The sequence below is a fragment of the Paraburkholderia silviterrae genome (assembly GCF_004353915.1).
In the GTDB taxonomy this organism is placed as follows: domain Bacteria; phylum Pseudomonadota; class Gammaproteobacteria; order Burkholderiales; family Burkholderiaceae; genus Paraburkholderia; species Paraburkholderia silviterrae.
In genome coordinates, this window is sequence record NZ_SMRP01000015.1 from 142,658 (window position 1) to 200,144 (window position 57,487).

General features: G+C 62.9%; 40 protein-coding genes and 2 pseudogenes (1 of these 42 only partly in view). 33 read left to right on the plus strand and 9 right to left on the minus strand.

All coding sequences use genetic code 11. The annotated features are described in order from the left end of the window. The 5 genes from EYW47_RS25850 to EYW47_RS25870 all read left to right on the plus strand — a co-directional run. A protein-coding gene (locus tag EYW47_RS25850; RefSeq protein WP_377784814.1) for an MFS transporter crosses the window boundary here: on the plus strand, nt 1-913 show its 3' portion. 407 nt of this gene lie to the left of the window's left edge; only the last 913 of its 1,320 coding nucleotides appear in the window; the start codon falls outside the window, past its left edge; the stop codon is at nt 911-913. A 223-nt stretch (nt 914-1,136) separates the two neighbouring features. After that, on the plus strand, nt 1,137-2,357 hold the full coding sequence (locus EYW47_RS25855) for an alpha/beta hydrolase (RefSeq protein ID WP_133197676.1): 1,221 nt from the start codon (nt 1,137-1,139) through the stop codon (nt 2,355-2,357). 124 nt (nt 2,358-2,481) lie between these two features. Beyond that, entirely contained in the window at nt 2,482-2,841 is a 360-nt protein-coding gene (locus EYW47_RS25860; protein WP_133197677.1) for a hypothetical protein, read from the plus strand. A gap of 3 nt (nt 2,842-2,844) precedes the next feature. After that, complete coding sequence (locus EYW47_RS25865; RefSeq protein ID WP_133197678.1) at nt 2,845-3,936, plus strand: PHA/PHB synthase family protein; 1,092 nt, start codon at nt 2,845-2,847, stop codon at nt 3,934-3,936. Next, the gene (locus EYW47_RS25870; RefSeq protein ID WP_133197679.1) at nt 3,933-4,544 is read left to right on the plus strand and encodes a GNAT family N-acetyltransferase; all 612 of its coding nucleotides are present in this window, start codon (nt 3,933-3,935) and stop codon (nt 4,542-4,544) included. The genes EYW47_RS25865 and EYW47_RS25870 overlap by 4 nt, the downstream gene beginning before the upstream one ends. A 287-nt stretch (nt 4,545-4,831) precedes the next feature. Here the strand turns inward: EYW47_RS25870 and EYW47_RS25875 are convergent, their stop codons facing one another. After that, entirely contained in the window at nt 4,832-6,511 is a 1,680-nt protein-coding gene (locus EYW47_RS25875; RefSeq protein ID WP_133197680.1) for a fatty acid--CoA ligase, read from the minus strand. A 121-nt stretch (nt 6,512-6,632) separates the two neighbouring features. On the opposite strand from EYW47_RS25875, the gene EYW47_RS25880 reads away from it, so the two are divergent. Next, a complete protein-coding gene (locus EYW47_RS25880) occupies nt 6,633-7,112 on the plus strand; it encodes a diguanylate cyclase (RefSeq protein WP_240763921.1) in 480 nt (159 codons plus the stop codon). 913 nt (nt 7,113-8,025) lie between these two features. Further along, the gene (locus EYW47_RS25885) at nt 8,026-12,447 is read left to right on the plus strand and encodes a chemotaxis protein CheB (RefSeq protein ID WP_165976677.1); all 4,422 of its coding nucleotides are present in this window, start codon (nt 8,026-8,028) and stop codon (nt 12,445-12,447) included. A gap of 814 nt (nt 12,448-13,261) precedes the next feature. Here the strand turns inward: EYW47_RS25885 and EYW47_RS42695 are convergent. Continuing rightward, nucleotides 13,262-13,408 (minus strand): annotated as a pseudogene (locus EYW47_RS42695) (IS6 family transposase); the annotation flags it as partial. Nucleotides 13,409-13,586: 178 nt separating this feature from the next. Between EYW47_RS42695 and EYW47_RS25900 the strand changes: the two are divergent. Then, complete coding sequence (locus tag EYW47_RS25900; protein WP_133197683.1) at nt 13,587-13,742, plus strand: DUF3309 family protein; 156 nt, start codon at nt 13,587-13,589, stop codon at nt 13,740-13,742. Nucleotides 13,743-13,900: 158 nt separating this feature from the next. Further along, nucleotides 13,901-14,041 (plus strand): glycine zipper 2TM domain-containing protein, encoded by a 141-nt coding sequence (locus EYW47_RS42700; RefSeq protein ID WP_377784818.1) that lies wholly within the window; start codon nt 13,901-13,903, stop codon nt 14,039-14,041. A gap of 1,307 nt (nt 14,042-15,348) precedes the next feature. On the opposite strand, the gene EYW47_RS25910 is transcribed toward EYW47_RS42700, so the two are convergent. Next, nucleotides 15,349-16,104, minus strand: a complete 756-nt coding sequence (locus EYW47_RS25910) for a TetR/AcrR family transcriptional regulator (RefSeq protein ID WP_133197685.1) — start codon at nt 16,102-16,104, stop codon at nt 15,349-15,351. 212 nt (nt 16,105-16,316) lie between these two features. Between EYW47_RS25910 and EYW47_RS25915 the strand changes: the two genes are divergently transcribed. From EYW47_RS25915 to EYW47_RS25960, 9 genes and pseudogenes are all read left to right on the plus strand, one after another. Next, complete coding sequence (locus EYW47_RS25915; RefSeq protein ID WP_240763926.1) at nt 16,317-17,924, plus strand: bifunctional 3-(3-hydroxy-phenyl)propionate/3-hydroxycinnamic acid hydroxylase; 1,608 nt, start codon at nt 16,317-16,319, stop codon at nt 17,922-17,924. A gap of 13 nt (nt 17,925-17,937) precedes the next feature. Continuing rightward, nucleotides 17,938-19,008, plus strand: coding sequence for a VOC family protein (locus EYW47_RS25920; protein WP_133197687.1), 1,071 nt, complete (start codon nt 17,938-17,940; stop codon nt 19,006-19,008). A gap of 34 nt (nt 19,009-19,042) precedes the next feature. Beyond that, nucleotides 19,043-19,999 carry a fumarylacetoacetate hydrolase family protein gene (locus EYW47_RS25925; RefSeq protein WP_133197688.1) on the plus strand — a complete coding sequence of 319 codons (957 nt, stop codon included), beginning with the start codon at nt 19,043-19,045 and terminating at the stop codon, nt 19,997-19,999. Next, nucleotides 19,996-22,017 carry an acyl-CoA synthetase gene (locus tag EYW47_RS25930; protein WP_133197689.1) on the plus strand — a complete coding sequence of 674 codons (2,022 nt, stop codon included), beginning with the start codon at nt 19,996-19,998 and terminating at the stop codon, nt 22,015-22,017. Before EYW47_RS25925 ends, EYW47_RS25930 begins: the two co-directional genes overlap by 4 nt. A 526-nt stretch (nt 22,018-22,543) precedes the next feature. After that, complete coding sequence (locus tag EYW47_RS25940) at nt 22,544-23,263, plus strand: OmpW/AlkL family protein (protein ID WP_377784815.1); 720 nt, start codon at nt 22,544-22,546, stop codon at nt 23,261-23,263. A gap of 275 nt (nt 23,264-23,538) precedes the next feature. Further along, nucleotides 23,539-26,507, plus strand: a pseudogene (locus EYW47_RS25945) (molybdopterin-dependent oxidoreductase). 10 nt (nt 26,508-26,517) lie between these two features. Further along, complete coding sequence (locus EYW47_RS25950; protein WP_133197692.1) at nt 26,518-27,381, plus strand: 4Fe-4S dicluster domain-containing protein; 864 nt, start codon at nt 26,518-26,520, stop codon at nt 27,379-27,381. Between the two features lie 346 nt (nt 27,382-27,727). Then, the gene (locus tag EYW47_RS25955) at nt 27,728-27,931 is read left to right on the plus strand and encodes a hypothetical protein (RefSeq protein ID WP_133197693.1); all 204 of its coding nucleotides are present in this window, start codon (nt 27,728-27,730) and stop codon (nt 27,929-27,931) included. A 118-nt stretch (nt 27,932-28,049) separates the two neighbouring features. Further along, the gene (locus tag EYW47_RS25960; protein ID WP_133197694.1) at nt 28,050-28,898 is read left to right on the plus strand and encodes an enoyl-CoA hydratase-related protein; all 849 of its coding nucleotides are present in this window, start codon (nt 28,050-28,052) and stop codon (nt 28,896-28,898) included. Between the two features lie 439 nt (nt 28,899-29,337). Here the strand turns inward: EYW47_RS25960 and EYW47_RS25965 are convergent, their stop codons facing one another. Together EYW47_RS25965 and EYW47_RS25970 are read right to left on the minus strand one after the other, a co-directional pair. Beyond that, a complete protein-coding gene (locus tag EYW47_RS25965) occupies nt 29,338-31,071 on the minus strand; it encodes a phospholipase D family protein (protein ID WP_133197695.1) in 1,734 nt (577 codons plus the stop codon). Nucleotides 31,072-31,149: 78 nt separating this feature from the next. After that, on the minus strand, nt 31,150-31,488 hold the full coding sequence (locus EYW47_RS25970) for a BON domain-containing protein (protein WP_133197696.1): 339 nt from the start codon (nt 31,486-31,488) through the stop codon (nt 31,150-31,152). A gap of 772 nt (nt 31,489-32,260) precedes the next feature. Here EYW47_RS25970 and EYW47_RS25975 point away from each other — a divergent pair. The 13 genes from EYW47_RS25975 to EYW47_RS26035 all read left to right on the plus strand — a co-directional run bounded on the left by EYW47_RS25975 (nt 32,261) and on the right by EYW47_RS26035 (nt 49,999). Then, on the plus strand, nt 32,261-33,334 hold the full coding sequence (locus EYW47_RS25975) for an extracellular solute-binding protein (RefSeq protein WP_240763923.1): 1,074 nt from the start codon (nt 32,261-32,263) through the stop codon (nt 33,332-33,334). A gap of 98 nt (nt 33,335-33,432) precedes the next feature. After that, nucleotides 33,433-34,044 (plus strand): transcriptional regulator BetI, encoded by a 612-nt coding sequence (gene betI, locus EYW47_RS25980; protein WP_165976678.1) that lies wholly within the window; start codon nt 33,433-33,435, stop codon nt 34,042-34,044. Nucleotides 34,045-34,271: 227 nt separating this feature from the next. Further along, nucleotides 34,272-35,384, plus strand: coding sequence for an ABC transporter ATP-binding protein (locus tag EYW47_RS25985; protein WP_133197726.1), 1,113 nt, complete (start codon nt 34,272-34,274; stop codon nt 35,382-35,384). Continuing rightward, nucleotides 35,381-36,295, plus strand: a complete 915-nt coding sequence (locus tag EYW47_RS25990) for an ABC transporter permease subunit (RefSeq protein ID WP_205710158.1) — start codon at nt 35,381-35,383, stop codon at nt 36,293-36,295. Before EYW47_RS25985 ends, EYW47_RS25990 begins: the two co-directional genes overlap by 4 nt. Next, nucleotides 36,292-37,173, plus strand: a complete 882-nt coding sequence (locus EYW47_RS25995) for an ABC transporter permease subunit (protein WP_133197698.1) — start codon at nt 36,292-36,294, stop codon at nt 37,171-37,173. Before EYW47_RS25990 ends, EYW47_RS25995 begins: the two co-directional genes overlap by 4 nt. 32 nt (nt 37,174-37,205) lie before the next feature. Then, nucleotides 37,206-38,600, plus strand: coding sequence for an aminotransferase (locus EYW47_RS26000; RefSeq protein ID WP_133197699.1), 1,395 nt, complete (start codon nt 37,206-37,208; stop codon nt 38,598-38,600). A gap of 222 nt (nt 38,601-38,822) precedes the next feature. Further along, nucleotides 38,823-40,397 (plus strand): DUF3138 family protein, encoded by a 1,575-nt coding sequence (locus EYW47_RS26005; RefSeq protein ID WP_133197700.1) that lies wholly within the window; start codon nt 38,823-38,825, stop codon nt 40,395-40,397. A 307-nt stretch (nt 40,398-40,704) separates the two neighbouring features. Further along, complete coding sequence (locus EYW47_RS26010; protein ID WP_165976679.1) at nt 40,705-42,342, plus strand: methyl-accepting chemotaxis protein; 1,638 nt, start codon at nt 40,705-40,707, stop codon at nt 42,340-42,342. Nucleotides 42,343-42,777: 435 nt separating this feature from the next. Next, nucleotides 42,778-44,250, plus strand: coding sequence for an alpha/beta fold hydrolase (locus tag EYW47_RS26015; RefSeq protein ID WP_133197702.1), 1,473 nt, complete (start codon nt 42,778-42,780; stop codon nt 44,248-44,250). Between the two features lie 11 nt (nt 44,251-44,261). Beyond that, complete coding sequence (locus EYW47_RS26020) at nt 44,262-45,860, plus strand: hypothetical protein (protein ID WP_133197703.1); 1,599 nt, start codon at nt 44,262-44,264, stop codon at nt 45,858-45,860. Between the two features lie 38 nt (nt 45,861-45,898). After that, nucleotides 45,899-47,356: a CHAT domain-containing protein gene (locus EYW47_RS26025; protein ID WP_133197704.1), complete on the plus strand. Its 1,458-nt coding sequence runs from the start codon at nt 45,899-45,901 to the stop codon at nt 47,354-47,356. Continuing rightward, nucleotides 47,340-48,740 (plus strand): hypothetical protein, encoded by a 1,401-nt coding sequence (locus tag EYW47_RS26030; protein ID WP_133197705.1) that lies wholly within the window; start codon nt 47,340-47,342, stop codon nt 48,738-48,740. Before EYW47_RS26025 ends, EYW47_RS26030 begins: the two co-directional genes overlap by 17 nt. A 53-nt stretch (nt 48,741-48,793) precedes the next feature. Next, a complete protein-coding gene (locus EYW47_RS26035; RefSeq protein ID WP_133197706.1) occupies nt 48,794-49,999 on the plus strand; it encodes a YiiX/YebB-like N1pC/P60 family cysteine hydrolase in 1,206 nt (401 codons plus the stop codon). Nucleotides 50,000-50,053: 54 nt separating this feature from the next. Here the strand turns inward: EYW47_RS26035 and EYW47_RS26040 are convergent, their stop codons facing one another. The 4 genes from EYW47_RS26040 to EYW47_RS26055 form a co-directional block, all read right to left on the minus strand. Then, on the minus strand, nt 50,054-50,827 hold the full coding sequence (locus EYW47_RS26040) for a slipin family protein (protein WP_133197707.1): 774 nt from the start codon (nt 50,825-50,827) through the stop codon (nt 50,054-50,056). Then, a complete protein-coding gene (locus EYW47_RS26045; protein ID WP_133197708.1) occupies nt 50,824-52,545 on the minus strand; it encodes an NfeD family protein in 1,722 nt (573 codons plus the stop codon). Before EYW47_RS26045 ends, EYW47_RS26040 begins: the two co-directional genes overlap by 4 nt. A gap of 71 nt (nt 52,546-52,616) precedes the next feature. After that, entirely contained in the window at nt 52,617-54,026 is a 1,410-nt protein-coding gene (locus EYW47_RS26050) for a sensor histidine kinase (protein WP_133197709.1), read from the minus strand. Beyond that, the gene (locus tag EYW47_RS26055; protein ID WP_133197710.1) at nt 54,013-54,678 is read right to left on the minus strand and encodes a response regulator transcription factor; all 666 of its coding nucleotides are present in this window, start codon (nt 54,676-54,678) and stop codon (nt 54,013-54,015) included. The genes EYW47_RS26050 and EYW47_RS26055 overlap by 14 nt, the downstream gene beginning before the upstream one ends. 99 nt (nt 54,679-54,777) lie before the next feature. On the opposite strand from EYW47_RS26055, the gene EYW47_RS26060 reads away from it, so the two are divergent. Together EYW47_RS26060 and EYW47_RS26065 are read left to right on the plus strand one after the other, a co-directional pair. Next, nucleotides 54,778-55,857: an ABC transporter substrate-binding protein gene (locus EYW47_RS26060; RefSeq protein ID WP_133197711.1), complete on the plus strand. Its 1,080-nt coding sequence runs from the start codon at nt 54,778-54,780 to the stop codon at nt 55,855-55,857. A gap of 86 nt (nt 55,858-55,943) precedes the next feature. Further along, nucleotides 55,944-57,290: an MFS transporter gene (locus EYW47_RS26065; protein ID WP_377784816.1), complete on the plus strand. Its 1,347-nt coding sequence runs from the start codon at nt 55,944-55,946 to the stop codon at nt 57,288-57,290. The last annotated feature ends 197 nt before the right edge of the window (nt 57,291-57,487 follow it).

Genomic DNA, 57,487 nt, shown 5'->3' on the forward strand with positions numbered 1-57,487 from the left:
CGGACCGGCGTTGATCATGAGCATCTTCCCGGCGCATCTGCGCTCGTCGCTGACCGCGAGCTTCATGGCGGGCGCCGCGCTTGGCTCGGTCATCGGCATGGCGCTCGGCGGCGTGATCATGGCACACCTGGGTTGGCGCTGGGCGTTTGGCGCCATGGCCGGCTTCGGCATCGTGCTGGTCGTGCTCTATCGCGCCGTGGTGACCGAGGCGCGGCTCGCGCCGCATCTCATCGAAAAAGCATCCCGCGCGGCGTCCGGCCGGATGCGTATCGCAGAGAGTGCCCGGATCGTCCTTGAAGGATTGTTCGCGTCGGTGTCCGCGCGCTTCGCTTATGTCGGCAGCGGCTTGCAGGTCTTCGTCGGCGGCGCGCTCTACGCATGGCTGCCAAGCTATTTCAACCGCTATTACGGCATGCCGCCGGCACGCGCCGGCGTGATGGCGGCGGGATTCGTCCTCATCAACGGACTCGGCATGGTCCTGTGCGGCATGCTGGTGGATCGCGCGAGCAAGGGCGATCCCACCAGGAAGTGGGGCATCGCGCTCGCGTATTGCGCCATCTCGGCCTTGCTGCTTGCGATCGCTTTTCGCGTGCCCATCGGCACTTTGCAGCTCGTGCTGATTGGTGCCGCAATGTTCGTCGTGTCCGGCACCAATGGCCCGTCCGGTGCGATGGTGGCCAACGTCACGCCTGCCGCCATCCACGGGTCGGTCTTCGCGACGCTCACGCTCGCGAACAGCCTGCTTGGCATGGCTCCAGGCCCATTCGTCACGGGCTTCGTCGCGGACCGTATCGGCCTGCACGGTGCGTTGGAAGTCCTGCCCTGTGTCGGGCTCGTCTCGATGCTGGCGTTTGCGCTAGGCAAGCGGCATTACGCGGGAGACCTCGAGCGTGCAAAACGGGCGCATGCTTGAGCTTGTCGCCCAGGCTTTCCGGACGGGAGCGGCTTCTCGCATGCAGCATGAGGATTCCTGAGTTGTCAGGCAATGCCCCGATAGTTCACAACGTGCGTGAGGAGAGCCTGTGAATTCGACGACAAGCGAAGAAGGGACTTCGAATCCATCGAGTCCACCGAGGCGGTGCGGTCCCGGCCGACCGAAGCGCCTGCGTGCCGCAAGCCTCGATCCGGAAGCCGAAGTGCTTTTGAACATGCTCAATTTCATGAAGCGCAAGCCGGTCAACCGTTTCAACTTTCGCCAGCATCGGCTGGCGTGGCGTTTGTCGGCGCTTGCGCTGGGCCGTGCGGATGCGGTGGCCCGCGTCGAAACACGATCGATTCCCGGGCCGTATGCGCCGATCCGGATGAAGGTGTATCGGCCCTCGCTGACGGCCGAGGCCGCGCCCGCATTCCTGTGGTTTCACGGCGGCGGTTTCATGATGGGCGGGCTCGCGACCGCCGATGCCATTTGCCGGCATATCGCGGCGGCTAGCGGCGTGATGGTGGTTGCGGTGCGCTACCGTCTGGCGCCTGAGCACGACCTGTATGCCGGTCGAGCCGACTGCATGGCCGCGCTGGACTGGATCGTCCGCGAGGGCAGCTTGCTCGGCATCGATTCCACGCGTCTGGCCGTGGGCGGCGACTCGGCCGGCGGCAATCTCGCCGCCGCGGTGGCCCAGCGCCATGTCGAACAAGGCGGAACGGCGCTGCGGCTTCAGGTGCTGGCCTATCCCGCCACGAATCTGCTCGACGATTTCGCTTCCAAGGCGGAAAACGCGGGCGGCTATGTCCTGACATCGGAGGGTATCGATGCGATCCGCAGGCTGATCACGCAAGGGCGCACGGATCTTGCGAATCCCTGGATCTCGCCGGCATTCACCCGCGAGCTGCGTGACTTGCCGCCGGCGCTCGTCGTGACGGCGGGCTTCGACCCGATCCGCGACGACGGCCTGGCCTACGCCGGGCGTCTGCGTGAAGCCGGCGTGCCGGTCGAATTGCTGCACTACGCCGGGCAGTTCCATGGCTTCCTGAACTTCGACGGCGTGCTGCGGGCCGCGCGCGATGCGCTCGACCGCATTGGCGCGGCGCTTCGGCTCGGCCTGGCAACGCCCGCGGGCGAAGCGGCGGCGCCGGCCGATCGCACCATAGAACTATCGGCGCCGTGCCGTGACGATGTCGCGTGGGCGGGTCTTCCCATGAGCCGCAATCTGGCGATTGCGTGGCTCATGCTCGGCGAGCGGCTCGAGAGCTGGCGCTGGACGATGATCCATCGCACGCTCACCGATATCGGCTGGACCGTGGCTCTGAGCGCGTTCCCGCTGTTCAACCCGGTATCCGTTTGCCGGGGGCTGCTCGGGCATTACTTCGCGCCGATTCAGGCCATTGAAACGTGGCATGGCAATGCGCATGGAAGCGCCTGATCCGTTGAGTTTGCGATGCGCGAGCCGCCTCGATTCGCGTGCCCCCATCCTGTTTTGTCGACCGGTATAAAACGTTATGGCTTCCTCTCTATTCCCCGATCCGTTTCAGATTTGGCGCGAAGCCTTGTCGAAACTCGAGAACGACGCCAACGCGCTCGCGAACGACAGCTTGAAATCGCAGGAAGTGCTCCAGTCGCTGCATCAGTTTTCGTCGGTCTCGATCGGCATGCAGCAATGGTTCGAGAAGACCATGGAGGAGTATTTGCGGCGTGCCAATCTGCCGAGCCGCAAAGCGGTCGATGAACTCGCGGTGTCGTTGCGGCGCATCGAGGAAAAGCTCGACCGCCTGTTGCCGCAGGAGATGTCTGCCGCGCCCGCGCCGCGGCCCGCGCGAACCCGCCGACCGCCCGGCGCGGCGTCCCCCTCCGAGCCCGTCGCCGCCGAGAAAAAAACGCGCCGCGGCACGCGTGCTGAGCGGAGCTGAACGATGGCCTCGCAGTCCACTGGAAAGACGGGCGCGAATCTCGCGCTGCCCGAGCGCCTGCAGCTCGAGGTCGATCGCGCCGTGCAGCGTGGCCTCAAGAGCATGGAGCTGCTTGGCCTCCATACACCCTCGGTCGGCAGGACGCCGAAGACCGTGCTGCATCGGCGCGGCACGCTGGAGCTGGTCCATTACCGCGCCGTTGTCGACGAGGTCTATCGCGTGCCGCTCCTGGTCGTGATGGCGCCGACGAACAAGGGCTACATCCTCGATCTGGCGCCGGGGCAGAGCCTGATCGAGTTCCTGCTCGGGCGCGGCTACGACGTGTACCTGATCGACTGGAACGCGCCCACGGACGACGAGCGCGATCTGAAGATCGACGACTACGTGCTCGATTTCATCCCCGATTGCATCAGACGCGTGCAACAGGACTCGGGCGAGCAGGACGTCACGCTGCTCGGCTACTGCGCGGGCGGCATGCTGTCGGCGATCTATCAGTCGCTGCATGTCGACGGGCCGGTAAAGAACCTGGTCTGCATGACGACGCCGGTCGACTTCTCGAAGATGGAGCTGTTCCGGTCATTGGCGGACGAGCGCAGTTTCGATGTCGACCGCTTCGTCGATGGCGTTGGTGTCGTGCCGGCGGATTTCGTCCTCGCAGGCTTTGACGTGTTGCGCCCGGCCAGCCGCATCGCCGGGCAGATCAGGCTGTGGGACAACCTCTGGAACGACCAGTTCGTCAAGGGCTACCGCATGATGGAGCGCTGGGGCAACGAGACGCTACCACTGCCGGGCGGCTACTTCCGCCAGACGACCCGGGAGCTGCTGCAAAAAAATGCCCTGTACGAAGGCACATTGCGCATCGGCGGGCGGCTCGTCGAGCTCGGCAAGGTCACGGTGCCGCTCTTGCACATCGTCGCGCAGTACGACCATATCGTGCCGCCGGATTGCGCGCGTCCATTGGTCGAGCGCGTCGGCTCGGCTGACAAGGAGGAGGTCGTGTTGCCGGGGGGCCATGTAAGCATTGCCGCCGGTGCGAACGCGATCAAACGTATGTGGCCCAAACTCGATTCATGGCTGGAGGGACGTTCGATATGACCCAGACATCACGCAGCTATCCGCTCAGCATCGAATCCGCAGGCAGGCAGATCGAGATCGCGCCGATGACGAGCGACGACCGCGACGCGGTGATCGCGTTCATCGCCACCTTGCCCGTGCACGATCTGCTGTTCGTGCCGCGCGACGTCCGCCGCCCGGAGGTCATCGACGCATGGATGCGCGCGCTCGACGGCGACAACGTGACCAGTCTGATCGCGCGCGAGCACGATGGGACGGTGATTGGCTGCACCGCAATCGTCGCCGACAAGCTGAGCTGGTCGCGGCATGTTGGCCAGTTGCGCGTGCTGGTTGCGCCCGCTGCGCGCGGGACGGGGTTCGGGCGGGCGTTGATCCAGGCGTGTTTTGCGCAGGCGCTCGAGCGCGGCTTGAAGAAGCTCGTCGCGCAGATGACAACCGATCAGGGGGCGGCGATCGCCGTGTTCGAGGCGCTGAGCTTTCGGGCGGAAGCGCTGCTGCATCGCCAGGTGGCCGATTCGGACGGCAAGCTGCACGATCTGGTGGTGCTCAGCCACGATGTCGACAACGTGGCGATGCGCCACGAGTTGTATGGATTGAGCGACGCGCTGGATGACGCGAATCCACGGTAGGCTGCCATGCGCCGACGCGCGCCGCCGCGAAGCGGTGGCGCGCGGGAATACCTTGTTCAAACGTGGGAAACAGCCTTGAAACGGTCCGGCGTGTAGTCGCTGCGGGACCGGGGCGCGTTGCCTTCCCCGGTTTCGCTCAGAGGGCGGAAACGCCGCAGTCCACCGCGACAGCCTGGCCCGTTATATACGAATTCTCTTTGGCTGTGGGCAGGGCGCCAAAGCCGCCGGCGCCCCCGTGATCGTGACTGTCTGGTGCCGATCGCTCTCCGGCGCCATGCAGTCCTCTGTCAATCAATCAGCTTGCGTATGGCCTTCTTGTCGATCTTGCCCACGCTGGTCTTCGGTATTTCAGCCACGAACGTGATCCGGCTCGCCTCCGGCACCGCATACCGGCTGATGCGGTTGGCTTCGACATGCCGGTGCAGATGCTGGCGCACATCTTCGGCGTCGAGCGAGCTTCCCTGGACGGGCACCACCAGCGCCATGGGCCGTTCGCCCCACTTGTCGTCCTTGACGCCGACTACTGCGCACTCCTGCACATCGGGCAGCTCGCCGATCAATCCCTCGATCTCGATCGACGAGACCCATTCGCCGCCGGTCTTGATCACGTCCTTGATGCGATCGACGATCTGCACATAACCGTCCGGCGTCATCACGGCAACGTCCTGGGTATGCAGGTAGCCGCCGCGCCAGAGCGCCTCCGACGCCTCGGGCTGGTTGTGGTACCCGAGCGTGAGGAACGGCGCGCGCAGCACGATCTCTCCGGGTGTCGTGCCGTCGCGCGGCACGTCGCGCATGTCGTCATCGACCACGCGCAAATCCACCATCGGCAGCGGGCGTCCCGTCATGGCACGTTTGCGGATGTTCTCGTCCTGGTCGGCGGGAGCGCCGCCCGGAGGCAACTGGGAGAGCGCCACCGTCGGGCCCGTCTCGGACATCCCGTAGCCCGCGAACACGTCGATACCCTGCTCGACGGCGCTGCGGCACAGTGCGGGCGGCAGCGCCGAACCCCCGATGACGATCTTCCATCCATCGAGCTTGCGGCCTTCGCGGCGGGCTGCGTCGAGCAGCATCTGCAGGATGGTGGGCACGCAATGCGAGAACGTGACTTTTTCGGTCTGCTGCAGTGCCAGCAATTGCTCGGGCACATAGCGGCCGGGCAGCACGATGCGCAGCCCGAGCAACACGGCGATATAGGGCACGCCCCACGCGAGCACGTGGAACATCGGCGTGATCGGCATATAGACGTCTTCGCGATGCAGGCGCTGTCCCTCGCGCGGCGAACAAAAGCTCGTCGCGATCGTCAGCGCATGCAGCACGATCTGGCGATGGCTGTAGCAAACGCCTTTTGGATCGCCCGTGGTGCCCGTGGTATAGAAAAGCGCAGCGCGCGTGTTCTCGTCGAACTCGGGAAAGACATAATCCGGCGATGCCGGCGCGAGCAGCGCTTCATATTCGCCCACGAAGGGCAGGGTGGTCGACGGCAGCGGATTGCCGTCGGCGAGCACCACGACCTGGCGCACGAACTTCAGCTCCGCCTGGATCTGTTCCAGAACCGGCAGGAAATCCGCGTGCGCGAGCACCAGCTCGGCACGCGAGTCGTTCAATGCGTAAGCGATCTGCTGGGGGGAGGTGCGGACGTTGACCGTAAACAGCGTGGCGCCCATCATCGGGATTGCGAAATAACTTTCGAGGTACCGGTGACTATCCCAATCGAGCACGGCAACGGTGGAGCCGTGCCTTGCGCCCAGCGCGTCGAGCGCGGATGCAAGTTGCCCGATGCGCTTGCGCAGATCGGCGAACGTATAGCGCTGCTTGCCGCGGTAGCTGATCTCCTGATCGGCACTCACGCTCTGCGAATTCAGCAGCAGTTGCTTGATGAGCAATGGATAGGCGTAGGCCGACGGGGTCGCGATGATCAGGTTGTCGGAAGCATCGGAAGCATCGGGTGTATGGGGCGCTGACACGGAGACTACCTCGTAGGGCTATCGGCGCAGCAACGTGCCGCGTCATCGTGTCAAGCATACTGAACGCATCCGGCCGAGTCCCCCCCATCGTGGAGGGGGAGGGTTATCGAGCATCGTAGTCGTGGGCATCATCCCGCCGCCGCGGATGCGATACGGCGGCTTCGGCTCGAACGAGCGTGTCGGCGGCGGCGAGTTCGTGCTGGTTGCGGCGGACCGTGGTGACGATGGACAGCTGTGCGAGCTTGCCAGCCGCTTGATCGCATGCGTCTTGAATGTCGGGGAGGGCGAGTACGACGGAAGATTTCCGCTTCGCGTCAGCATTGGCATTGCGACTTTCCCCGACCGCGCAAAGACCACTGAGGAACTTCTCGACCTGGCCGATTCGGCAATGTACGCAGCGAAGCGCGCGGGGCGTTCGACATGCAGGTTCGGCGCATCGTTGCGTGCAGCCACAGATACTGGATGCCGAAGTTTTCGCTATCTTCAGGAATGCAAATATAATCGGCGCATCCATGCGCGGCGCGCTGCGCCATCAGTGAAGTGCGAACCTTCGGGGGTGAATCTGCCGCTTCGAACGTGCCTTCATGTCAGGACTCCGTGATCCGAGACCACGGCAGGGGGAAGCGGGGTGACTGACATGTTCAGCGGCGCCTTGCCAAGCGTAGCGATGATATCGGCCGTGCAATGCGGCCCGGAAGTGGCAATGTCGACGGTCATCGATTCCGAGCCAGACTTGCGGTCGACGCTCATACTCCAGCGGCAAACTTTTGCGCCGTTCCTGGCGAGGCATTGCCATACCGGAATAACTTGAAGCCTGCCCTTTACGGCACGGATCAAGAGCCTTTGTATGACCATTTTTGTGCCCCTTTTTGTGACTCCCCTGGCCGGGAGAAAACCCGTACCGAAGGATAGTCGAGGAATGTTAAACATACAGGCGAGAAATATGTCTGCAAGTCACAAATGTACGGACGGTCGCGCTGGCTTTGGATTGCGTCGGCCAGGTGCGATTGTCCCTTGAAACCGCCGCGGATTTCGCAGACGCTGCCTGCAAAATCCCCGCCATCCCCGGTGGACCCGCCCGCGCCGGCCGGGCTCTATTCCTATGCCGGCGCAGTATAGTAGCCACTGCGGACGTCGAAATCCGGAATATCGAATGCGTGGGCGCATTCCGGACGGCGGATCACGTGCATGGACCGCCGGCAACATCCGGGCCGTGTGCCGGATTCCGTACCCGCCCCGTAAATGGAAGAAAGCGCCGCGCTGCTACCGCGCTGCTACCGCGCTGCTACCGCGCTGCTACCGCGCTGCTACCGCGCAGGTCCCTGTGCGCGACGCTTGCACATTTGGCCTTTCACAAGCCGATGTGGCGAATGGTGCCGTGCAGCAGCAACGATTCCCCTCATGGAGCATGGCGCTTGAACCGGAAAACGTCTCGACCGTCCGTGGTCTCGCCACCACGGTCCACTGCCCCTGCTGAAAGACGGGATGATCGTGTCCGGGAAAACCCGGGTCCCGTGGTCGGCATCGGTGCGTCGGCCGGCGGACTGGACGCCCTGAACAAACTGCTCGGACAGTTGCCTGTCGATACCGGCATGGCCTTCGTCATCGTGCAGCATCTCGATCCCCAGCACGAAAGCCGATTGCGTGACCTGCTGGCCGAAGTCACGCAGATGCCGGTGCTCGAGGCGCGCGATGGCCTGCCGGTCGAACCGGACCACGTCTATGTGATTGCGCCCAACACGACGCTCGCGATTGCCGGCGGTGAATGCCGGGTCAGTCCGCGCGGTGAGGCGCACGGCGTCCATCTGCCGGTTGACCATTTCCTCAAGTCACTGGCCGAATACTGCCAGGACCGCGCGATCGGCGTCATCCTCTCAGGCACCGGCACCGACGGGACGCTGGGCGTGGAGGAGATCAAGGCTGCGGGAGGCATCACGCTCGCCCAGGACGAACAGAGCGCGGCCCACGTGGGCATGCCCCTGAATGCGATCCGCTCGGGCTGCATCGACATGGTTCTGGCCCCTGCTGAAATGGCTCGCGTACTGGCGCGCATCGGCCGCCATCCCCATGTTGTCGCCTCCCGGGCAGCGAAATCCGAACCCGAAACCATCGAGGAAGACCGGGACTACCGGGAGATCCTGGGCCGGCTGCATATGGCATTCAAGGTCGACTTCAGCAACTATCGCGATACGACCGTGAAGCGGCGCATGACGCGCCGGATGGTGCTGCACTCACTCGGTAGCCTGGCCGAGTACGCGGCTCGACTCAAAGGTGACCGCACCGAGCTCGAGGCGCTGTACCACGACATCCTGATCAACGTCACGAGCTTCTTTCGGGACCCCGACGCGTTTGATGCGATCAGGCAATGCGTGCTGCCCGCGATCATGAGGAACAAGGAACCCGGCGCGCCGCTGCGCATCTGGGTGCCGGGCTGCTCGACTGGCCAGGAAGCCTACTCGCTGGCCATCGTCGTCACGGAATTTCTTGAGGAGACGCATCGCGTACCGCTGCCGGTCCAGATTTTTGCCACTGATCTGAGCGACCCGATGTCACTGCAGCAGGCACGGCAGGGGCTGTATCCGGGCAGCATCGAGGCGGAAGTGTCGGCCGGCCGGCTCAACCGGTTTTTCAGCCGGGAGGACAGCCACTACCGCGTGTCGCCTGCACTGCGCGACATGATCGTCTTCGCGCGGCAGAACGTGGCAGCCGATCCGCCCTATTCGCGGGTCGATCTGATCAGCTGCCGCAATCTGCTGATCTATCTCGCACCGTCGCTGCAAAAGCGCGTCATTCCCACTTTCCATTACGCTCTGAACCCGGGCGGCTTTCTCGTCCTCGGCGCGTCAGAAACCGTGGGCTCATTCGGCGCGCTTTTCGCCGCCGTCGACCAGCCCAACCGCATCTATGCAAAAAGGGCAACGGCAACCCGGTCGTATCCCCACTTCCGCACTGAACGAACCGTCGTGGAGACGGGGCGAAGCGTCGCCCCGGCACCGGCAATGTCGGTCGCAGACTGGCAACGTGAGGCCGACCGCGTCGCGCTCGCCCGATACGCGCCGCCTGGCGTGCTGGTCAACGAAAATCTGGACATCCTGCAGTTTCGCGGCCAGACCGGCCCATTCCTTGCCCCGGCCCCCGGGGAGCCGAGCCACAACCTGCTGAAGATGGCGCGCGAGGGGCTGTTCATCGGGTTGCGCGCCGCGCTCGCCGAGTGCCAGCAGCAGGGCGTCCCGGTGCACCGTCAGGGTGTACGCGTACGGGGCGAAGTGGCGGAGCGGGAGATCGACCTGCACGTCATTCCGGTCAAACTGCCGAATGCGGCGGAGCGCTGCTACCTGATTTCGTTTGCCGAGCCTGCCCATCGCACCGTTCCGATCCCGGCGGCGCCCGCCAGCGGGGTATCCGCGAAACGGCCTGGCGATGAGCTGGCATCGCTGCGCCAGGAACTGGCCTCCATGCGCGAGTACCTGCAGTCGGTAATCGAGCAGCAGGATGCCGCCAATGAGGAGCTGAAGGCGAGCAACGAGGAGATCCTGTCGTCGAACGAGGAGCTGCAGAGTACCAATGAGGAGCTCGAGTCCGCCAAGGAGGAGCTGCAATCGCTCAACGAGGAGCTGACGACGGTCAACGAACAGCTGCAGGTCCGCAATGCCGAGCTCATCCGGCTTAACGACGACATGACCAACCTGCTAGGCAGTGTCAATGTTCCGATCGTCGTGTTCGGCAATGACTTGTGCGTGCGCCGGTTCACACCGCCCGCCACGACGCTGCTGCACCTGCGCGCCAGCGACGTCGGCCGCCCGGCCGGCCATCTTAGACTTCCCGTGCCGACAGCCGGTCTCGAAGCGTTGCTGGGCGAGGTCATCGAGACCGTGCAGATGCGCGAACACGAGGTACAGGACGGAGCCGGTCACTGGTACGCGTTCCGGGTCCTGCCCTATCGCACCGCGGACAACCGGATCGACGGCGCGGTGCTCGCGCTCGAGGACATTCACGCCGCGAAGCTCGCGCAGACCGCGCTGCGCGACGCACGCGACTACGCCCAGGCCATTGTCGAAACAGTGCGCGACCCGCTGCTGGTCCTGGACAGCGAGCTGCGTGTCCAAATTGCGAGTCGGGCCTTCTATCGCACGTTCAGGCAGATGCCACCCGATGCGGAGGGGCACCGTCTCTTTGAACTGGGCAACGGTCAGTGGAACGTTCCCGAGCTGCACGCACTGCTCGCGCAGGTGCTGACCGAGAGCAAGCCTTTCGAGGACTACGAGGTCAAGGCGACCTTCGACGCGATTGGCAGCAGGATCATGCTGCTCAATGCCCGCCGCATCGTTCGCAACGGGGAAGCTACGGGGCTGATCCTGCTTGCGCTCGAGGACGTGACCGAACGCACCCGCGTAGGGGAAGTCCAGGCGCGGCTGGCTGAGATTGTCGAATGCTCCGACGACGGGATCATCAGCACGACCCTTGACGACGTAATTACGACATGGAACGCAGGTGCGGAACGGATTTTCGGACTGCGCGCCGATGAGGCGATCAGCACACCTCTCGCGCGGCTGATGCCGTCCGCACAGGATAACGGCGAGGCCGATGTCCAGGCACGGATGCGACGGGGCGAGCGCATCGCCCATGTCGAAACCGCAATCACGAACCGGGAAGGGCGGCGGCTGCACGTGTCGGTCGCCATCTCGCCGCTTCGCAACGCAAACGGCGGGGTAATCGGTATATCGAGAGTGGTGCGCGACATCAGCGAGAGCCGGCGCATGCAGGACGAGCTGAAAGCCTTCGCCGCGGGGCTTGCCGAAACTGACCGGCGCAAGAACGAGTTTCTCGCGATACTCGCCCACGAACTGCGCAACCCGCTTGCGCCGATTCGCAACGCCCTGCAGATACTGCAGCAGTCGGGTACACGCAAGCCGGCCGATCGGTCCGCGATCGACATCATGCAACGCCAGATGGCGCAGATGGTTCGGCTTGTCGACGAGCTGCTTGATGTGAGCCGCGTTAGTCGCGGCAAGATCGAACTGCGCCGGGGTGAGGTCGAACTGAACTCGCTGGCCCACCACGCCGCCGAGGCTGCCCGCAGCGAATGCGATGCGATGCGGCAGGAACTGGTGGTCAGCGTGCCGCCCGAGCCGATCTACGTCGACGGGGACCCCGTGCGGCTGCTCCAGGTGATCGGCAATCTGCTGAGCAACGCGAGCAAGTTCACCGAGGGCGGCGGCCTGATCGAACTGCGCCTCGAACGCGAAGGCGACCATGCACTCGTTCGTGTGCGGGACAACGGCATCGGCATTACGGCAGCGCAGCTGCCACGCATTTTCGACATGTTTGCGCAGGCCGACAATTCGCTGGAACGCACGCGTAGCGGCCTGGGGATCGGCCTGACACTGGTCAGGACACTGGTGGAGATGCATGGCGGTGCTGTGGCCGTCCACAGTGCTGGCGCGGGCCAGGGCAGCGAATTCGCGGTGCGGCTGCCCCTGCTGGCTAAACGGCAACAGGCGCAGCCAGAGCCGCCGCAACGATCCGGGGGCGAGCAGGGCACGGCGCAGGCTCTGCGCATACTGGTCGTTGACGATAACCATGACTCGGCAGACTCGCTCGCCACGCTGCTGCGAATGCAGGGTCATGATGTCCACATTGCGTACGACGGGCTTCGCGCGGTAGAGGACGCGGCCGCCTTGCAGCCAGACATGATCCTGCTCGACATCGGTCTGCCCGGGTTGAACGGCTACGAGGCCGCCCAGCGGATTCGCGCGCAGCGAGCAGACGGGCACTTTTTGCTGGTGGCGCTGACCGGCTGGTCGCAGGAAGACGACCGGCGCCGCTCCCGGGAAGCCGGTTTCGACGCTCACCTGGTCAAGCCTGTTTCGCCTGAAGGCATCGAAGCGCTGATCGTCCGGTTGTCCGACGGTGGACCGGCTGGTGAGATCGCGTGAAACGGGTATGGACGTGACGCGGCTCGCGCCTTAGGAGTACAGACCTGCACCCGTCCATGCGATCGGCAACAAGCGACCTGGAAATGCAGCCCGGCACGCGCCGGTGCTTACCTGTGCATGAAACGTGAGTGGCATTTGGGTCGCGCGGCGGCCCAGAATGCGGCGCGGCGGGTTTGTTCCCGTTGCGTTGCGGTCCGGATCGCGTCAGCGAAGCACCGTAGCGCCTCCTCCGTGCCTGAGACACTGCTATATTCCTGCCGGCCGATTCGGCCCTGAAGCAGTACCGCGAAGCCTGCTTCGCGAGCTATATTGAGTATGTCCATTTTCTGTTCCTCGGACGCCGTTGCCCGGCGCGCGTCGCCTTTCGGCACCTGCAGTGGCGCATTTGCCGTGCCTGGTACAGGTCAGGCAAGCGGCGGACACCGGTTGGATAGCGGGGGGCGTGGTGCGGAGCCGCTGGAGATTAACCAGCTTCGCCAGCCTCCCTCACGACGGCAGGCCACAGCCGGCACCCGTGTCTGGCACCCGTGTTTCCTGCCCGATGGCGATTTTTTTGTGCAGTGCGCCGGCGCCGGTGCTCCGGCTCGCTCAGATTCTCGCTGGGCTCCACGTAATGACACGGCCTGGTGATAGTCACAAAGCTGCTCGCTCTATTAGAGAATCATCGTGTCGAGGCCACCTCGACGTTCAGTCATTTTCCCGATTCGCCGGAAATAGATTGCTCTTTCGGCGCAGTGTTACTGCATGCGGCGAATACAGGTTCTGATGTGCAAATAGCTGGTCTGAACGACCTTTTGTATATATGTAGGATATCTTATTGAATGGAAAGGGTGGCATTCCAGGCAGCGGGAGCAGCCGTATCCTCGAGTCGCAAGCGGGCAACGCCAAATTGTCCTTTGCGAATGCGAAGCATCAACTCGATCCCTGAAATCAGGCTATTCAAATACTTCGAGGATCGAACTGCGCACTCGGGCCACCGCCGAATTCACGATCGTCATCGGGCTTTCAGTCGTTCATGTCGTTCCCGCATCGGCGCGCAACGTCTTTGCGCGACTGCGACGGTAGGTACGCGGCTTGCGCGACCAACGCTGACAGCGCGGACGACAATCGTCTAGTGCTTGAGAACAGCCGGAGGCCTTATGCTTGGAACCATTCTTCTGATCGTACTGATCCTTATTCTGGTCGGGGCGTTTCCTGCGTGGCCGCATAGCCGATCTTGGGGGTACGCACCGTCCGGCATGGTTGGCCTCGTCGTGGTTGTGGTTCTGATACTGGTGCTCATGGGTCAGGTCTAGCCAGCAACGGCGGGCACGTTGTCTCATCGGTGACCGTTAGCGTACCGTCTGAGCCGGTACGTGGTGCTTAAGGGAGCGTCAAAATGAACACGTTGAATGTCTTTTCAAAGCGTACTGTAATCGTCTTGTGCGTGGCTGGGTTGGCGGCTTGTTCTGGCATGTCGCACCGAGGCGTGGATACTGCGGTCGGAGCTGGCGTTGGGGCAGTCGGCGGCGCGGCGCTCACCGGTGGTAGCGCACTGGGCACCGTAGGTGGGGCAGCGGTCGGCGGCGTGGTGGGCAATCAGATCGGAAAGTAATTGTGTCGTCTCCAATGTGTGGGTACGAGCACCGTCGATAAACTGACGGTGCTTCGACGGCAATGTGGTGTTGTACATAGCCGCCCGGAATGTGTTCGGTAGCACCGACGACAGCAGATCAGTAGGCCACGCCGGGCTTGCATCGCGTGCGTTCAATACTGGTCAAGTCACTTCCATGCAAGTCAACAAGAGATTTTGTACCAGTAAGGCAAGCGGACGAAAGTTCATCGATATAAAAAGTACAGTCTACGTTGCATCACATGGAAATCTTTAAACTTGACCGCGTTGTATACCCAGTTGAGGGTTCAGTGTCCTGTGGCGCGGATTCGCGCCGGTGGTAGCGATGAGGCCAGTGGTTGGAGTGCGTTTGCGGTACCACGCAGCATATGGCGGGAATGAAGCGCGACGACCGTTCAGGCAGGCTGAATTGAACAGCATCTCCAACGAAGTACAAATCATCTGCATCTCGAAGTTTCTGATCGTGATTCAAGGCGTCGGATTCTGATTCACGTACTGCGAACGCGGGAACCAGGTGAGCGTCGTTTTGGGAAGGGGCGCCCGGGCCAAAGTCTGCGTGCGGGCCCCATTGGTATAGGTCCGGGATACAGGTTGTGCAACCGCTAGACCGGCATTCCCGTATTTTTCAGAGAGCCGCCATGTCCTTGATAATCAAGCGGGCCGCCGTCCTGGCACCCGGACCGATCCGCCACCTCTTTTGGGGCGTTGCTAACAATTAGCAACGGGAGTTGTCCGATTTGATTGGCCTTGGCGTAGGTAACACTATTCGCGATTTTTTCGGTATCCGTAGTCCGGGTTGGACTAGTTATTGTGCGGCACCGCCAAAGCTGCGGGATGCGGGTGGCTACCGGTGCCGGGTCAGCCCGACCAGGTCGTTATACAAGAAAGAGGATGCGCAGTCGGCTAAAGCAACTGAGCCGGTGCTACCGCCTGCGCCGGATGGTGCCGAAATTCTCCGTCGTCGTATCCCAGTTTGGACCATCAGAATCTGATTGCCCGTCACGAATGCGACGTGCTTTTGCGCAAGCCTCCGCGGCTGGGGAATCGATAACGTCCATGCCATAACTGGCAAGGACATATGATCGCGACAGCTGATTGGGCGCGGCTCGAACCGTGCGCCTCCGGTCCAGCCGAGCAAACTTTGCTCGTCTGTATGCAGACCATTCACGTGGTTGAGCGGAGCCCAGACCCAGAAACGGATTGACGGGCAAGGCCAACTGGAAAGCACCTTTGCTCATCGGACCGGGTCGGTGACCCTGATCCCGTAACGTACCTTGTCGTCGCCGGCCTCATTGCGCATCGACTTCCGCGTCGACGAGTGGTAGCGCGCGCATTGCAATCTTCTCCGCCTCTGCGCGCTTGAGCCCGAGTGTTTGCAGAAGCGTTGCTGCCGTGCGCTCGGCGAAGTTCTCTCCGCTGAAGCCAAGTTCGTCGAGCAGTTGCGCCGCCGGCGCGCCCGGCGCGACGAAATTCAGCTCGGCCGCAACTGCCGCGAGCACCGTGCCGCCCACCGAAAGAAAGCCGATGAAGGGATCGGACACCACAAAGCGCTTGGCGGCGATGCCATTTCCGATATCCCGCAGCAGCCGCTGACCGAGCCCGCGGCTCAGGATGCCCGCTGAAAAGCCTTCGCGCATCAGGAAGCGTCCCCAGACGGGATCGCGCCGCGCGCGCATCAGGGTATGCCGCACCGAGACGGCGATCACTTCAGCGGGGTCGGACAGGCCCCCGGTGAGGCGATCGAGCCTGTCGCCGAACTCCTCGAACACGTTGTCCACAAGCGCGGCGTAGATGGCTTCCTTCGACTCGAAGTGGTTGTAGAACGAGCCGAAGCCAACGTCGGCGGCCTCGGTGATTTCATTGATGGCTACGCCTTCCATGCCTTTTTCGGCCATCAGCCTGAGGGCAGCGTCGAGCAGGCGAGCGCGCGTCTCGCGCTTGCGACGGGCACCGCGCGGCTCGCGTTCTTCGGGAACGGCAACCGGGGAGACGGGCGTCCCACGGGCAGGACGCTTTGCTGTCGGGCGATTTGAGGTGTTCGGCATGATCGGTCCAATTTCGGCCATACCGAAGTATAGATGGTATTGTCTATGTTGACAAAACTATCAGTTATGACTCTAATGTCACAAACGGCAGCCTGGCGCCGATCTAACAAACAACAGACGGAGTGACTGTGGAGACAGCAGCAAAAGAGGGTTCCGCGCCGTGCAGCCGGCATGGCGAGGGTCCTGCGCCGATCGGGGCATTCCCGCGCGCCGTGGACGTTTTATTGGTGGGTTGCGGACCGGTGGGTGCAACGATTGCCAATCTGTTGGCCCGGCAGGGTGTGAACGTGATGGTTGTCGACAGGTCGACTGAAGTTTTCATGGCGCCCCGTGCGATCGCGCTCGATAACGAAGCGCTGCGCATCCTTCAGCTTGCCGGCGTAGCGGAGAGTGATTTCGAGACGATCGCCATACCGTACGTTCGCATGAGGTCGCCCATGCTGGGCCTGTTCGGCACGGTGAATTCACTGGGCAGCCTGGATGGCCATCCGAAGCTCGTCACCTTCTACCAGCCCGACCTGGAGCGGTGCCTGCGCGCCCGGCTCGAGACATACGACTGTGCGCATGTCGCGTTGGGGGTGGAGCTCAGGAGCTTCACGGAGGAACGGGATCATGTGCTCGCGTCGTTAGATCTTGGCCAGGGGCGCACTCATGTGGTCCGGGCCCGCTTTCTGGTCGGCGCGGACGGGGCGAGTTCATTGGTACGCCAGCTCATCGGGCAGGAATTCAAGGGCAAGACGTTCGCCGAGGACTGGCTGATTGTCGATGCCCGCCACGTACCGCGTCCGATCGATCACATCGAGTTCATCTGCGATCACCGTCGGCCGGTCCCGCACATGGTCGCGCCTGGCGGCCGTGAACGCTGGGAATTCATGCTGCGGCCCGGTGAGCGTCGCGAGGACATGGAATCCGGGACGCGTATCCGGGAGTTGCTTTCGCCCTGGGGCAATGTCGACGACATGATCATCGAGCGCAAGGCCGTGTATCGCTTTCATGCGCGCGCTGTCGATGCATTCAGCAAGGGCCGGGTGTTCCTGGCGGGAGACGCAGCCCACATCACGCCGCCCTTCGTCGGGCAGGGATTAGTCGCAGGGCTTCGGGACGCCGCCAACCTTTGCTGGAAGCTCGCATGGGTGGTGAAAGGACGTGCGGATCCAGGGATTCTCGATACCTATGACGAGGAGCGGCGCCCCCACGCGAAGGCGATGATCAACCTCGCGAAGTTCATGGGCAAGCGGGTCATGCCCCGAAGTGGTGTCGTCGCCTTATTCACTCACGGGTTGATGCGTCTGTCGAGACTGGTGCCGCGCCTGCGCGCGCGATTCGAGGAGTTGCAGATCAAGCCGAAGAATGCATTCCCGCGGGGGCTGTTCGTCAAGGGCCGCTCGTCGACGAAGCTTGTCCGTGGCGCTGTCATCGCGCAAGGCTGGGTGAGAAGTTCGGACGGCACGACACGTCTGAGCGACGACGTGCTCGGGCAGGGCCTCGCGCTGATCGGGTTTGGCGTGGATGCGGCCGCTGCGCTCGAGCAAGCGACGGCCGCAGCGTTTGCGCGTGCCGGAGGGCACGTTGTCCAGATTGCCCATCGGGGGCAACGGCTGCATCTTGCCTCGCGCGACAGCTGGGAAGACCTCGAAGGCGTATTTCTTCCCGGGCTGGTGCCCGTCGGGTGGGCTGCTGTAGTCCGGCCCGACAAAACGATCGTCCACGACGGCCCGGTCACCGATGCAAACCGTATCGTGCGCGAGAGTCTTGCCTTGCTGGGTAATTCCGTGAGCGTGGTGACACCGGAAGTCGAAACCGCTATTCGAACCGCCTGATTTCTTGTTCGTTATGAAACTGACCACAGCACAGCCGGCTCGTCACCCTGATCCCACGACGAAAGCGTCGGCATTAGCCTATCTGATATTCGACCGGCCGGACCTCGAGAAAGCCGAGCAGTTTCTCAATGATTTTGGACTACAGACCGTATTGTGCGGTAAAGCGTTATTGCTTCTGCGCGGAACGGGTGCTTCACATTTCTGCTATGTTGTCCGAAAGGCGCCGAAATCGCGGTTCGCTGGTTTCGGGCTACAGGTCGACAACAGGGCCGACCTTGATGCACTTGCAAAAGTGCCTGGCGCCTCGGACGTCGAACGGTCGTCCTTGCCCGGCGGCGGCTATGTCGTACGGTTGACCGACCCTTCCGGCTTTCGCGTCGATGCAGTATGGGGCCAGGCGCCAGCTTCGACGCTATCCCACCGGCCGCCATTGCCGTTCAACTCCGTGGATGCGGCCGTCCGGATTAACGGGACGCAGCGACCGCCCGAGCGCGCGCCCGAAGTTATCCGGCTCGGGCATGTCGTGCTCGAACTCGCCGACTATCAGGACACCTGCGCATGGTATACGCAGCATTTCGGCTTCATCCCGAGCGATGTGCAGGTGCTTCCCGATGGCTCGCCCGTCGTCGCGTTCATGCGGCTTGATCTGGGTGTCAAGCCGGCCGATCACCATACCCTCGCGCTTGCACAAGGCTTCCTGCCCACCTACAGCCATAGCGCCTACGAAGTCGTCGATGCGGACGCGGTCGGCATGGGCCAGCGCGTCCTGCGCGAGAAGGGCTGGACGCACGCATGGGGGATCGGCCGCCATATCCTGGGCAGCCAGATTTTCGACTACTGGCAGGATCCGTGGGGCGACAAGCACGAGCACTATTGCGACGGCGATCTCTTTACGGCCGACGCGCAGTCGGGTCTGCACGCGGTGAGCCGCGAAGCAATGGCGCAATGGGGGCCGACGATGCCGCGCAGTTTCACGAAGCCCAGATTCACGCCGGCGAGCATCGTGGCGCTCTTCAGGAACCTGCGCCGCAGCCCCGACCTGACGCTAGGCAAGCTGCGCACGCTCGCAAAGATTTTCGCCTGAACCAACCCCTTCCATAGAATCCGGAGATCGAAAAATGGCACTTCACGTTCTGCATTATTTGCATCAAGACCGCGCCCAGTGGGGCGTGGTCGCTAATGGCGCTATCACGCCGATTCCCGGCGAGTTCAGGTCGACCGCCGAGTTTATCGAGGCCAACCCGGTCGAACGGCTGCTGGTGCTAAGCGGTCCGACGATTCCCGAGTCGGAAGTGCAATGGTTGTCGCCCGTGACCGCCAATCAGCAGTTCATCTGCCAGGGCGCGAATTATCGCCAGCATATGATCGAGTCCGGCATGGACCCGGATGTGAAGAAATTCAACATGATCTTCACGAAGGCGACGAGCTGCATCGTTCCGGCCGATTCGCCCGTGGTTAAACCAGACGGGGTGCGGTTCCTCGACTACGAGATCGAACTCGGTCTCGTCCTCAAACGCAACATTACGTCGCGCGAAACGGTCACCGAAGAAAACCTGCATGACTACATCGCCGGCGCCGTGATCGTCAACGACTATTCCGCGCGCGATATCCAGATTCCGCAAATGCAGTTCTACAAGGGCAAAAGTTATCGCACGTTTGGCCCTGTCGGCCCTTACCTTTGTCTCCTGGAGAAACGGGATATTCCAAAGTTGAAGGAACTCGTGCTGACGCTGACGGTAAACGGCACCGTCCGCCAGAACGACTCTACTGCGGGCCTCGTCTACGGGCCGGCAGAGACGCTGACGGAGCTTTCCGGCGTACAGGACCTGCGCGCCGGGGACCTGCTCGCGACGGGGACGCCCTCCGGTTGTGCATTGAGCATTCCGTCACCCGAAAAGCAACGCGCCGCAGCGCAGCTGCCTGAAGCGGAAAAGTGGCGTCTTTTCCTGAAGATGCAGGAGGAAAGGTCACAGTACCTGCGCGTGGGTGACGTCGTGGAGGCCCATATCGTCAGCCATGATCGCTCGATCAATCTGGGCGTACAGCATAACGTCGTTGTGGAAGGGGCGGCATGAAAGGCGTCGCAAATGTACACGATGTCCTTGCCATTGAAACGCAAGGGCAGGGGGCGGACCTCCCGTCGAGTACCTACGAGATGATCTGTCGTGGCGCCGCCATCAATCCATCGGCACCTGCACTTTCGTTCTTTGCGACGGCCGGCGACTACCGGAACGCTGAGTGCTGGACGTATAGTGAACTCGTGCGCGATGTCACGCGAACCGCGAACATGTTTGAGGGGCTGGGAGTACAGCGCGATTCGGTTGTGGCATATGTTCTGCCCAACCTCCCTGAAACGCATTTTGTGATCTGGGGCGGGGAAGCCGCCGGGATTGTCTGCGCGATCAATCCGCTGCTTGAGGGCGAGGCCATCGGCGAACTGCTCAACGCCTCAGGTGCGAGTGTTCTCGTAACCCTGGCGCCGTTCCCCGGAACCGACCTTTGGCAGAAGGTGCAGACGGTGCTGCACAAGCTCCCTTGCCTGCAGCACCTGGTGCTCGTGAATCCGGCCGACCGCATGCAGGGCGAAAAGGGATCTGCGGCCCGGATGCTTCAACGCGGCGAGTGTTCGAAGCTGCATGGGCCTGGCGGCATTCATGGTGCGGTTCCTTCGCACGTCGGCATCCACGATTTCGGCACAGCCATCGCGGGGGAGTCCGGGGTGGCGCTCAGCAGCACGCGTCGGATGAGCATCGATGATGTCTCGTCCTTCTTCTGCACGGGCGGCACCACCGGACTGCCGAAGATTGCAATTCGCCGGCAGGGCAACGAGGTGGCCAATGCGTGGAACGCCGGTCAATTCTTCGGCGAAAGCATTGGTCCGGGGAAAACGATTTTTTGCGGATTGCCGCTTTTCCACGTGAACGCCGTGATGGTGACGGGTCTGCTGGCGTTCTCGCGTGGTGCCCACGTCGTGCTCGGCACACCGCAAGGTTATCGGGGCGAGGGCGTTGTAAAGCGTTTCTGGGAAATTGTCGAGCATTACCGCATCAACTTCTTCAGCGCTGTCCCGACACTCTACGGATCGCTGCTGGACGTTCCGATTGGCGAGCACGATGTCAGTTCGCTCGAGTATGGCCTGTGCGGCGCCGCCCCCATGCCGGTGGAATTACTTCGCACTTTCCAGGATCGTACAGGAATCAGAATCCTTGAAGGCTACGGCCTTACGGAAGGTACCTGCATTAGCAGCGTGAACCCTCCGCTTGGCGAGCGCAGGGTCGGTTCGATTGGTCTTCGTCTGCCCGGTCAGGCAATGAAAGCAGTGGTGGTCGATGAAACAGGCCGGTATGTGCGGGATTGCGTTGCGGATGAAGTCGGCCAGCTGCTTATATCCGGCCCTAACGTGTTCGCTGGCTATACCCGGCCGGAGCAGAACAGTGGCGTCTGGATGGAAGGTGGTGACGGCGGGCGCTGGCTCAATACCGGAGATCTCGGACGCTGCGACCCAGACGGTTACTTCTGGCTCACCGGCCGGAAGAAGGAGCTGATTATCCGGGGCGGACACAACATCGACCCTGCGGCAATCGAAGAACCACTGCATCGCCATCCCGCAGTCCAGATCGCCGCAGCTGTAGGGCGCCCCGATATCCATGCTGGCGAGTTGCCGGTCGCTTATGTCCAGCTGAAGCCCGGCACAACCGCAACCGAAGCGGAACTGGCCGAGTTTCTGCGTCACGAGATCAACGAACGCGCCGCGTTGCCAAAGGGGATACGGATCGTGGACGCGATGCCGCTGACGGGCGTCGGCAAGATCTTCAAGCCAGCGCTAAAACGGCGCGAAACGGCAGACGCGCTACGGTCGGCACTCGTGGAGGCCGGCGTCGAGGATGCAACCATTAGCCTCATTGACGACACCTTACGCGGGATCGCACTTCAGGTCGAACTTGCCGACTCCGCGTTCGAAGCATTGGCGAGTTCCGCGCTCGGGCGCTTTCCGTTTGCATTTTCGATCTCGGTCGCCGTGAGGCCATCACGGGCGGAGCAACCGACGGGGACAGACGCAGCAGTGACAGACACGCCGGGCAGCTCAACATGACACAAGCCACGACATCAAAGGGACGCGTTCGGTTACGCGCCCGGATTAAAGGTTAATCCGGCGTACGCGCCGCGATGCCGCGGTTCGAATGCCTGCCGGTGTCTGTAGGTTAGAACACCTAATGGTTTTGAGGAAAAGAGGATGGGTGTTGCATCAGAAAGGTCTTTGCGTTCGCAGGTTGAAAAATGGCTCGGACCGACTTCTTCGGCGCCGGTTCGAGTTACCCGATTCAGCAGCGCGCGCTCGAATCAGAGACCGTGCGTGCGCGTCGAGCTACTGCTACCAACAGGCCCGCTTGGATTCTTTTTCTTCCGGCACCGCGACGGTACGTGGTGCGTGTTCCCGCCTGAGACGGAACGCCTGGCCATGCACGCTTACCAGGGTACAGGGCGATCTGAGTGAGTGGAATGTGTAGTTATACGAAATTATAAAAAAATCAATTGCGCAGATCCAACGGCAACACTACTGATTCGTAAAAATTTCCATATAGAGAGACAGGAGGAGAGGCATGAGGAACTACAGGCGAATGATCGACTCTGTCGGTATGGCGGCTTGCATCTGCGCTGCGCTTACCGACAATGCCCATGCGCAGTCAGCGGGAAGCATAACGCTGTCGGCAGGATGGCTTCACGTTGCGCCACAGGGCGACGCAACGCCACTAACCGTGGAAAGCATTGGCGGCGTAGCGGTGAATCGGCAGGTAGCTGGTAGCGGGGCGCATGCCAGCTCAACGGATACGGTGGGAATTACCACCGAGTACTACGTCACGGACAACATTGGTGTCGCCATGCTTTTTGGACTGCCACTGAAGGTAAATCTGGTTGGCGATGGGACGCTCCAGAAGTATGGCAACCTCGGCTCGACAAGGCCGATGCCACCCGCGATCGAACTTCGATACCACCTGTTTTCAGCCGAGTCGAAATTCCGTCCATTCGTCGGACTCGGCGTGAACTATACGTGGTTCACCCAGGTTCGGACAACCAATAGCCAGTTTGTCACCGATAGCGTGGGTCCCGGTGGTAAAGCACACGCGACACTCAGTTCCTCGTGGAATCCGGTATTCGAGATCGGGGCAAATTACGCGATTTCAAAACACTGGTCGGTTGGAACCTCTCTCGGCTACGTTCCGGTGAGGACCCACCTTACGTTATACGGGCAGACCGCAACGGGAACGCAGATCGTGTCCAGATCGACGCTCCGGCTCAATCCGCTTAACGTCTTCGTGAACGTCGCCTATACGTTCTAGCGCGTACAGGTCGTCAATGCGCCAGTCGAGGTTTGACCACGCATCGAAGACATGGACGTTATTTTTTTGCCACCCGGACCTGGCTGCGGTCCACGAGTTCACGGTCGATTTCGACATGTTGCGCGACACGCTGCTGCGATGGGGCCCGGCATTGCCGGGTCTCTGACCCACAGCCCCGCATGACCGCGCTCGCCCGGGCTGCTCGCACGCTCGGGGAAGCGCGGTCATGCCGTCATGCCACCGCTTGCGCAGCAAAGCTTTACCTGGATCGGATAATGAAACGACAGGTTCTCAAGACCATTCTCTTTGCGTTGCCCAAGGTCCTCGACCTGACGGCACGCCGCTTTCCCGCCTATCGTGATCGCCTGAAGGAGCGCGATCTCGTGGCGTGGATCGGACTCGCGGATGAAAGCATCGGCCGCGTCATCCAGTTCGGGAACGGGCGCGTTCGGTCGCGTGCCGGCGGGCATCCGCGGCCCGACGTGCGCATGGCCTTCAAGGATGTGGCGACCGCCCTGAAGTTCCTTTCTCCCAATCCGGACCAGGGCGAAATCATCCACGCCGCCAAGAACTTCAAGGTGGTCACTGAGGGCGAGGACGAACTGCTGGTTTGGCTTTTGCAGACCCTGAGCATGATGCAGACCGTCGGCCTGCCGATGGGCACGCCCATGCGCGACGGCACCCGCCGCTACGCCACCTGCACCAACGGCGGGCCTCTGTTTGTCTACGTCAAGGATGGCCGCGTCGTTCGTGTGACCCCCATCGATCTGGACAGCACGGATGCGCCAAGCTGGGTGATCGAGGCGCGCGGACGCCGCTTCAGCCCGCCACGGCGTGGCCTGGTCGCGCCCCACGCCTTGACGCTGAAGTCGCTTGTCTACTCCGACAAGCGCATCCTTCATCCCATGAAGCGCGTCGATTTCGACCCTGACGGCGAACGCAATCCCCAGAACCGGGGCAAGTCCGGCTACGTGCGTATCAGTTGGGACGAGGCCCTGGACATTGTCGCCAGGGAAATCAACCGGCAGAAGCGCGTTCACGGTCCTGGTTCCATTACCTTCCCCATGTCGTCTCACCACCAGTGGGGCAATGTGGGCTACTACCTCAGCGCGCTGACGCGCTTTGCCAACCTGATCGGCTTCACCCGTGTCGCCGCAAATCCGGACAGCTGGGAAGGCTGGTACTGGGGTGCCATGCATCATTTCGGCAACTCGATGCGCATCGGCGTGCCATCCGGCTATGGCGGCGTCGAGGATTGCCTCAAGGAAGCCGACATGATTGTCTTCTGGTCCTGCGACCCCGAAAGCACCAACGGGGCCTATGCGGGATTCGAGGGGACGCCGCGGCGCCTGTGGGCCAAGGAACTCGGCATCGAGTTCGTTCATATCGACCCGCACTGCAACCCGACTGCCCAATTGCTGGGCGGGCGCTGGATTCCGGTCCGACCGCAAACCGACGCTGCTCTCGCCACCGCCATCATGTATGTGTGGGCCGTGGAGGACCTGTACGACAAGGATTACATCGCCGCCCGCACGACCGGGTTCGATGAGTGGAGGGCCTATCTTCTCGGCGAAACCGACGGCGTTCCCAAGACTCCTGAGTGGCAGGAGAGCGAGACCGGCGTGCCCGCCAAGGACGCCCGTGCGCTTGCTCGCCGATGGGGAAACAGCAAGGTCCATCTGGCCGTCGGGATGACCGGCGCGGGATTCGGTGGCGCGGGCCGCGGCGCGACCGGAGCGCAATGGGCGCGCTGCATGATCATGATGATGGCGATGCAGGGCTGGGGTAAGCCGGGGGTCAATTTCGGCTGCCTTGAAGTCGGTGTTCCCCATGACCTCCACTTTTATTTCCCCGGCTACGCGGACGGCGGTATATCCGGCGACCTGGCGTGGACCGCCAATGCGGTCAACAATTACCAGCGCATGCCGCACATCCTGACGATGAATCCCGTCAAGCAAATGGTCCCGCGGCAGCAACTGCCCGACGCCATCATCAACGGCCATGCCACGGGTTACCTCTGGGACGGCATCTCGCAGGAAGCCCAGTTCGCGCCGTTCAGCTACCCCATGCCGGGGTATTCGCCGATCCACATGATCTATCGTTACGGCGGGTCCGCCTTCAGCACGGTGACGAATTCCGGACGCTGGGCCGACGCCTACCGCCACCCCAGCATCGAGTTCGTGGTCAACCAGTCGATCTGGATGGAGGGCGAGGCCCAGTTTGCGGACATCATCCTGCCTGCGTGCACTTCGCTGGAGCGCTGGGACATTGGCGAATGGTCGAATTCCGGCGGCTACGCCCACCACGGGTATGGCACGGTCAATCATCGCGTGATGACGCTGCAGCACAAGTGCATCGAGCCTTTGGGCGAGTCCCGCTCCGACTACGATATCTTCACCGCCATTCTGACCCGGCTGGGCCTGGGCGGGGTGTTCACCGAGGGATGCAGCGAGCTTGACTGGGTCAGGCGGGTCTTCGCCTCGTCGGATCTGCCCGATCACATTTCGTGGCGCGCGTTCTGCCGCAAGGGCTATTTTGTCGTGCCACCCGAAAAGCCCGAGTTGCGCCATCCGGTGGACATGCGCTGGTTCGCGGAGGGCCGGCGCAAGGACCTTCAGGAACCCCATCCGCTGCCGTCCCAGTTCGCCGAAAAATTCGGCATGGGCCTGCAGACGCCGAGCGGCAAGCTGGAGTTCGTGCCCGAGTTACTGAAGCGGCACACTGCGGACAATCCCGAGCGGCCGCCGCTCAACCGGTATATCCCCTCCTGGGAGGGGCTGCGCTCGGACCTGGCTGAGCGCTATCCGCTGCAGTTGATCGCCACGCACAGCCGTTACAGCTTCCATACCCAGTGCGACGGCAAGAATTCCTCGGTCAACAGCGTCGAGGACCATCGCGCGCTGATCGCCGGGCACCGCTTCTGGCTAGTCGGGTCGACGCGGCCATTCGAGGCATTGCCCATCGCGACCTCGTCAAGGTTTACAACGACCGGGGCGCAGTGATCTGCGCGGCCGACGTCTCGCCGCTGGTCAACGCGGGGGTGGTCAAGTCGTACGAGGCGAGCGCCGAATTCAAACTGATTGAAATCGATGGCGAGCGCGTCGAAATCGGCGGTTGCATGAATATGCTGACCCCCGACCGGCCTCAAACCGTCGGGACGAGCAGCATGAGCCCCAACTCCTGCCTGGTGCAGGTCGAAAAGTGGCGAAGTGCCGAGGCGTTCAAACTCGGTCGCGCAGCGTGAGGAACATGGAATGAGCAAGTGGAATCTGGTTATCAAGGTCGGGCGTTGCGAGAACTGCCAGAACTGCGTCATTGCCGCGCGGGACGAGCACGTCGGCAACGACTTCCCCGGTTATGCCGCGCCCGCCGCGGCCGACGCCGAGAGCCCCGTGCGCATCCTGCGCCGTGTTCAGGGCGAGTCGCATATGGTCGAGACCACGTATCTGCCGGTCATGTGCAACCACTGCGACGACGCGCCGTGCATGCGTGCGGGAGGCAGCGCCATTCGCAAGCGCGCCGACGGCATCGTCATCATCGACCCGGACAAGGCGCGGGGCCGGAGAGACATCGTGAAGTCGTGTCCGTACAAGGCGATCGTCTGGAATGAAGAGCTTCAACTGCCGCAGACCTGGATCTTCGATGCCCATCTGCTCGACCAGGGTTGGGCGCGGCCGCGTTGCCAGCAGTCATGTCCCACCGACGTCTTCGAGACGGTCAAGCTGGATGACGCAGCGATGGCCAAAAAAGCTGGCCGCGAGGGGCTCAAGGTATTGCGGCCCAACCTGGGCACGAAGCCTCGCGTGTGGTACAGCGGCCTCGAGCGCTGGGAAACCTGCTTCATCGGCGGCAGCGTCAGCGCGCAGATGGGAGAAGTGGTCGAGTGCGTCACGGATGCGGTCGTCGCCTTGTATGTCGTCAATGAGAAGGTGGGCGAAACCGTCTCCGACGCATTCGGCGATTTCCGGTTCGGCGGCCTGGCCAAGGGATGCGGCATCTACCGGGTCGAAATCCGTCATGCCCTCGGTAACGCCTGGCGTAAATGCGAATTGGACGAAAGCGTCTACCTGGGCGAGATCAGGCTCGCCCAGTCGACAAATGGCGCGGGGGTCGCGTGATCATGCACACCGCAACGAAGCTGCTCTGCCTGGGAGCGGCGGACTCGATCCACCTGGAGACACGAAAGACCGCGATGCCACGACCGTGAAAAGGAAGAAATACCGCAGGCCGGTCATCGGGGGGTTGCCCGGGCAAGGCCGCGGACGTCGGATGCACCCAGCGGGCGCCGACAATATCCATGACAAGCGCCCAGCACGATGAATTTGAAGGCAACTGCCTGGCCAACGAGCTGTACCCCGATCACCCTGGCGGCCGTCAGAACTCGAAGCCCCCCATCAAGGTCTTCAAGTCTCCTCCCGTTGGCGCCGGTAGTTGCGCAGGTCAAGCTGTCAAAGGAGATTGACCATGTATTACGACCATACGCATTCCCAATATATCGATCACCGAAGCGGCACGAATGACCCGAGCGACGTGGGTTCGGCGTCGAACGATGTCGTCGAGGTGATGAATCCCACTCCGGCAATGAACTGGGGATGGGCGCACCATAGCGACTTATACGACTGGATGGACTGGCATAGCCCGTTTCCTGCGTCAGTCTCGTCGGAGTGAGCACGGTATGGCGGAGCAAGCTATCGGCGATTGACGGAACTCGAATCGCGTCAGTCGCCCATTGGCTATTGACCGGGAAAATCGCCGCAGACTCACGACAGACTTATCGAGGCTATTCATGCATAACGAATACTTTCAGATCAGCAACGAATCCGGCATCGCACATCTCCAGCTGAACCGTCCCGACCGGTTCAATACGATGGGCCTGGCCTTTTTCACCGGGTTGCGCGACGCCGTGCTGACGCTCGATGACGCGGGCGACACTCGTGCCCTCGTCATCAGTTCCGCCGGAAAGCATTTTTCGGCCGGCATGGCGCTCGACGTGTTCACCGGCACGACGGATGTGTTTGACAACAGCAGTCCACGGGCCCGGTTGGGCTTCCAGCATGCGTTGAGAAATCTGATGGATTGCTTCGATGCGCTCGATCAGGTCCGGTTTCCCGTCATCTGCGCGATTCAGGGCGGCTGCATTGGTGGAGGCCTTGATCTCGCCGTCGCCTGCGACATTCGCATTTGCACGACCGATGCATTCTTCGCACTGCAGGAAACCCAGATCGGCATGACGGCTGACCTCGGTGTGCTCCAGCGCCTGCCGAAGATCATTCCCGCCGGCGTGGCTCGCCAGATGGCTTACACCAGTGAGCGGTTGAGCGCTGAGCGTGCATTGGCAGTCGGCTTGGTGAATGCCGTCTTGCCCGATGCCGAGGCGCTGCTCCGACACGCGATGGAGCTGGCCGGAACCATCGCGTCGAAGTCCCCGCTGGCCGTTGCCGGCTGCAAGACTGCGATCAACTTCGCACGCGATCATAGTACGTCCGAATCTCTGCGACATATGGCCTTGCTGCAAAGCGCCATATTCGACACCCACGACCTCGCCGAGGCAATCTCCGCCTGGCATGGGGAGCGGCAGGGTCGCTTCGACGCACTGTCACCGCTGACAACCCGCGAGACGGGCAATCCGCGGTGACAGGGAACCGCTGCAGACGCGTGAATTATGGCTACCCCTGGAGAATGTGATGCACGCGGTTGGAGCAGCGCCTGAGCAACTGGTTTAGCGCCAGCGAGCAATATCCGCGGCAGCTGCACGAAATCGATCGACAGCAGTATATGCAGATGAAACAGGAGGAATATGGCCGCCAACAGACGACGCACTAGCTGTGCATCTGCAACGGTCGAAGCAATTTAACCTGGCACCTCTTCCCGCACGCAGCTGTGTAACATCAAGCCTCTCGTTGGCCGCCGCGACGATGACGCACTTCGGCGATTGAGCCGTGGCACCAGTCCGCCGACCTTTTGATCGACATGCTGGATGTCCTCAAAAGCAACATGCTCGAGATCGCAAGCCGATTCTCGGCGCATCATTGGCGACTTGCCGAGCAAGGAGTTACAAGGGTGTCGGCTTGCCGCTACAGCTGCGAGTCGACGGGCAACAACAAGAATAGACCCGTCAGCATATTGCGCACGACACCGGCACCGGGATCGAGCGACCAGTTTGCCAAATACGGGCCACCATTGCCCGGTTCCTCGCCCGTCCAGACGAGGCCCGAGACCGGCGCGCCGATCGCGCGAAGCTGCGCTGTCTCCACCGGCGTCGCGAGCCGCACGCGGTAGCTCGTGCTCGGCGCAATGGCCCGATCGAAGAGCGCCGCCACCTGATCGGCCAACCGCGCACTATGGATCACGAGCACGAGTTCGGTGTTCAGGTGCGCCGAGCGTGGATCGAAATTCATCGAGCCGATCACGAGCGTGCTTCGGTCGATGACATAGGCCTTCACGTGCAGGCTCGCCCGCGAACGGTAGCCTTCATGCTCCTCGTCGCGGTCGCCGGGCTGAGGTCGGTATTCGTACAACTCGGCGCCATTTTCGAGCAGCGGCTTGCGATACGGGCTGTAGCCCGCCTGCACGGCAATGTTGTCGGTTGCCGCCATCGAATTGGTCAGCACTGCGACACGCACGCCACGATGCGTAAGCTCGCCGAGCGCATGCACGCCAGCGTCATGCGGCACGAAGTAGGGCGACACGATCAGCACTTCGTGCCTGGCGCCGTGCAGCAATTCGACGAGGCGCTGCATCGGCGGGCTCACGTAGGCATCTTTCGGCGCTGCGACCTTGCCCGGCGAGTCGAAGTCGAACTCCGCCGGCGCCCACACGAGCGGCAGTTGCACCTGCGCTATGCGCTGCGCGAGCGGCGTCGGGTCGGCAGGCTTCGCACCGTAGGCGTCGGCATTCTTGCGCCAGTACGCGCGCAGCGCTTCGCGTATCGTGTTCAGATCCTGCTCCGCATAGCTATGCTTCTTCAACGCGCTCAACGGATAGGACTCGGGGCTGTTCCAGAATGCGTCGAAGCTAGCCGAGACGTCACGCACGATTGGCCCGGCGACGAGCGCGTCCAGATCGCGGAACTGCACGGTCGGGCTCGCGCTGAAGTATTCGTCGCCGACATTGCGGCCGCCGACGATCGCCACCTCATTGTCCGCGATCATCGCCTTGTTGTGCATGCGGCGCGTGAAGCGGCCGATCTCCGTGAAGATGTTCGTCGTGCGTGTGAAGAAGCTCGCTTGCGCGCCGCCGAACGGGTTGAAGACGCGCACTTCGATCGTCGGATGCATGTCGAGCGCTGCCATCACGCGCTCGCTATCCTTCAAGTTCAGGTCGTCGACGAGCACGCGCACGCGCGCGCCGTGATCCGCCGCATGAAACGCGGCGGCGAGGAGCAGCTTGCCGGTCGAGTCCTCGGCTGCGACGTAGTACTGCAAGTCGAGCGTTTTCGTCGCGGCGCGCGCGAGTGCGACGCGCATCTGCAGCGCTTCAGTGCCGTCGGTCAGGAGCCGATAGCCCGATTGCTGCGGATGCGCGGCCTCGAGCGGCGCGAGCGCCTGGCCGAGCGGCGTCGATTCGGGTTCGGCAAGCGCGTGCGAGACGGGACGGTCGAGCGAAGTTGCGCTCGGCAGCGCGGTGCAGGCCGCGAACGCAATGGCTACGATCAGCGCCGCGCCGCTGCCCACAGGCCGCCAGGCGCGGCGCGCGGATGCTGCACACCGCGCAGAGCGCGATTCAGCAATCGATCGCTGATACTTGAACAAGGTCTGACCTCTTCCCCCGGATGAATGGTTCGGCCTTTCACCGCCCGAAAGCGTCATTGAGATCGGCGCACAGAGATCGGCGCACAGGTGGTAATTTGATGCTGGCCGTTCATCGCGCATAGGAGCGCGAAACACTCAATCCTCGGCTACCTTCAAATGGTTCTTCACGCCTGCAACGCCGGCGACGTTCTGTGCCACATCTTCGGCGGCCGCCTTGTCTTCCACCGTCGGCACCGTGCCGCTCAGCCAGACAATCCCCTGGCGCGTCCGCACATGGATATGGGTCGACTTCACGTTCTTCGCGGTGAGGAGATCGGCTTTCACTTTTGCCGTGATGGTGCCGTCGTCGAGATGCTGCCCCATCGTTTGCGAATCTTCGGGAGGCGCGGAACCGTTGGTTTGCGCCGTGGCATTCAGTGCGAAGGCGATGCATCCGATGGTGCAGGCAGCCTTGAGGAACTCGGAGGTCTTCATGATTTCTCCCTGGGTTGGTTGACGGGTCTCATACCCTTACGTGCACTGGCTGGTGACGCAAGAAGCATTCCTCGCCGAAAGGCGGTGGCAACGCCAGGCCCCGAAAGCGTAACGCGACCCGATGTTGATCCGTTGCGACCGCTCGGATCGAGCGCTGGATGAGTCGCAGAATCGACTACCGCAACGTGCGGGGCTCGCTTGTGTCGCTTCGGTGATCTTCAGCGGATCCGGCGCCACTGTGATGTCCACGGGATTTGTGAAATCAGGACGATAGCGCCTCATTTTTTCTTGACGAAGATGCTTATGGTCGTACGAACCGCGGTTCGCTCTGTGTCACCGCGGTATCGCCGGCGTCTTTGCCCCGCCAATCCCTCCCCGAAAACGCTATTGAACTCTTGTTTAATATTCCCTATACTCTGGCTCGTGCGCTATTGGACAATCATTCAATTGTGTGCGGTGTATCGACAACACAGCAAAGGCCCGGCGTGGACGACGTGATCCACATTGCTTTTGCGCATCGCGAAGACAAAAGCAGGGTGTAGCCGCCTGTTGGCAAGAGGCGACGCGAAACCCCGCAAGACGAGGGTTTGCGCCGCCGGGCGGCCCCGGTGACCTTGATCCAGGGCTATCCCGCACTTTATTGAACGTTCATCAAATAGTAGAGTGCGTTTCGGGGCGGTGCGTGCAGTCAGCAATCGGGCATGAGTCAGACAGATCGAGAAACCTAAACTTTGGAGGGTACGCTGTGAGACGCATGAAGGCGGTCATACCGATGGTGATTGCAGCACTTGCCTTGGGGCACGGGGCTGCGGCGAGTGCCAATACGCTGAACGTTCTCAACTGGTCCGACTATATCGGCAAGGACACGATCTCGAGCTTCCAGAAGTCCACCGGCGTGACTGTGCGCTACGACGCACTCGACAGCGACGACACGTTGCAGGCGAAGCTGCTGAGCGGACATACCGGATACGATGTGGTGTACCCGACACTGACCTACATGACCAACCAGATCGAAGCCGGCGTGTATGAGAAGCTCGATTGGTCGAAGATTCCCAACCGCGTGAACCTCGACCCCGAGTTGATGAAGAAGATTGCAAAGATGGACCCAGGCAATCGATACGGGATTCCGTATGCGTGGGGGACCGAAGGCATTTCGATCAACCTGCAGCAGGTTGGCGCCGTGCTCGGCAAGGACGCGGACGTGAACGCGATGGGCTGGAATCTGCTGTTCAATCCCGAAGTTGTCAGCAAGCTCAGCAAATGTGGCGTCTCGATCGTCGATTCGCCAGCCGACGTGTTCCCGATCGTCCTTGCCTACATGGGGCGAAATCCCAACAGCAAGAATCCCGGCGACTATCGCGATGCCTACAATGTGCTCAAGAAAATCCGCCCCTACGTGACCCAGTTCAGTTCCACCTACATCAATGATGTGGCGGGCGGCGATGTCTGCGTCGCCTATAGCTGGTCGGGCGACGCGGGCATGATCAAGCGCCGGGTGAGAGAGGCGCATCGCAGCTTCCAGATCGAGTATCTGGTGCCCAAGGGGGGCGGCGCTGTCTGGTTCACGATGATGGCGATCCCGAAGGATGCCGAGAACAAGGACGACGCCTATAAGTGGCTCAACTTCATGCTCGACCCAAAGGTGTCGGCGGGGTTCACCAACGATACGACGTATATCACGGCCGACGCCGCTGCACGCGGCATGGTCGATCCGGCAGTCGCGCAGGATTCATCCATCTATCCGACCAGTGATCAGTTGAAGTCGTACTTCGTGCTCGAGCCGATCGACCCGGATATCCGGCGCACCATGAATGCGCTGTGGCTGCAGTTCAAGGCCAACCGCTGATTGCAGGCGCATGCCCGGCCCTATAATGACGCTCGTTGCCAGATAACGGAGAGTGAGGCGCGATGACAACGACAAATGTCCGCAAGAGGCCCGGGACAATGGCAAAACAGACAGGACGCGTGCGCAGTCGCGAAGACCCGGAAGTCCGGCGCAAGTCGCTGATCCAGGCGACCATGCGCTCTATCGCGAAGTACGGCTATTCCGGCACGACGGTGGACAGTATCTGCGCAGAGGCGCAAGTCTCGCGAGGGATGATCAATCATCACTTCAAGAGCAAGGACGAGTTGCTGCGCCAGTCGTATAAGGAGTTGTGCGACGAGTGGGCCTTCCAGACGCAGCAAATGGTCATGAGCACCTATAGCGATCCCGAGGAGCGCTTGCGTGCGCTGATCCGGGTCAGCTTCGGCCCCACGCTGTTCAAGCCGGACTATCTGGGCATCTGGGTGGGTTATTGGAGTGTGATTGGCAAGTCGCCGGCGCTCAGGCGCTTGCACCGCGAGACCTACAACTACGACCGGGAGTTGTATCAGAAGCTGTTCGAGGAGGCCGGCAAGCAACGTGGGCGCGAAATCAACGCGCGGCGTGCGACGATTTTGCTGATCGGCGTGATCGACGGTCTGTGGCTGGAGTGGGGGCTCGATCCGAAAGGGTTCAGCCCGAAGGAGGCCGAGGAAGCCTGTCTCGACTTCCTGGAGATGATGCTGGCGTGACAGGGCGGGGCGGCGGGTGTTGGCTTGCCGCCTTTTCCGGTGCGCGCTATTGGATGAACGTTTGTTCAATATTGGATCTGTGCGAGAGCGCTCGCGGCATCGTCTGGCGATGGTTAGATGTTTAACATTCCTAAAGAGATGAGGTTATGAATAACGCACTGGAAAGAGCGGCATGGTCTGATCCTGGGGCGCCCGCGCAGCGTCAGGCTCTGGAGGGCTCAACGCCCATGGGTCGCGCCCAGGCGCGCAAGCCGGACTCGGGCTTTGTCGAGATCGTCGGCATGGTGAAGGCGTTCGGCGCCACTACGGCCGTCGACCATGTGAGCCTGTCGATCGGTAAGGGCGAGCTGTTCGCCCTGCTGGGCAGTTCGGGATGCGGGAAGTCCACGCTGCTGAGGATGATGGCCGGCCTCGAGACGCCGACGTCGGGGCGCATCGTGGTGGAGGGTGTCGATCTGGCGACGGTGCCCGCCCATCGCCGGCCGACCAACATGATGTTTCAGTCCTATGCACTGTTTCCCCATATGAGCGTGGAGGCGAACGTTGCCTATGGCCTGAAACAGGAGCGGGTGCCGCGAGCCGGGATTCGCGAGCGCGTGAGCGAGGCGCTCGAACTGGTGCAGATGTCCGCCTACCGGTCGCGCAGGCCGCACCAGCTTTCCGGTGGGCAGCAGCAGCGTGTCGCGCTGGCGCGCAGCCTGATCAAGCGCCCCAAGCTGCTCCTGCTCGACGAGCCGATGTCCGCGCTGGACAAGAAGATTCGTCAGCGGACCCAGTTCGAGCTCGGCAACATTCTGCAGAAGGTGGGCGTGACTTGCGTGATGGTGACGCACGATCAGGAGGAAGCCATGACAATGGCCGATCGCATCGCGGTGATGAACCGCGGCCGCATCATGCAGATTGGCGCGCCGGAAGAGGTCTACGAGTCGCCGAACTGCAGGTTCTCGGCGGACTTCATCGGCTCGACGAATCTGTTCGACGGCGTACTCGCCGAGGAAGGGGCGGACCTGATCGAATGCGCCGACCTGGACGCGCGGCTTCGGCTGCGTGCGCCGCTGAGCGGACGACGCGGGATGACCTGTCACGTGTCGATTCGCCCCGAGCGCGTGAACCTCGGTTTTACTCCGCCCCACGCCGGCTACAACGTCGCCCAGGGGACGGTGGAGGAGTGCGCCTACATGGGCAGCTACACGCTGTTCTATGTGCGGCTGCGCAGCGGCAGACTGCTCATGGTCAACGTGTCCCGCATGACGCTCAGGCAGTTCGCACACCCGCCGGGGTACGGCGAGCAGGTGTATCTGTCGTGGGACGAAGACAGCGTGGTGGTGCTGGAATCATGATGATCCGTGCCCTTAGCCTGCCACGGCGCTTCATGCCTTCGGGCCGCCAGGTGGTCATCGCGATTCCGTTCGCGTTTCTCCTGCTGTTTTTCATGGTGCCGTTCTTCGCGGTCCTGAAGATCAGCTTTGCGGACTTGCGCATGGCGATGCCGCCGTATTCGCCGCTTGCACAATGGGTCGATGGCGTGCTGCAGATCCGGCTGAACTTCGCGCACTATCGCGACGTACTGACCAACGGCCTGTATATCGACGCCTATCTCCAGTCGGTGCAGGTTGCCTTCATTTCGACGCTGCTGTGTCTGCTCATCGGATACCCGACCGCCTATCTGATCGCGCGCTCGAATCCGGCACGGCGCAACGTCCTGATGGTGGGCATCATGCTGCCGTTCTGGACCTCGTACCTGATCCGCATCTACGCATGGATCGGCATCCTGAAGGAAAAGGGACTGCTCAATGATTTCCTGCTCTGGGCGCATCTGGTCGATCGGCCATTGAGGCTCTATCACAGCGACTGGGGGCTCTATATCGGCATGGTGTACTCGTACCTGCCGTATCTGATTCTGCCGCTGTATGCGCACCTGGTGAAGATGGACCTGCGCCTGATCGAGGCTGCACGCGATCTTGGCGCCAGGCCCTGGAAGGTATTCGTGACGGTCACGTTGCCGCTCTCCGCGGGCGGCATCATTGCCGGCTGCCTGCTGGTGTTCATCCCGGCGGTGGGCGAGTACGTGATTCCTGAGCTGCTGGGTGGCGCCGATTCGCTGATGATCGGCCGCGTCATGTGGGATGACTTTTTCAACAACACGGACTGGCCCGTCGCGGCGGCGGCGGCCTGCGCGATGGTCGTGCTGCTGCTCGTGCCGATGGCATGGTTCCAGCGTACTCAGGCGAAGGAGGGCAAAACCTCATGAACATCGTGCGACGCATCCTGCCGGGGGCATTCCTCGCGCTGGTCTTCCTTTTTCTGTACGTGCCGATCGTGAGTGTCGTGTTCTATTCGTTCAATGCATCGAAGCTCGTCACCGTATGGAGCGGTTTCTCGCTGCGCTGGTATTACGCGCTGACCCAGGACGCGGAGTTGCTGAGCGCCGCGGCCGCGAGCCTGAAGATCGCGGCCGCCACCGCTTGCGCGTCGGTCGTGATCGGCACCTGGGCCGGCTTCGTGCTCACCGACTGCGGACGGTTTCGGGGATTCACGCTGTTCGCCGCGATGACGAACGCGCCGCTCGTGTTGCCCGAGGTTATCCAGGGCATCTCGCTGCTGCTGCTGTTCATCGGCCTGCAACAGCTGTTCGGCTGGTCGAGCGGGCGCGGGATGCTGACGATCTGGATCGGCCACGTGATGCTGTGCCTGTCCTACGTGTCGATCACGGTTCAGTCGCGGCTCGCGAAGATGGACCGCTCGCTCACGGAAGCGGCGCGGGATCTCGGGGCGCCGTCATGGCGGGTTTTCTTCGACGTGACACTGCCGTTGATCGCTCAGGCCCTGCTCTCGGGTTGGCTGCTGTCGTTCACGATCTCCATGGACGACATCATCATGTCCGCGTTCCTGTCCGGCCCCGGCTCGACCTTGCTGCCGCTCGTCGTGCTCTCGCGCGTGAGGCTCGGCTTGAACCCGGAGATCAATGCGATGGGCACGCTCGTGATCATGATCGTGAGCGTCGCGGTGGTGCTCAACAACACTTTCATGCTCAGGCGTGCGCGCAAGCGCGACGCCGAAGCAAGCCGCGCGCTTGCCGCGCCGGCACAGGACGAACAGACGCCCGCGCGCGTGGCGCAGGCGGCATGACCCGGCACGCTGTTCAAATCAATGGAGGAACGATGAAAGCCTTGAAGAATCTGGAGCAGATCCGCAAGCAGGACAACGAGTCGTGGCTGCATCCCTGGGAGTCGATGGCGGACGCGGGCGGGGCAAACCGGACGGTGGTGCAGCGTGCCGAGGGCATCCACGTGTACGACGAAAAGGGTAACCGCCTGATCGACGGCCCGGGTGGGATGTGGTGCATGCAGATCGGCTATGGCCGCCAGGAGATGGCCGACGCAATCGCGCAACAGATCATGCAGGTGCCCTACATGAACCCGTTCTCGCTCACGAGCGAGCCATCCGCGAGACTTGCGGCCAGGCTCGCGGAGCTGGCGCCCGGCGACCTCAATCATGTGTTTCTGACGACGGGTGGCTCCACCGCGGTCGACACCGCACTGCGTTTCGTCCACTTCTATAACAACGTGAAGGGGCGGCCGAACAAGAAGCACATCATTTCGCGCGCCTCCGCGTATCACGGCAGCACGTACCTGTGCTCGCTCGTCACCGGCAAGGATCGGGACCGCAACTGGTTCGACATCGGCTCGCCGACGGTCCACTTCCTGCCGTCGGTGAATCCGTCACGCCGCCCGGCCGGGATGAGCATCGAAGCATTCGCAGATGAAAAGGTCCGCGATCTCGAACAGAAGATTCTGGAGCTGGGCGCGGAGAATGTCGGTGCGTTCATCGCGGAGCCCATTCAGTCGTCGGGCGGCGTGATCGTGCCGCCGAACGGCTATTTGCGCCGATGCTGGGAGATCTGCCGGAAGTACGACGTGCTCTATATCTCGGACGAGGTCGTCACCGGCTTCGGGCGTCTCGGCCACTGGTTTGCGTCGAAAGAGGTGTTCGGCATCGAGCCGGACCTCATCACCTGCGCGAAGGGGCTCACGTCCGGCTATCTGCCTCTGGGCGCATGCCTGATCTCGGACCGCGTCTTTGCCGAAGTGTCCGGCAGCCGTGCGCGCGGCGCGACCTTCGGGCATGGCTTCACCTACTCGGGGCATCCGGTGTGCAGCGTCGCCGCACTCAAGAGCATCGAGATCATCGAGCGCGAAGGCATTCTCGGCCACGTACGCGAGTTAGGACCGTACTTCCAGGCGCGGCTCCAGGAACTGCGCGACATCCCCATCGTTTTCGATGTGCGGGGCATGGGGCTCGTCGGCTGCGTCGAGTGCAGCGTGAAGAGCATCGCGCAAGACTCGCTCGCGTTCGACAGCGACCTTGGCGCGCGCATCGACCGGCATTGTCACGAGCTGGGGCTCATGGTGCGTCCTATCGTCAATCAATGCGTGTTCTCGCCCCCCCTCGTGATCACGAAGCAGGAAATCGACCAGATGGTGGACGCCTTGCGCGAAGGCATCGTACGGACCATGCACGACATCGAGCAGGAGCTCGGCATCCCGATTGCATAAGGCCGCGCGCGCGGCATCGCCGCGCCCTTCCTGGCGAAAGCGGGCGGGGCGCAGCGACGCCTTCCAGTGGCGGACGTTTGTTTCCACGTCGGCCTGGCGTGACAATTACGCAGTGCTATCCATCACCTCTATTGAATGAATATATAACCGGCATTCGCCGTGTGGGCGGGGCGGGCGGGTCCGGGCAGGTGGTTGGCGACATGACTAACGAGGAGAGCAAGGATGAAACGACGACTTATTTGCATGGCGGTGGCGGCCTGTCTACCGGGATTCGCGATGGCCGATGCCACGGACGCGCAGATCAAGGCGCTGCAGGCGCAGGTGGCGGCGTTGCAGAAGGCGATGGCCAGGATGCAGGGCGAGATGGCGGCGCAGACGCGAAGCGCGTCGAGCAGCGCCGCAAAGCCGGAGGTGGCCGCGCAGGCGGCGACGCCCGCGCTTTCGCCCGACGACGGCGCTGCTCCGGCCACGCTGACGAACGACGAGGTCGCAAAGATCAAGCAGCAACTGGCCAGCCAGCGGCTGAAGGTGGACACGCTCGTGGATGCATCGAACACCGGGCCGCTCGCGGGCCTCTCGATCACGGGCTATATCGACCCGAGCTACATCTATAACCGGGCGGCGAACACCTCATCGTTCCTGTTTGCGAACCACGAAAGTTCGTACAACTACTTTAACAGCACGTTCGGCGATGTGTATCTCGACATCAAGAAGACCTTCGGCGTCGGCCCGATGGCGCCTTCGGCCGAAATCACGCTCATGCCCAACCGCGGCAATGGGATTACGCTGCTCACGAACGAGCACGGCTCGCTGGCCGACAATATCCTGAACACCGCCGTCGTCACCGTGCCGGTGACGGCGACCGGCACGTTCGTGGCCGGTCTCATGACGAGCTTTGGCGGCTACGAGGTGCAGCAGTCGAACCAGATGCTCACGCTCACGCACAACCTGCTCTATGACTTCTCGGATCCGGGCAGCTACGTGGGCGTGGGCTGGAACTACTCGCCCGACGCCAGCCAGTGGGCCTTCAAGTTCATGGTGGGCAACGAGCAGTACCGCACCTACGGCTCCGTCACGCAGACGGGCACGAACGCGTTGGGCGACCCGATCACGACGAGCAACAAGATCCCGACCTTCACGGCGCGCGCCGATTACACGTGGTCGAGCGCACTCGATATCGGCGGCTCGTTCAACGTGGGCCGCCAGACGCTGTCGAGCGCGACCGACTCCACCACGGGCCAGGTCGTGTACGGTCCGGGCGGCCAGGCAACGAGTTCGGGCGGCTACTTTTTCTTCGGCGAAATGGATGCGACCTACACGCTCGCGGACATCCAGTACAACGCCGAACTCGACTACGGCCAGCAGCAGCGCGCCGCGTTCAACGGCGGCAACGCGCAGTGGTACGGCCTCTCGCTGCTCGCGCACCGCAAGTTCAACGCGCCGGTGGTGGGCCGCATGGGCGTGACCGCGCGCTACGACGTGCTCGCCAACGGCAAGAACGGTGGCGGCGGTGGCGGCGTCGTGCTCAATGGCAACGGCATGGACCCGTACAACGGCTTCGGCATTGGTTCGGAATGCCTCGCGAACTCGAAGGCCAACGGCGGCTACGGCTTCGAATGCCAGGGCGCGACGCGCCAGGACGTGGCGCTCGATTTGCTGTTCTATCCGACGCAGCAGATCACCGTGAAGGTTGAATACCGCCACGACTGGGCCACGCAGAAGGTGTTCCTGCGCGACGACGGCTCGTACGGCAAGAGCAACGATCTGCTCGCCGCGCAATTCGTCTACTCGTTCTAGCCACGGCTGATGGGTGGGCCGATACCCTGGCTCGCCCTGGCACACCGGCTCCGCAATGAGGCGTGCCAATGGCGAGTCTGGATTCACGTTAATTACGCTGAAAATCGGAGAGAGCCGACCTTAACGACTGAAAACATAAAAAATACAATAATTTCCACTGCATGGCCTGCAATAGCATTGGCCCCCAAGAACAATGGACGCAGCACCGCATCGCGACGTGCTGTCTTCGGGAGCCCAAACGAATGTCGACGGTGCCAGGCGGCCCGATACGCCTTCGCGGCTCCGGACGCTACGGGGATCAATCAAGATGGCTCAAACCCGCGTTATTACCCGGCTGGCAGCCGGTTTCGGCGTCGTGCTCACGATGCTCGTCGCCCTGTCCGTGGTCGGCATGGCCAGCATGACCAGCATTCGCAGCAAGCTCGACGACATCGTGCTCGTCCACGACGCCGAGACGATGCGCGCGACGAATCTGCGCGGCGCGGTGAGCGGTATCGCCATTGCCATCCGCAACATGGCGGTGATGACCAATGAAAAGGATGTCGAGGCGGAACAGTCGGCGATCAAGGCGCAGGAGGCTTCCTATGCGGAAAACTATCGCGCGCTCGGTCGTCTGTTCGACGCCTCGCCGCTGACCACCGCGCAAGAGCGGCGCCTGTTTGCCGCGCTGCGTGACGAAGAGGCTCAGACATTGCCGCTCGTCGAGAAGGAGGCGATGAACTGGGCGCTCGCCAACGATCAGGATGCCGCGCTCAAGGTGCTCGTGAACGAAGTGCGGCCAAGGCAGGTCGCATGGCTGGCCACGCTGGACCAGTTGCTCGCGCTCGAGCAGGGCCGCGCGCATGATGCGGCGGATGCCGCGGCGGCGACGTGGTCGCGCCTTGCGCTCGTCACCGTGGCTGCCGTGTTCGCGGCGCTCTGCGTGGGCGTGGCGGCTGCAGTGCTGATCACGCGCAGCATCCTGCGGCAGCTCGGCGGCGATCCGGGTGAGGCGCAGCGTCTCGCCAGCGAAATAGCGGGCGGAAATCTCGCGGTGGCGGTGGTGCTCCGGCCCAACGACAATCGCAGCCTGATGGCCTCGCTCGAAACGATGCGCTTGCAGCTCGTGTCGATTGTCGGACAGATCAAGACCTCGGCGGAATCGATCGCGGTGCGCGCGGGCGAGATTGCGACCGGCAATCTGGATCTTTCGCAGCGCACCGACGAGCAGGCTGCATCGCTTCAACAGGCCGCGGCCAGCATGGCCGAACTGACCTCTGCCGTGACGCAAAGCTCAGACGACGCGGCACATGCCAGCACCGTCGCCAGCGCAGCTTCTGATGCGGCGGGGAGGGGCGGCGAGCTGGTCGGGCGTGTGATCTCGACCATGGAGGACATTGCGGGCAGCTCGGCGCGCGTCGAGGAGATCATCGGCGTGATCGAGGGCATTGCGTTTCAGACCAATATCCTCGCACTCAATGCGGCGGTCGAAGCGGCGCGTGCCGGAGCCGAAGGACGTGGCTTTGCCGTGGTCGCGGGCGAGGTGCGCACGCTGGCCCAGCGTACCGCGCTCGCGGCGAAGGAGGTCAAAGCGCTGGTCGGCGAATCGGCGGGGCATGTCGAGGCGGGGTCCCGTCTCGTGGCGGATGCGGGTGAGCGCATCTCCGGACTCGTGCGCTCGGTGCATGAATTCACGGGCATTATGAGCAATATCGCGACTGCGTGCGCCGCGCAGAAGAGCGATATCGAACAGGTCAATCGCGCCGTGACGGAAATGGATGAGGCGACTCAGCGCAACGCGGCGCTCGTCGAGCAGGTTGCTGGCGCCGCGCAAACGCTGGCCGGTGGCGCCGCAGGCCTTCGCGAGGCGGTGGCTGTGTTCAACATCGCCGGCGTGCGCAGCGAAGCGCGGCACGAAGTCTCTGACTCCGCTGCGCGGTGCGTTGAGGTTTGCGGTTCAACCTGAGTCTGCGGGGCGGCCGCCGCTTGCCGCCTCTCACTACATGAGGTGAGCCGCGCTGGCAAGCTGGGCACGCTCGCTCGGACCATCAATATGAATGCCGAAATGAATATGTTTGATGACGTTATTCGAATGAATGATTCATCCAATCCGGAATACGTTTTTTTAGTTTTTATTCTTGAAAATAGATTGCAGTGACAGGCAACTAAACTCACGCCAACCCTTGGCGTGCCGATAGCCCGGTCGCCGTCAATTCGTGCCTCCTGGCGCGGTCCGATGTGGGTATTGTCAGATGAATGCGCGGTGCGCGGATATGCCGTTGCGGGCCACGATTCGTTGCCATGGTCAACGTCAATGCAAGGTTCATCAAGAGTGGAAATAAACCGGTAAGCGGATTTAGTTTTTTACTGGCAGCGAGGTATCCAGCAAACTTGAGGCCGATTGAAATTTCCGGTCTATCGTCTAGCATTAGCATTACCACGACGCTACACATTGCGGCCCGGCAGGCCGCCCTCGGATCGACGGGAAAAACGGCTATTAACGTCAATCACGGAGCGCGGTATGTCGACTCAGCCTGCTGGACCCTGCGAACTGCCGGGCGTAGACCTCGAAAGCTGGCTCATCGAGTTCGACAAGAACGGCGCCTGCACTTCTCCCAAGACGCGTGAAGCCTTATTGAACCGGATTGCCGGTGAAGGCGATTTGCCTGTCATTCTCTTTTCGCACGGTTGGAACAACGAGTTCGGCGATGCGACACGCTGGTATGCCGCGTTTGTCCAGCACCTCCAGACTCGCCTCCACGAAATTCCCGACCGTAAGCACCCGCTGTTTGTCGGCGTGATCTGGCCCAGCACCTGGCTTTCCTTCGACACCGGTCCCGAGATGGCGGCGGGAGGGGAGACGCCGGCATCGGCGGGCGACGACGAAGCGCTCACCCAGGATCTGCTCGCTCAAGTCGAGGACCCCGCCCAGCGGGAGAAGTTGACTTCGCTGCTCGGCGAAGAGCGCTTGAGCGAAGCAGACGCCACGACGCTTGCGGAGCTGATTGCTGCAACGTGCGCGCGCGCGAGCGCCGATTCCGGCGTGGAGGGCGCCGAAGGCGACCCGCCCGATGCCCAGTCTGTGCTGGAGGCGATGAAGAGCCTCCAGGCGCTTGCGCCGGACTCGACGGAGAACGAAGAGTCGCTGGAGCCGGGCGTCGTGACCGGACATACGCAAGCTCCATTGCGCGATGCCGGTGGCCTGCGATATCTCGACCCCCGCTGGGCGCTGCGGGTCGCTTCGGTCTACCAGATGAAAAATCGCGCAGGCAAGGTTGGCGCCAACGGCGTATTTGAACTCGTGAAAGCCATTTTGAATCTGCCCGCAACGCGGCTTCATCTCGTCGGGCATTCGTATGGCGCCAAAGTCGTTTTGTCGTCCATCGTCGCCGCGCCTCTGCCTCGGCCGGTGGAGTCCGTGCTGTTGCTGCAGCCCGCTATTTCCTACCTGGCCTTTGCAGCGGAGGTGCCCGGCAAGGGCAGAAGCGGCGGTTATCGCGAAGCGCTCAAGCTCTCCCGGCAACCCGTGCTCACGACGTATAGCGCGCATGATTTTCCACTCCATGAAGTGTTTCACCGCGCGCTGCGGCGCGATATCGATCCTGGTGAGCCGGCTGTCGCGGGTGGCGAGATGGGTGTCGATACGCTGGCGGGCCCGCCGCCCAACCAGTTTGCCGCCCTTGGCGGATATGGTCCGCGAGGCGCGAGCGAAAGACTGATCGAACCGCTGCCCGATCCCGGCGAGCCGCTCGATATCGACAATGCGGTTGCCATCGTCGGTTTCGACGGGACGATGCAAAAGCGCGTGGCCGGCCACGGTGATATCGCGACGCCCTATACGGCCTGGCTTTTACATCTGCAGTTGAGCAGATAGCGAGGCTCGGCATGCTCGATCTGGGGTCGGTAGTCAATGGCGTGACCACGCTTTGGAACGCGCTCTCGAAGGACGAACCCGCAGCGGGGTCGACGGTGCTTTCCGTTCGGCTCCTGCTTCGCAGCGACAAGCCCTATGTCGGCCTCGAGCTTTCGACCAGCGAATTGCCGCCGGACGTGCTGTCTGTTTCGCCCGCGGACGAACCGGGCAAGCCGGTGACATGGGAAGTTCCGCTCGAAGCATTCGGCGCAGTCGAAGGCAGTGGTTTTGGGGCGCCTGCGCCCCTCGAGGTGCCGGCGATGCTGGTGTCCGATCTGCGCTATTGCCTCGAGCGTCTTGAAGGGGCGTCGAGGCGTCCGCTCTGGTTGAGATTGATCCGACCATATGGATTGCTCGGATCGGCCGCCTGGGAGCGAACGCTGTGCGGCGAACTGCAACGCCCCACGCTGCGCTTGCCGGATTTTCCCGAACGGCCGGCGGAACGGACTGATGCGCTCGAAAATGCCGTGGTGGTCGATCCGCCGCCCGACACCGACGAAAGCGTCCTCAAAACGCGCGTGCGCACCCTCATCGAGTCCGTGCTCGAGGCGTCGTCGCGCTCGCGCACCCGCGTGCACGTGTTCACGCGGCGCCGCTGGTATCCATCGCTGAGCCTGTTCGACGCCGACTCCCGCGTCACCGTGTACGACCCCGACCAGAGACCGGAGCGTGAGTGGGCGCCAGCGGATGCCGACGCAGACGCGCCGCCCAACGTGTTGCGAGCCGCAAGATCGGACCGCGCCACGCAACTGCGTTCCGCGGCATGGGCCACCTGGATCGCGGGCGCGCTGGATGGCAGAGGGCTTGATGCGCTGCACCTCGTCTGCCGGTCGAAGTGGACGGATTCTGGCGCATGCCTTGTCTTGTCGAATTCGCCTGCGATGGAGGAGGACGAGATCACGCTCAGGGAGATCGGCTACGAAGAGCTGGAACTGCTTGCGATTCGCTCGGGCGCCTGGTCCGTTACGTTCGTCCCGGCCACCGTTGCCCAGAGCCATCCCATGGCATGCGTTGCGGACGGGTTTGCGCAGCGGCGCGCGGGTGCGGTGTTGTTTCACTCGCTATGCGAGGCGCAGGAAGATGCATCGTTTGGCGCGGCGTGCAGGCTGCTCTTTGGCGGCACATCCAGAGCGCCGCGGCTGACGCAAGGTTTTCTGTATTGCCATCCGGATTTCATTTACCAGCGTGCGCCGGCATCCTCTGGCATTCCCGGCGATACCGCAGGGTTATTTCGCTTCCTGGCGGAGAATGCGAAGCTGGTGGCCGCGCGCGCGCCCTTGAAAGAGCGCCTGCTCTCGACGGCTACACGCTTTGTTCCATTGGTCAAAACGCGAGAAGTGACGGCCCCGCCGGGTTGGCTGGGGGCCGCGCAGCGTTTTCTTGAAGCCGCCGCTTTCGACGAGGTGCGCCGCTCGGCCAGCGACCTGCTGTTATCGCGGCCGACCAGCAAGACCGGGCAGACCGACAAGACGAATCGACAGGACGAGAAAACGAAGGCCGCGATCGATATCCTGACGGAAATACAGGGGGTTCTGAAGAATCACGCGAAAACAAATAAAGAGGAATCCTGATCATGCCGACAAAGAGCTCGACAATCGAGATTTCCAGCATGAACGATGGCTCCGTCGGCTTTCGGCTCCTGCGCGCGGACACGAATTGGGCCGGCATGCTTCAATACCATGCCCTGGCGCTCGATCCTGGCAGCTTGCCGCGTCTGGACAATCAGCAGAACGTCATTGCCTACGGGCAGAAAATCACCGAGGCCTTGTGCCAGCATAAGGCCGTGAATCCGGACTTGACGCAGTTTTTCGGGCTTCCCGCCCAGTCCCCGGCGATCCTCAAATTTCTGATTACGACGACCGAAGGCGAGCGCTACAGTTGGGAAACGTTGTGCGACGAGCGCCTGATTTTTCTCGCCGTTCATCATGCGTGCAGCGTGAGCCGGGTGACGATTGGCGGAAGACCCGAGCAGGACGGCGACTACGCTTCTTTCGAGTGGCCAATCCGCATGCTGGCGTTTCTTTCACCCAGCGGGGTGCCTTCCAGGGCCGAAATGGAGGCGATCGTCGACACCGTTGCGCTTGCGCGCCAGGATGGGCTCGATATACGCGTCGGCCTGTATCTCGGCGAACAGGCGCTGCTCGACGATGCGCTCGCCTGCGTAAATGGCGGCGCATGGCCTGGCATCGAAGTCTTCCCGATGCCCTCGAATGCATACGGCATTGAAGAGGCATTGAAGAGCGCGCAGCCACAGATCGTCCATTTCTTCTGCCACGGCGCCGTAAAGGCCGGCGTCAACCTGCTTGAGTTCGCTTCGGTCAACGATCACGATATCGAGGCTGCCAGCGGCTCCGTTGCGCTTTCGATCGAGCGTCTCGAACTGGTGATGTCCACGATCGGCACGGTATGGACCACCATGCTCAACAGTTGTGCGTCCGCCATGAGCCCCGCCGCCGAGAGGCAGGCCGAATCCGCTCAGGTGCCCAAACTGTTTTCCATGGCCTGCCGGCTGGCACAGACGGCGTCTCCACTCACGGTGGGCATGGCGGAGCCGGTCACGGACCAGGACGCCACACTCTTTACCCGTGTTTTCTATACGATCGCCTTGCGCTTCATTCGCGAGGCAACGAGCAAGCTCACCCCGGGAAACTTCGCCACCATCGACCTTGGCGAAGCCGTATTCCAGGCCCGGCAGAAGCTTCACGCAACGGCCAATTCCGCTTCCGCCACGAACGGCTCGGGCAGGTGGTGGCTTCCCGTGCTCTATTCCCGCGAGCATCCCCTGAAGGTCATGCTGATGGAGAAAAACAGAGCGGATGAAGCACGCGGCGAGCCCATGCAGTTGCAGGACGATGAAGCAGCGGAGCCGCCAATGGCTGAAAGAGTGAAGACGCAGATCGACGACATCATGAAGACGCGGATCGATGCGGTCGCGCATGCGCTGCGCAGCCTGCCGGCGAACAGCCCGCTTCCCTTGCGGCAAGACATGCTGGCGCTTTTGAATAACGTCCCGGAACATCTGCGCCCGGATCTTTTTGGAAACTTCAATCGTGCCGCAACTCATTGAGCGTCCCGAAAGCGTACAGATCAACGCCTATGACGGCACAGGGACGCTCACGAGCGACCTGCCGTCCAGAACACCATGGGGGCAGAGGCAGAAGGACCAGAGCATTACCCGGTTTCTGGGTCCGGCGGTCGCGGCCGACTTGCGCGACTGGCAACATCCGGAAGTTGGCTGGGGCGTGATTCTTCCCGACGACGACAGCGTGCCGATCGAGGCGCGCGCCAGAGGCGAAGACGCCCACCCCGCGATCCAGAAGCTGCTGGCTCATCGCTCAGGCGCACCCGTGCTGCGCTGGCGCGAGGAATTCGGGCAGGATTACCTGCGGCGCTACTACGTGGACGGCAGATTTCACGATCTTTCGGCGGCCGCCATCAAGCCGGGGGTTCAGGATGGACATATTCCGCGCTACCTGCTCATCGTTGCCGGTCCGCAGGCGATTCCCTGGTCGGTCCAATACGCGCTGAACATGTCGACCTTTGTCGGGCGAGTCGAGCCATCGGAGATGTTATCCGCGTATGTCGATGCCTTGATCGACGATTGGGCCGGCTTCGAATGCCATCCCGAATGGCCCGTTGTCTGGAGCGTCAATCACGGCAGGCCCGACATTACCAACCTGATGCAACGCGCCATTGCGGACATTCTCTGGAGCAAGTTCGCAGCGGACCCGGAGTTCAAGGGCGAGCGCATCGAAAATCAGCTCGCCACGCGCGAGAATCTTTGCGCCGCGCTCATCGAACGTTCACCCGGTCTGGTGATCACCACGAGCCACGGCACCACTGGCCCGACGAGCGACGCGCAACGCTTGAAGCGGCAACTGGGCTTGCCGGTGGACGCAAACTACACGTCGCTGAATCTTGCCGATCTCGCGAACTGGAAGCCGGCGGGCGCGATCTGGTATGCGCACGCCTGCTGCTCGGCGGGATCGGACAGCACGACGCGCTATGAGGGTCTGCTTCCCGAGGACAGTTCGATCAGCAGGATGCTGGCGAATGTGGCCAGCACCGCAAAAGCCATGATTGCACCGCTTGCGCTTTCGCTGATAGGGGCGGTGGCGCCTTTGCGGGCTTTTGTCGGTCACGTCGAACCCACATTCGACTGGACCTTGCGCGATCCCGCGAATGGTCAGGGCGTGACGCATGCACTTTGCACCGCGCTCTACGACAACCTCTACCAGCCCGATCGCCGCACGCCCATTGGCTACGCCTTGCGCGGCATTTTTTCGGAGGCCGGCGCCTATTACGGAGCCGTGCGCAACGCCATTGAGGGTATCAACAACAATGTCCCCGGCATGCGCGATCACGCGCTCTACAACCGGCTGGTCGCGATGGATCGCCAGACCACGGTGATCATCGGGGACCCGACGGTGTCGTTGCCTCGCCCGACCTGAATGCGTGAGTTCAAGCGCGGGACATCTGCTTTTTGAAGATCCAGGAGCGCGTCATGCAAGAAGCGTCGTCCGCGATTTCCAGTAGTCGCCACTCGCTGTTCATGTTGCGCAGTGATCGCCTTCGACCTGGCGATATCCTTTTGACCCGCTCGCCAAACGCGCTCGTGAGCGAGGCAATCCGGTCGATCACCTCCATCAAGCTTCTTGCGGGCAGAGGACTGGAGGGGCGAGAGGAATTCAGCCACGCTGCGATATGTGTGGCGCATGGCACATTCGTCGAGGCGCTCGGGTCCGCCGGTGTGTGCCGATTGGCGATTCGCCAGACGGCGGCAAAAGACCGGAATAACATCCGTGTCCTGCGGTTGAAATCAGAAGTCCAAAATGCCCATCGTATAGCCGAACAGGCCGGCAAGCTGGCCGAGGAGTTCATGTATCGCCGCTATGCGAACTGGCGGCGCTTTGGCGGCATGCTGGTTGGCGCCATGCAGGATTCAGTGCGCGAGCGCCTGTTCTGTTCTCAACTGGTGACGGCTGCCTATGAGGAAGCCGGATTGCGCCTGTTCGACGATGTGGCTCCCGAGCAGGTCACGCCCGGAAGGTTGACGCGCTGCGAGTTGCTTGACGACGTCACCGATGAATGCGTTACGCACCTGAGCACTGACGACGAGCCCGAGTTTTATCTGGATGGGGCCGAACGCGGCGAGCGCGAGCACACCCAGGAATCAAAGGACTTTCAGGCAGTGTTGAGCAGCAGGGCGGTCCGTAAGGCACTTCACAGGCTCGGTATCGCCAGGCCGCCTGCCACGCTATTGATGCTGCAGCGGATATTGATCGACACGCGCGATGCGAGCTTGAACGATGCGATTCGGAAGGGCCTCCATGAACGCGGATATCGGGAAGTCGAGTCGAAGAAGCAGGTCGAAGACGCGCATTGCTTATTGAGCGCTACCGAAGAGAATCTAGCCAGAATCACGAAGGAATGCCCCTCCATGAGCGACGACGTACTCTGGTTCTGGCTCACAGACGCCCGGAATACTGTCGTCATGTTGAACGAAGACTTGGCTACGCGATGGGAGCAAGTGCGTGGTTACCGGACGATCCTCGAACGGACTCGCCTCAGCACCTTTGGATTGCTCCTCGCCCTCTGGGAGCGCAGAGCGCTGTTTAACGAAACGGCGAAGGAGCTGAAAGTTGCGGAATTTCAGGTCCTGTTCGCTGAAGCCGAGCGACGCGGGCAGATCGTCGATGGCGGCGGCTGACAAGTAAGCGTGCCTGCCTGAGCGAACAGGAAGGGGGGGCCGGCCCGTGCGTCTTCAGCGCTCGTGCGGCGCGTTGAAGCGGTCCACCAGCACGGTGAGCAGATCGATCGGCAGCGGGAATACGATGGTCGAGTTCTTGTCGGCGGCGATGGTGGTGAGCGTCTGCAAATAGCGCAGCTGCATGGCCTGCGGCTGCAGCGCGAGACGCTGGGCGGCCTGCAGCAATTTTTCGGATGCCTGCAGCTCGCCTTCGGCATGGATCACTTTCGCGCGGCGCTCGCGCTCCGCCTCGGCCTGGCGCGCAATGGCGCGGATCATGTTCTCGTTGAGGTCCACGTGCTTGATCTCGACCGTGGAGACCTTGATGCCCCAGGCGTCGGTCTGCGCGTCGAGCGTCTTCTGGATATCGGCGTTCAGCTGGTCGCGCTCCGCGAGCAGCGTGTCGAGTTCATGCTTGCCGAGCACCGCGCGCAGCGTCGTCTGCGCGAGCTGGCTGGTCGCTTCGAAGAATTTGGCCACTTGAATCACGGCCTTTTCCGGATCGACCACGCGAAAGTAGACCACGGCGTTGACCTTCACGGAGACGTTGTCGCGCGTGATCACGTCCTGCGAGGGCACATCGAAGACGACCGTGCGCAGGTCGATGCGCACCACCTGCTGCACGACCGGGATGATGAACACGAGCCCCGGCCCCTTGACCTTCCAGAAGCGGCCGAGCATGAACACCACGCCGCGCTCGTACTCCCGGAAGATGCGGATGGCCGAGAAGGCGAGCAGGATGGCCGCCACCATCAAAATGCTCGTGAAGCCGAAGGTGTAGCCGATCATGGATGACCTCCCTGATGCGCTTCGTGCGCTTGTTGTTCGTTTGCGTTTTTTCTGCCCCATCTGCCGCGCTTGACCGGCAGCGGCGGGGTTTCTTCTAGCGGCGCGACGCTGAGCAGCAGGCCCTCGCGCGCCGTCACGCGCACGCGGCTGCCGGCGGCGAGCGGCACGGCGCAGGCGACACGCCAACGCTCGCCATGCACGAGCGCCCAACCGGAGGCCAAAGCCGAGGCCGAAGCCGCCTGGCTGGCGGCGCCGGGTGGCTGGGCGAGCGCCGCGGCGGCGGACGGGCGCTCGGGCTTCAGGCCGTCGTCGATGACCTGGCCGATGCTGCCGACCATGGCCTCCGAGCCGGTCACCACGGGGCGCCGCCGCGCGCGCAGCGCCACGGTCGAGACGGCCGCGACGAACGCCGCGCCGCCGAGCGCGAGCCCCGCGATCAGCGGCACCGGAATGCCGTAGCCGGGCACGTCGGTGTTGATCAGCATGAGCGCGCCAACGGCAAACGCGACGATGCCGCCAAAGCCGAGCACGCCGAAGGTGGGCAGGAACGCCTCGGCCACGAGGCACGCGAGCCCCAGCATCACGAGGCCGAGGCCCGCGTAGTTGATGGGCAGGAGCTGCATCGCGAACAGGCCGATCAGCAGGCAAATCCCGCCGGCCACGCCGGGCAGCACGAAGCCGGGATTCGCGAACTCGAAGAACAGCCCATAGATGCCGATCGTCAGCAGGATCAGGGCGACGTTCGGATCGGCCACGATGGAGAGGAAGCGGTTGCGCCAGTCGGGCGCGACGTACACGAGCGGCGCGTTCGCGGTGGCGAGGCGCACCGTGCCGGCCGCCGTGGTGACTTCGTGGCCGTCGAGCTTGCGCGCGAGATCGGCGGGGTCGAGCGCAATGAGGTCGATCACGTGCTGGTCGAGCGCCTCGCTGGCGGACAGGCTCACCGCTTCGCGGACCGCGCGCTCCGCCCACACGGCGTTGCGCCCGCGCAGCTGCGCGAGCCCGCGGATGTACGCGGCGGCGTCGTGCATGACCTTGCGGGCCTCGGTGGAGGCGTTGTCGTCGGGCTTGGCTTCCGGGGCGGCGGTTGGTGCGGCACCTGGTGGAGCACCAGGGATGGCGCCTGGTGTGGCGCCAGGGATGGCACCCGGTGCGGCGCCTGGTGCAGCGCCCGGGGTGGCCGCGGGGGTGGGCGCGCCGCCGCCACCGCCGATCCCGAGTTGCACCGGCGAGGCGGCGCCCAGGTTGGTGCCGGGGGCCATCGCCGCGATATGGCTCGCATAGGCGATGTAGGTGCCTGCGCTCGCGGCGCGTGCACCGCTCGGCGCAACGAATGTGGCTACCGGCACAGGCGAGGCGAGGATCGCCTTGATGATCTGGCGCATCGAGGTGTCGAGGCCGCCGGGGGTGTCGAGCTGGAGAATCGCGAGCTGCGCATGTTGCTGCGCCGCATGCGCGAGCGTACGGACGATGAAATCGGCGCTCGCGGGGCCGATCGCGCCATTGACGGTCATGACCACGACCGCGCGCTGCGCCCCGGACGGCGCACGCGGGGCTTGAGCCATGGCGTTGAGCGCCGCAACCGCGGCGCAAACGACCAGCAGCGCCGCGAATACCGCGGCGCGTGCGAGCCGCGCCGGCAGCGGGTGGCGTGCCTGGCGGGCATGGGGCGGAGGCGCGTCGTGCTCCGCCGCCCGGGTGGGGCGATGAGCGCGCATCGGAACGTCCGGGAGGGGCAAATGGCCCGATATTTAAGAGTAGGTGGTTTTGGGGAAAAGCGCGTCGTGCGTTATTGCGCGCCAGATTCCTTCCCCGCCCCTGGAAACGTCAGCGTGACGGCAAATCCGCCGTCCTCAGGAAAAGCGAAGCCAACGCGCCCATGGTGTGCCTTCATCACTTCCTGCACGATCGCGAGCCCCAGGCCCGAGCCGCTGCGGCGCGGTGCGCCGTCGGGCTCGAAGCGCTCGAACGGGCGCAGCGCGGCCTCCCAGTGCTCGCGCGCAATGCCGCTGCCGTTATCGGTCACCGTCAGCGTAGTCTCGCCGCGCAGGCCGGCCACGCGCACGACGATTTCATCCGCATTGCCGTGCAGCATCGCGTTGTGCAGCACGTTCGAGAGCGCCTCCTGCAGGCTGATCGGGTCACCGGCGATGGTCACGTTCGGCGCATCGCTTTCGAACGCCACCTGCACGTCGCGTTCGCCCGCCAGCGGAATCGTGCGCCCGATCGCTTCCCGCGCAAGCGCGACGAGGTCCACGGGCTGCAGCGGCACGGCCTCGGTGCGATGAATCACCATCGCGTGATTGAGCAGCTGCCCCGTGAGCCGGCCGACGTCCGAGCACGTGGTGCGCAACGCGTCGAGTCCTTGCGCGTAGCGTGCGGGATCGGTCTCGCCGCTGAGCAGCTCGATCTGCGCGTCGAGCCGCGCGATCGGCGTGCGCATCTGATGCGCGGCATCGGCAATGAAGCGCTGCATGGCCGTCATGCGCTCCGCGAGCCGGCCGATGAGGCCGTTGATGGCGCCGATGATTGCGTTGATCTCGCTGGGCGTGTCGTGCTCCACGGGCCGCAGGTCGGCGGGGTCGCGCGCGGCGATGATCGTCTCGATCTGCGCGAGCGGGCGCAGGCCGCGCCGGATCGCCAGCCCGCTTGCGCCAATGGCGAGCACGCTCATCATCAGGATCAGCGTCCATACCTTGAAGCTCATGTCGTTCGTCAGTTGCTGGCGCGCGTGCGTGGTCTGCGCAATCGTCACGACGGCCCAGCCGGGCGTGCGCTCCTCGGGCATGTAGCGGGCGATGGTGGCCGTGCGGATGCGCTGGCCCTGGTAGGTCCCGTTCGCGAATGCGGGGCCTTGCTGCGCGGCTGCCGTGCTCGCGGGGCCGGGCAGGTCGCCGTAGCCTGCCACCACGACGCCGCGCGAATCGGTCACCTTGTAGTAGACGAGGTCATAGCGCGAAAGCGAGGAGAGCGCGGCCACCGGCGGATTGAGCGCGAGCACGCCGCCCTGCACGTAGAGATTCTCGGCGAGCTGAATGGCGGCGCCCGCCAGCAACTGGTCGTAGGCGCGCTCCGCGGCGACGCCCGCGTAGTAGCGCGCGATGAGGGCGAGCGCCAGCGCGCCCGAGGCCACGACCAGCGCGATGAACAGCAGCGTGCGCCCGAGCAGCGTCTTGCGGAACCAGTCAAAGCGCAGCAATTTGATATCCCATCCCGCGCGCCGTGCGGATCTCGACCGAGCTGCCGTGCAGCTTTTTGCGCACGCGCGTGATGTACTGCTCGACGGCGTTCGTGCTGGGCTCGTTGCCGAAGCTGAACAACTGGTTCAGCAGATCGTCCTTCGAGAAAATGCGCTGCGGGCGGCTCGCGAGGATTTCGAGCAGCGCGAACTCCTGGCGCGAGAGCGCGAGCGGCTGGCCGTCGAGCTCCGCGAGCCGGCTGCTGCGATCGATTGCGAGCCCGCCCACCTTGACGAGGTCGTTGGCGTGGCCGCTGTTGCGGCGCAACAGCGCCTGCACGCGCGCTTCGAGCTCGCGATAGTCGAAGGGCTTGACGAGGTAGTCGTCGGCGCCGAGTCCGAGGCCGCTCACGCGGTCGTCGATCGCCGAGCGCGCCGTCACGAGCAGCACCGGCGTCGTGGAGCCCGCCGCGCGCAGATTGCGCAGGATCGCGAAGCCGTCCATCGAAGGCAGCATCACGTCGAGCACGACCAGATCGAAACGCTCGACGCCGAGCAGGCTGTTTGCGCTAGCGCCGTCCGCTTCGAGATCCACGGCGTGGCCGAGCCTCGTCAGGCGGCTGCGCATTGCCGCGCCGATTTGCGCGTCGTCCTCGACTACCAGAATGCGCATGATGCCGTGCCTGCCTTGTCGTTAATGATTGGATTTACGGGTTTTCCCGGGGAGCCGATCTCAGCATTTTCTCAGACTCGCCCGGTAACCTTGCGAACCATGATTACCAGAACGCGAGGAGACGACAAGCCAGGGCAGCGAGCACGCGGCGCGCGCGAGCGCAAGGCGCCTTCGCTGCGGCGGCGTGCGCTCGTGGCGGCGGGGCTCGGTGCGGCGCTCGCGCCTGCGCTGGTGCTGTCGAGCCCGCGCACGGTGCGTATCTCGAAGGGCTATGGCCTGCTGTATTTGCCGCTGCTCGTCATGGAGCAGCGGCGCCTGTTCGAGCGGCATGCGGCGCGCCAGGGCTTGAGCGACGTGAGCGTGGACTGGACGCTGCTCGACGGCGGCAACTCGGTGGACGACGCCATGATGGCCGGCACGCTCGACTTCGCGGCCGTGGGCGCGCCCGGCTTCATCGAGCTGTGGGCGAGGGCGCGCGGCATTCCGAACGTCGAGGTGATTGGTGTGAGCGGGCTTTCCACGACCGCGCTCTCGCTGAACACGAACCAGCCGCGTATCGCAACGCTTGCCGACTTCACGAGCGCCGACCGTATCGCCGTGCCGGGCATCCGCACCTCGCTCGCGGCGGTGGTCCTGCAGATGATGGCGAGCAAGCTGCTCGGACCGAAGCACTTCGCGCAGCTCGATTCGATCACCGTGAGCCTGCCGCATCCGCAGGCGGTGCAGGCGCTGGTCCGGCGCGAGAACGGGATCACCGCGCATTTCGCGTCGCCGCCTTTTTCGGCGCTCGAATTGAAGCACCCGGGCATTCATCGCGTCGTCAATTCGATCGACGTGCTGGGCCCGCTGACGCTCGATGTGGTGTACGCGCCGAGGCGCCTCGTGGATACCGAGCCCGCGCTCGTGCGGGCGTTCCTCGGCGCGCTCGACGAGGCGAACCGGTTGATCGTGCAGGACCGGCAGGCCGCGGCGGCCATCTATGTTGCCGCATCGGGGCTCGACGTTTCGCACGAGGGCGTGATGCAGATGCTCGCCGCGCCCGAGACACGCTTTTCGGTGTGGCCCGAGCAGTTGATGGAGTACGTCGATTTTCTGTACATGGTGGGCACGATCAAGTCCAGACCGCGCGCCTGGAACGAGATGTTCGCGAGCGTGCTGGGCGAATTTCATCCCTCCTAGCCGGCATGGCCATTTGAATTTCCGTTTGCGCCCGCAAGTCTGGGTGCGGCAACTAGAAGACGAAACAAAACCTGAAGGAGTCCATAGTGAACCCCGCCTCAACCCTCGACCATCAGCCTGCGGAGGAACGGCAGGTCATGTCGAAGATCGCGCGGCGCCTGCTGCCGATCCTGGTCGTGATGTTCCTGATTTCGTTTATCGACCGGCAGAACGTCGGCTTTGCGAAGCTGCAGATGGTGCACAGCCTGCATATGACGGAGACGGCGTTCGGCCTTGCGTCATCGCTATTTTTCATCGGCTATTTACTGTTCGAGGTGCCCAGCACGCTCGCGCTGCATCGCTTTGGCGCACGCGTGTGGCTTGCGCGCATCATGCTCACGTGGGGCGTGATTACCGTGCTGATGGGCTTCACGACCTCGATGCAGGTATTTTGCGGCATGCGTCTCGCGCTTGGCATTGCCGAGGCCGGCTTCTATCCGGGGGTGATCTATTACCTCACGCTGTGGTTTCCGCAAAGCTACCGTGCCCGCGTGCTTGGCGTCTTCACGCTTGGCAGCGCGCTTGCCAACATGCTGGGCTCGCTTGTTGGCGGCTGGCTGCTGAGCCTGAACGGCGTGTGGGGTCTCGAGGGCTGGCAATGGGTGTTCATCGCCACGGGCCTGCCTGCCGTGCTGGTGGCCGTGATGGTGTTCAAGCTGCTGCCGGCTTCGTATCGGGAGGCGGGCTTCCTGAGCGAGCACGAGAAAGAGCTTGTCGCGGCTGCGCTCGAACGCGAGAAGCCCGAGCACGCGGAGCATGGGCAGCCCTGGAAGGCGTTGCTCGATCCGCGCGTGATGCTGTTCGCGGCGACCTACATGTTGATGTCGACCTCGCTCTACGGCGTGACTTACTGGCTACCGACACTCGTCAAGTCATTCGGCGTGTCGAGCAGCACGAATGGGATGCTGAGCATGCTGCCGTGGGCGCTCTCGGTATTGTTGCTGCTGTATTTGCCGGGCAAGCTGCGCCGCGCGAAAAGCATATTGCGCGCGATCTCGATCGTGGCTGCGCTGGGCGCGCTGGGTTTCCTGCTGAGCCTCGTGCTGCCTTCGACGCCGCTGCGCTTTATCGCGCTGGTGTTCGGCGGCGCATGCATTCCGCTGCTCTACCCGTGCTTCTGGTCGATGCCGCCGCGCTATTTCACTGGCGCGCGTGCGGCGGCGAGCGTAGCGGCGATCAACTCGATCGGCAATCTTGGCGGCTTCTTCGGCCAGAACTTGATGCCGATTGCGGGCAAGGCCACGGGAACGGCATTCGGACCGATGATCGTGCCGATCGTTTGCCTTGCGGTGCTTGGCGTGGGCGCGTTCATCGCGTGGGCCCGTTCCGGGCGCGTGTATGCCGGAGAGGCCGGCGCTTCGGCGCAGCGTCAGGGCACGGACCCTGCGCGATAGACAAGCGGGTTGGTGAGCGATTTGGAATTGGGATTTCCTGGTTTTGGTGTGGTTCTTGGTGGTGTTGGCCTTTCCTTGTTTTCATGTAGGTATATGAGTGTTGCCCCTGTGCGGGGCGGCACCTACTTTTCTTTGCAGGGGCCTGTCAGTAATTTCGTGTTTAGGGCATAACATCCCTCCAAGGAGGGTTTATGCCA

What these genes read in the sequence shown, in the direction of transcription:
- EYW47_RS25865 (WP_133197678.1), top strand. Translation starts at nt 2,845, where the DNA reads ATGGCCTCGCAGTCCACTGGAAAGACGGGCGCGAATCTCGCGCTGCCC.
- EYW47_RS25870 (WP_133197679.1), top strand. Translation starts at nt 3,933, where the DNA reads ATGACCCAGACATCACGCAGCTATCCGCTCAGCATCGAATCCGCAGGC.
- EYW47_RS25900 (WP_133197683.1), top strand. Translation starts at nt 13,587, where the DNA reads ATGCTTGGAACCATTCTTCTGATCGTACTGATCCTTATTCTGGTCGGG.
- EYW47_RS42700 (WP_377784818.1), top strand. Translation starts at nt 13,901, where the DNA reads ATGTCGCACCGAGGCGTGGATACTGCGGTCGGAGCTGGCGTTGGGGCA.
- EYW47_RS25910 (WP_133197685.1), bottom strand. Translation starts at nt 16,104, where the DNA reads ATGCCGAACACCTCAAATCGCCCGACAGCAAAGCGTCCTGCCCGTGGG.
- EYW47_RS25920 (WP_133197687.1), top strand. Translation starts at nt 17,938, where the DNA reads ATGAAACTGACCACAGCACAGCCGGCTCGTCACCCTGATCCCACGACG.
- EYW47_RS25925 (WP_133197688.1), top strand. Translation starts at nt 19,043, where the DNA reads ATGGCACTTCACGTTCTGCATTATTTGCATCAAGACCGCGCCCAGTGG.
- EYW47_RS25930 (WP_133197689.1), top strand. Translation starts at nt 19,996, where the DNA reads ATGAAAGGCGTCGCAAATGTACACGATGTCCTTGCCATTGAAACGCAA.
- EYW47_RS25940 (WP_377784815.1), top strand. Translation starts at nt 22,544, where the DNA reads ATGATCGACTCTGTCGGTATGGCGGCTTGCATCTGCGCTGCGCTTACC.
- EYW47_RS25950 (WP_133197692.1), top strand. Translation starts at nt 26,518, where the DNA reads ATGAGCAAGTGGAATCTGGTTATCAAGGTCGGGCGTTGCGAGAACTGC.
- EYW47_RS25955 (WP_133197693.1), top strand. Translation starts at nt 27,728, where the DNA reads ATGTATTACGACCATACGCATTCCCAATATATCGATCACCGAAGCGGC.
- EYW47_RS25960 (WP_133197694.1), top strand. Translation starts at nt 28,050, where the DNA reads ATGCATAACGAATACTTTCAGATCAGCAACGAATCCGGCATCGCACAT.
- EYW47_RS25965 (WP_133197695.1), bottom strand. Translation starts at nt 31,071, where the DNA reads ATGACGCTTTCGGGCGGTGAAAGGCCGAACCATTCATCCGGGGGAAGA.
- EYW47_RS25970 (WP_133197696.1), bottom strand. Translation starts at nt 31,488, where the DNA reads ATGAAGACCTCCGAGTTCCTCAAGGCTGCCTGCACCATCGGATGCATC.
- EYW47_RS25975 (WP_240763923.1), top strand. Translation starts at nt 32,261, where the DNA reads ATGGTGATTGCAGCACTTGCCTTGGGGCACGGGGCTGCGGCGAGTGCC.
- betI (WP_165976678.1), top strand. Translation starts at nt 33,433, where the DNA reads ATGGCAAAACAGACAGGACGCGTGCGCAGTCGCGAAGACCCGGAAGTC.
- EYW47_RS25985 (WP_133197726.1), top strand. Translation starts at nt 34,272, where the DNA reads ATGGGTCGCGCCCAGGCGCGCAAGCCGGACTCGGGCTTTGTCGAGATC.
- EYW47_RS25990 (WP_205710158.1), top strand. Translation starts at nt 35,381, where the DNA reads ATGATGATCCGTGCCCTTAGCCTGCCACGGCGCTTCATGCCTTCGGGC.
- EYW47_RS25995 (WP_133197698.1), top strand. Translation starts at nt 36,292, where the DNA reads ATGAACATCGTGCGACGCATCCTGCCGGGGGCATTCCTCGCGCTGGTC.
- EYW47_RS26000 (WP_133197699.1), top strand. Translation starts at nt 37,206, where the DNA reads ATGAAAGCCTTGAAGAATCTGGAGCAGATCCGCAAGCAGGACAACGAG.
- EYW47_RS26005 (WP_133197700.1), top strand. Translation starts at nt 38,823, where the DNA reads ATGAAACGACGACTTATTTGCATGGCGGTGGCGGCCTGTCTACCGGGA.
- EYW47_RS26010 (WP_165976679.1), top strand. Translation starts at nt 40,705, where the DNA reads ATGGCTCAAACCCGCGTTATTACCCGGCTGGCAGCCGGTTTCGGCGTC.
- EYW47_RS26020 (WP_133197703.1), top strand. Translation starts at nt 44,262, where the DNA reads ATGCTCGATCTGGGGTCGGTAGTCAATGGCGTGACCACGCTTTGGAAC.
- EYW47_RS26025 (WP_133197704.1), top strand. Translation starts at nt 45,899, where the DNA reads ATGAACGATGGCTCCGTCGGCTTTCGGCTCCTGCGCGCGGACACGAAT.
- EYW47_RS26035 (WP_133197706.1), top strand. Translation starts at nt 48,794, where the DNA reads ATGCAAGAAGCGTCGTCCGCGATTTCCAGTAGTCGCCACTCGCTGTTC.
- EYW47_RS26040 (WP_133197707.1), bottom strand. Translation starts at nt 50,827, where the DNA reads ATGATCGGCTACACCTTCGGCTTCACGAGCATTTTGATGGTGGCGGCC.
- EYW47_RS26045 (WP_133197708.1), bottom strand. Translation starts at nt 52,545, where the DNA reads ATGCGCGCTCATCGCCCCACCCGGGCGGCGGAGCACGACGCGCCTCCG.
- EYW47_RS26055 (WP_133197710.1), bottom strand. Translation starts at nt 54,678, where the DNA reads ATGCGCATTCTGGTAGTCGAGGACGACGCGCAAATCGGCGCGGCAATG.
- EYW47_RS26060 (WP_133197711.1), top strand. Translation starts at nt 54,778, where the DNA reads ATGATTACCAGAACGCGAGGAGACGACAAGCCAGGGCAGCGAGCACGC.